The organism is Pseudomonas sp. MF6394 (genome assembly GCF_002018845.1).
In the GTDB taxonomy this organism is placed as follows: Bacteria; Pseudomonadota; Gammaproteobacteria; order Pseudomonadales; family Pseudomonadaceae; genus Aquipseudomonas; species Aquipseudomonas lactis.
In genome coordinates this window covers 230,687-285,801 of the sequence record NZ_MVOJ01000002.1, presented here as the reverse complement: position 1 = coordinate 285,801, position 55,115 = coordinate 230,687, and the positions used below count along the sequence as shown (strand labels likewise).

Annotated in this window: 59 protein-coding genes and 1 pseudogene (2 of these 60 running past the window's edge); 26 read left to right on the top strand and 34 right to left on the bottom strand. The window is 60.4% G+C overall.

Features of this window, described 5'->3' with window-relative positions:
* Positions 1-1,156 carry the 3' portion of a 1-acyl-sn-glycerol-3-phosphate acyltransferase gene (locus MF6394_RS04045; RefSeq protein ID WP_169918829.1) on the top strand. Its footprint begins 8 nt before the window's first position, so the window shows 1,156 of its 1,164 coding nt (coding positions 9-1,164); the start codon falls outside the window, past its left edge; the stop codon is at positions 1,154-1,156.
* Between the two features lie 566 nt (positions 1,157-1,722).
* Here the strand turns inward: MF6394_RS04045 and MF6394_RS04035 are convergent.
* Positions 1,723-1,980 (bottom strand): hypothetical protein, encoded by a 258-nt coding sequence (locus tag MF6394_RS04035; protein ID WP_047712603.1) that lies wholly within the window; start codon positions 1,978-1,980, stop codon positions 1,723-1,725.
* Between the two features lie 182 nt (positions 1,981-2,162).
* On the opposite strand from MF6394_RS04035, the gene MF6394_RS04030 reads away from it, so the two are divergent.
* Complete coding sequence (locus MF6394_RS04030; protein ID WP_003188620.1) at positions 2,163-2,372, top strand: hypothetical protein; 210 nt, start codon at positions 2,163-2,165, stop codon at positions 2,370-2,372.
* A gap of 59 nt (positions 2,373-2,431) precedes the next feature.
* On the opposite strand, the gene MF6394_RS04025 is transcribed toward MF6394_RS04030, so the two are convergent.
* Entirely contained in the window at positions 2,432-3,016 is a 585-nt protein-coding gene (locus tag MF6394_RS04025) for a YajG family lipoprotein (protein ID WP_014716946.1), read from the bottom strand.
* A gap of 182 nt (positions 3,017-3,198) precedes the next feature.
* On the opposite strand from MF6394_RS04025, the gene MF6394_RS04020 reads away from it, so the two are divergent.
* From MF6394_RS04020 to mqo, 3 genes are all read left to right on the top strand, one after another.
* On the top strand, positions 3,199-3,432 hold the full coding sequence (locus tag MF6394_RS04020) for a hypothetical protein (protein WP_003188617.1): 234 nt from the start codon (positions 3,199-3,201) through the stop codon (positions 3,430-3,432).
* Between the two features lie 551 nt (positions 3,433-3,983).
* Positions 3,984-4,160 carry a hypothetical protein gene (locus MF6394_RS34210; RefSeq protein WP_153475078.1) on the top strand — a complete coding sequence of 59 codons (177 nt, stop codon included), beginning with the start codon at positions 3,984-3,986 and terminating at the stop codon, positions 4,158-4,160.
* Positions 4,161-5,699, top strand: coding sequence for a malate dehydrogenase (quinone) (gene mqo, locus MF6394_RS04015; RefSeq protein WP_034134879.1), 1,539 nt, complete (start codon positions 4,161-4,163; stop codon positions 5,697-5,699).
* A gap of 103 nt (positions 5,700-5,802) precedes the next feature.
* Here the strand turns inward: mqo and MF6394_RS04010 are convergent, their stop codons facing one another.
* The 3 genes from MF6394_RS04010 to MF6394_RS04000 all read right to left on the bottom strand — a co-directional run bounded on the left by MF6394_RS04010 (position 5,803) and on the right by MF6394_RS04000 (position 7,319).
* A complete protein-coding gene (locus tag MF6394_RS04010) occupies positions 5,803-6,090 on the bottom strand; it encodes a PA4642 family protein (protein ID WP_047712602.1) in 288 nt (95 codons plus the stop codon).
* Positions 6,091-6,290: 200 nt separating this feature from the next.
* On the bottom strand, positions 6,291-6,758 hold the full coding sequence (locus MF6394_RS04005; RefSeq protein WP_078466210.1) for a WbuC family cupin fold metalloprotein: 468 nt from the start codon (positions 6,756-6,758) through the stop codon (positions 6,291-6,293).
* 3 nt (positions 6,759-6,761) lie between these two features.
* A complete protein-coding gene (locus MF6394_RS04000) occupies positions 6,762-7,319 on the bottom strand; it encodes a hypoxanthine-guanine phosphoribosyltransferase (protein WP_003188610.1) in 558 nt (185 codons plus the stop codon).
* A gap of 164 nt (positions 7,320-7,483) precedes the next feature.
* On the opposite strand from MF6394_RS04000, the gene upp reads away from it, so the two are divergent.
* Positions 7,484-8,122 (top strand): uracil phosphoribosyltransferase, encoded by a 639-nt coding sequence (gene upp, locus MF6394_RS03995; protein ID WP_003188608.1) that lies wholly within the window; start codon positions 7,484-7,486, stop codon positions 8,120-8,122.
* Positions 8,123-8,124: 2 nt separating this feature from the next.
* Positions 8,125-9,402 (top strand): uracil-xanthine permease family protein, encoded by a 1,278-nt coding sequence (locus MF6394_RS03990; protein ID WP_032893544.1) that lies wholly within the window; start codon positions 8,125-8,127, stop codon positions 9,400-9,402.
* Positions 9,403-9,531: 129 nt separating this feature from the next.
* On the opposite strand, the gene hisC is transcribed toward MF6394_RS03990, so the two are convergent.
* The 10 genes from hisC to MF6394_RS03940 form a co-directional block, all read right to left on the bottom strand.
* Positions 9,532-10,584 (bottom strand): histidinol-phosphate transaminase, encoded by a 1,053-nt coding sequence (gene hisC / locus MF6394_RS03985; RefSeq protein ID WP_078466209.1) that lies wholly within the window; start codon positions 10,582-10,584, stop codon positions 9,532-9,534.
* Between the two features lie 3 nt (positions 10,585-10,587).
* On the bottom strand, positions 10,588-11,904 hold the full coding sequence (gene hisD / locus MF6394_RS03980) for a histidinol dehydrogenase (protein ID WP_003188601.1): 1,317 nt from the start codon (positions 11,902-11,904) through the stop codon (positions 10,588-10,590).
* 128 nt (positions 11,905-12,032) lie between these two features.
* Complete coding sequence (gene hisG, locus MF6394_RS03975; protein WP_003188599.1) at positions 12,033-12,668, bottom strand: ATP phosphoribosyltransferase; 636 nt, start codon at positions 12,666-12,668, stop codon at positions 12,033-12,035.
* A gap of 220 nt (positions 12,669-12,888) precedes the next feature.
* Positions 12,889-14,154: a UDP-N-acetylglucosamine 1-carboxyvinyltransferase gene (gene murA / locus MF6394_RS03970; RefSeq protein WP_003188598.1), complete on the bottom strand. Its 1,266-nt coding sequence runs from the start codon at positions 14,152-14,154 to the stop codon at positions 12,889-12,891.
* 23 nt (positions 14,155-14,177) lie between these two features.
* On the bottom strand, positions 14,178-14,417 hold the full coding sequence (locus MF6394_RS03965) for a BolA family protein (RefSeq protein ID WP_003188597.1): 240 nt from the start codon (positions 14,415-14,417) through the stop codon (positions 14,178-14,180).
* A gap of 114 nt (positions 14,418-14,531) precedes the next feature.
* Positions 14,532-14,837 (bottom strand): STAS domain-containing protein, encoded by a 306-nt coding sequence (locus MF6394_RS03960; protein ID WP_003188596.1) that lies wholly within the window; start codon positions 14,835-14,837, stop codon positions 14,532-14,534.
* Positions 14,834-15,481: an MlaC/ttg2D family ABC transporter substrate-binding protein gene (locus MF6394_RS03955; RefSeq protein WP_044271644.1), complete on the bottom strand. Its 648-nt coding sequence runs from the start codon at positions 15,479-15,481 to the stop codon at positions 14,834-14,836. Before MF6394_RS03955 ends, MF6394_RS03960 begins: the two co-directional genes overlap by 4 nt.
* A gap of 11 nt (positions 15,482-15,492) precedes the next feature.
* On the bottom strand, positions 15,493-15,960 hold the full coding sequence (gene mlaD, locus MF6394_RS03950; RefSeq protein ID WP_003188593.1) for an outer membrane lipid asymmetry maintenance protein MlaD: 468 nt from the start codon (positions 15,958-15,960) through the stop codon (positions 15,493-15,495).
* Positions 15,960-16,757, bottom strand: a complete 798-nt coding sequence (gene mlaE / locus MF6394_RS03945) for a lipid asymmetry maintenance ABC transporter permease subunit MlaE (RefSeq protein WP_003188592.1) — start codon at positions 16,755-16,757, stop codon at positions 15,960-15,962. The genes mlaD and mlaE overlap by 1 nt, the downstream gene beginning before the upstream one ends.
* On the bottom strand, positions 16,757-17,566 hold the full coding sequence (locus MF6394_RS03940; RefSeq protein WP_003188590.1) for an ATP-binding cassette domain-containing protein: 810 nt from the start codon (positions 17,564-17,566) through the stop codon (positions 16,757-16,759). Before MF6394_RS03940 ends, mlaE begins: the two co-directional genes overlap by 1 nt.
* Positions 17,567-17,876: 310 nt before the next feature.
* Between MF6394_RS03940 and MF6394_RS03935 the strand changes: the two genes are divergently transcribed.
* From MF6394_RS03935 to MF6394_RS34480, 11 genes and pseudogenes are all read left to right on the top strand, one after another.
* The gene (locus MF6394_RS03935; protein WP_047712598.1) at positions 17,877-18,851 is read left to right on the top strand and encodes a KpsF/GutQ family sugar-phosphate isomerase; all 975 of its coding nucleotides are present in this window, start codon (positions 17,877-17,879) and stop codon (positions 18,849-18,851) included.
* Positions 18,852-19,376, top strand: a complete 525-nt coding sequence (locus tag MF6394_RS03930; RefSeq protein WP_003188588.1) for a KdsC family phosphatase — start codon at positions 18,852-18,854, stop codon at positions 19,374-19,376.
* An 8-nt stretch (positions 19,377-19,384) separates the two neighbouring features.
* The gene (lptC, locus tag MF6394_RS03925) at positions 19,385-19,957 is read left to right on the top strand and encodes an LPS export ABC transporter periplasmic protein LptC (RefSeq protein WP_014716937.1); all 573 of its coding nucleotides are present in this window, start codon (positions 19,385-19,387) and stop codon (positions 19,955-19,957) included.
* The gene (gene lptA / locus MF6394_RS03920) at positions 19,944-20,477 is read left to right on the top strand and encodes a lipopolysaccharide transport periplasmic protein LptA (RefSeq protein WP_003188584.1); all 534 of its coding nucleotides are present in this window, start codon (positions 19,944-19,946) and stop codon (positions 20,475-20,477) included. Before lptC ends, lptA begins: the two co-directional genes overlap by 14 nt.
* A complete protein-coding gene (lptB, locus tag MF6394_RS03915; RefSeq protein WP_044271639.1) occupies positions 20,477-21,202 on the top strand; it encodes an LPS export ABC transporter ATP-binding protein in 726 nt (241 codons plus the stop codon). The genes lptA and lptB overlap by 1 nt, the downstream gene beginning before the upstream one ends.
* A gap of 184 nt (positions 21,203-21,386) precedes the next feature.
* Entirely contained in the window at positions 21,387-22,880 is a 1,494-nt protein-coding gene (locus tag MF6394_RS03910; RefSeq protein ID WP_003188580.1) for an RNA polymerase factor sigma-54, read from the top strand.
* A 75-nt stretch (positions 22,881-22,955) separates the two neighbouring features.
* The gene (hpf, locus tag MF6394_RS03905; RefSeq protein ID WP_003171804.1) at positions 22,956-23,261 is read left to right on the top strand and encodes a ribosome hibernation-promoting factor, HPF/YfiA family; all 306 of its coding nucleotides are present in this window, start codon (positions 22,956-22,958) and stop codon (positions 23,259-23,261) included.
* 10 nt (positions 23,262-23,271) lie between these two features.
* Positions 23,272-23,736 carry a PTS IIA-like nitrogen regulatory protein PtsN gene (gene ptsN / locus MF6394_RS03900; RefSeq protein ID WP_014716933.1) on the top strand — a complete coding sequence of 155 codons (465 nt, stop codon included), beginning with the start codon at positions 23,272-23,274 and terminating at the stop codon, positions 23,734-23,736.
* A 2-nt stretch (positions 23,737-23,738) separates the two neighbouring features.
* Positions 23,739-24,596, top strand: coding sequence for an RNase adapter RapZ (gene rapZ / locus MF6394_RS03895; protein WP_003188578.1), 858 nt, complete (start codon positions 23,739-23,741; stop codon positions 24,594-24,596).
* A 16-nt stretch (positions 24,597-24,612) separates the two neighbouring features.
* Positions 24,613-24,885, top strand: a complete 273-nt coding sequence (locus MF6394_RS03890) for an HPr family phosphocarrier protein (RefSeq protein WP_044271635.1) — start codon at positions 24,613-24,615, stop codon at positions 24,883-24,885.
* A gap of 20 nt (positions 24,886-24,905) precedes the next feature.
* A pseudogene (locus MF6394_RS34480) lies at positions 24,906-24,992 on the top strand (outer membrane lipoprotein carrier protein LolA); the annotation flags it as partial.
* Positions 24,993-25,007: 15 nt separating this feature from the next.
* On the opposite strand, the gene MF6394_RS03885 reads toward MF6394_RS34480, so the two are convergent.
* The 6 genes from MF6394_RS03885 to pmbA all read right to left on the bottom strand — a co-directional run bounded on the left by MF6394_RS03885 (position 25,008) and on the right by pmbA (position 30,261).
* Complete coding sequence (locus MF6394_RS03885) at positions 25,008-25,901, bottom strand: ZIP family metal transporter (RefSeq protein ID WP_034134873.1); 894 nt, start codon at positions 25,899-25,901, stop codon at positions 25,008-25,010.
* Positions 25,902-25,933: 32 nt separating this feature from the next.
* Positions 25,934-26,545 (bottom strand): superoxide dismutase, encoded by a 612-nt coding sequence (locus MF6394_RS03880; RefSeq protein ID WP_044271631.1) that lies wholly within the window; start codon positions 26,543-26,545, stop codon positions 25,934-25,936.
* A 1-nt stretch (position 26,546) separates the two neighbouring features.
* Positions 26,547-26,975, bottom strand: a complete 429-nt coding sequence (locus MF6394_RS03875) for a hypothetical protein (RefSeq protein WP_003188573.1) — start codon at positions 26,973-26,975, stop codon at positions 26,547-26,549.
* Between the two features lie 27 nt (positions 26,976-27,002).
* On the bottom strand, positions 27,003-28,379 hold the full coding sequence (locus MF6394_RS03870) for a class II fumarate hydratase (protein WP_078466208.1): 1,377 nt from the start codon (positions 28,377-28,379) through the stop codon (positions 27,003-27,005).
* On the bottom strand, positions 28,372-28,767 hold the full coding sequence (locus MF6394_RS03865) for a hypothetical protein (RefSeq protein WP_032893559.1): 396 nt from the start codon (positions 28,765-28,767) through the stop codon (positions 28,372-28,374). The genes MF6394_RS03870 and MF6394_RS03865 overlap by 8 nt, the downstream gene beginning before the upstream one ends.
* 147 nt (positions 28,768-28,914) lie before the next feature.
* Entirely contained in the window at positions 28,915-30,261 is a 1,347-nt protein-coding gene (gene pmbA, locus MF6394_RS03860) for a metalloprotease PmbA (RefSeq protein ID WP_078466207.1), read from the bottom strand.
* A gap of 108 nt (positions 30,262-30,369) precedes the next feature.
* On the opposite strand from pmbA, the gene yjgA reads away from it, so the two are divergent.
* A complete protein-coding gene (gene yjgA, locus MF6394_RS03855; protein ID WP_003188568.1) occupies positions 30,370-30,891 on the top strand; it encodes a ribosome biogenesis factor YjgA in 522 nt (173 codons plus the stop codon).
* A gap of 45 nt (positions 30,892-30,936) precedes the next feature.
* Here yjgA and tldD read toward each other — a convergent pair whose 3' ends face one another.
* The 8 genes from tldD to mreB form a co-directional block, all read right to left on the bottom strand.
* The gene (tldD, locus tag MF6394_RS03850) at positions 30,937-32,379 is read right to left on the bottom strand and encodes a metalloprotease TldD (protein WP_003188566.1); all 1,443 of its coding nucleotides are present in this window, start codon (positions 32,377-32,379) and stop codon (positions 30,937-30,939) included.
* Positions 32,380-32,395: 16 nt separating this feature from the next.
* A complete protein-coding gene (locus MF6394_RS03845; protein WP_044271623.1) occupies positions 32,396-33,244 on the bottom strand; it encodes a carbon-nitrogen hydrolase family protein in 849 nt (282 codons plus the stop codon).
* Between the two features lie 48 nt (positions 33,245-33,292).
* Positions 33,293-37,108 carry a YhdP family protein gene (locus MF6394_RS03840; RefSeq protein ID WP_078466206.1) on the bottom strand — a complete coding sequence of 1,272 codons (3,816 nt, stop codon included), beginning with the start codon at positions 37,106-37,108 and terminating at the stop codon, positions 33,293-33,295.
* 78 nt (positions 37,109-37,186) lie between these two features.
* Positions 37,187-38,644 carry a ribonuclease G gene (gene rng, locus MF6394_RS03835; protein ID WP_003188562.1) on the bottom strand — a complete coding sequence of 486 codons (1,458 nt, stop codon included), beginning with the start codon at positions 38,642-38,644 and terminating at the stop codon, positions 37,187-37,189.
* A 70-nt stretch (positions 38,645-38,714) separates the two neighbouring features.
* Positions 38,715-39,311: a Maf family protein gene (locus tag MF6394_RS03830; RefSeq protein WP_044271619.1), complete on the bottom strand. Its 597-nt coding sequence runs from the start codon at positions 39,309-39,311 to the stop codon at positions 38,715-38,717.
* A gap of 51 nt (positions 39,312-39,362) precedes the next feature.
* Complete coding sequence (mreD, locus tag MF6394_RS03825) at positions 39,363-39,851, bottom strand: rod shape-determining protein MreD (RefSeq protein WP_003188558.1); 489 nt, start codon at positions 39,849-39,851, stop codon at positions 39,363-39,365.
* A complete protein-coding gene (mreC, locus tag MF6394_RS03820; RefSeq protein ID WP_078466205.1) occupies positions 39,851-40,939 on the bottom strand; it encodes a rod shape-determining protein MreC in 1,089 nt (362 codons plus the stop codon). The genes mreD and mreC overlap by 1 nt, the downstream gene beginning before the upstream one ends.
* 139 nt (positions 40,940-41,078) lie before the next feature.
* Positions 41,079-42,116 (bottom strand): rod shape-determining protein MreB, encoded by a 1,038-nt coding sequence (gene mreB, locus MF6394_RS03815; RefSeq protein WP_002555108.1) that lies wholly within the window; start codon positions 42,114-42,116, stop codon positions 41,079-41,081.
* A gap of 210 nt (positions 42,117-42,326) precedes the next feature.
* On the opposite strand from mreB, the gene gatC reads away from it, so the two are divergent.
* From gatC to MF6394_RS03785, 6 genes are all read left to right on the top strand, one after another.
* Entirely contained in the window at positions 42,327-42,614 is a 288-nt protein-coding gene (gene gatC / locus MF6394_RS03810) for an Asp-tRNA(Asn)/Glu-tRNA(Gln) amidotransferase subunit GatC (RefSeq protein ID WP_003188556.1), read from the top strand.
* A 16-nt stretch (positions 42,615-42,630) separates the two neighbouring features.
* Positions 42,631-44,082: an Asp-tRNA(Asn)/Glu-tRNA(Gln) amidotransferase subunit GatA gene (gene gatA / locus MF6394_RS03805; protein WP_078466204.1), complete on the top strand. Its 1,452-nt coding sequence runs from the start codon at positions 42,631-42,633 to the stop codon at positions 44,080-44,082.
* Positions 44,083-44,092: 10 nt separating this feature from the next.
* On the top strand, positions 44,093-45,538 hold the full coding sequence (gatB, locus tag MF6394_RS03800; protein ID WP_005784800.1) for an Asp-tRNA(Asn)/Glu-tRNA(Gln) amidotransferase subunit GatB: 1,446 nt from the start codon (positions 44,093-44,095) through the stop codon (positions 45,536-45,538).
* 160 nt (positions 45,539-45,698) lie between these two features.
* The gene (locus MF6394_RS03795) at positions 45,699-46,070 is read left to right on the top strand and encodes a septal ring lytic transglycosylase RlpA family protein (protein ID WP_044271607.1); all 372 of its coding nucleotides are present in this window, start codon (positions 45,699-45,701) and stop codon (positions 46,068-46,070) included.
* Positions 46,071-46,120: 50 nt separating this feature from the next.
* Positions 46,121-47,176 carry a calcium/sodium antiporter gene (locus tag MF6394_RS03790; protein ID WP_177345126.1) on the top strand — a complete coding sequence of 352 codons (1,056 nt, stop codon included), beginning with the start codon at positions 46,121-46,123 and terminating at the stop codon, positions 47,174-47,176.
* Entirely contained in the window at positions 47,173-47,556 is a 384-nt protein-coding gene (locus tag MF6394_RS03785) for a carboxymuconolactone decarboxylase family protein (RefSeq protein WP_044271602.1), read from the top strand. The genes MF6394_RS03790 and MF6394_RS03785 overlap by 4 nt, the downstream gene beginning before the upstream one ends.
* 118 nt (positions 47,557-47,674) lie before the next feature.
* Here the strand turns inward: MF6394_RS03785 and MF6394_RS03780 are convergent, their stop codons facing one another.
* The 5 genes from MF6394_RS03780 to kdgD form a co-directional block, all read right to left on the bottom strand.
* Positions 47,675-48,616, bottom strand: coding sequence for an AEC family transporter (locus MF6394_RS03780; RefSeq protein ID WP_032893571.1), 942 nt, complete (start codon positions 48,614-48,616; stop codon positions 47,675-47,677).
* A 173-nt stretch (positions 48,617-48,789) separates the two neighbouring features.
* Positions 48,790-50,343, bottom strand: coding sequence for a galactarate dehydratase (gene garD, locus MF6394_RS03775; RefSeq protein ID WP_078466202.1), 1,554 nt, complete (start codon positions 50,341-50,343; stop codon positions 48,790-48,792).
* A 10-nt stretch (positions 50,344-50,353) separates the two neighbouring features.
* The gene (locus MF6394_RS03770; protein ID WP_078466201.1) at positions 50,354-51,718 is read right to left on the bottom strand and encodes an MFS transporter; all 1,365 of its coding nucleotides are present in this window, start codon (positions 51,716-51,718) and stop codon (positions 50,354-50,356) included.
* 170 nt (positions 51,719-51,888) lie between these two features.
* The gene (locus MF6394_RS03765) at positions 51,889-53,334 is read right to left on the bottom strand and encodes an aldehyde dehydrogenase family protein (protein WP_072447070.1); all 1,446 of its coding nucleotides are present in this window, start codon (positions 53,332-53,334) and stop codon (positions 51,889-51,891) included.
* Between the two features lie 54 nt (positions 53,335-53,388).
* A complete protein-coding gene (kdgD, locus tag MF6394_RS03760; RefSeq protein WP_032893575.1) occupies positions 53,389-54,300 on the bottom strand; it encodes a 5-dehydro-4-deoxyglucarate dehydratase in 912 nt (303 codons plus the stop codon).
* A 233-nt stretch (positions 54,301-54,533) separates the two neighbouring features.
* Here kdgD and MF6394_RS03755 point away from each other — a divergent pair, with 233 nt between their 5' ends.
* On the top strand, positions 54,534-55,115 hold the 5' portion of the coding sequence (locus MF6394_RS03755) for a phospholipase (RefSeq protein WP_078466200.1). It continues 576 nt past the right edge of the window; the window shows 582 of its 1,158 coding nt (coding positions 1-582); its start codon is at positions 54,534-54,536; its stop codon lies beyond the right edge, outside the window.

Sequence of the window (55,115 nt, the reverse complement as noted above, 5' to 3'; positions counted from 1 at the left end):
ATTCGATACCATCCGACCTTACAACGACAGCGAAGTCCCGGCAGTGCTGGCGCGTCTGTTCAGTGACAAGGCCTTTCTGGACATCCTGACCCACTTCCGCTTCCCGCGCTTTGCCGGCGCCCTGGGCTGGCTGCTCAAACCGATGATCGCGCGCAAACTGCGCCGCGAGTTCGCGGGCGTCACCACCGTGGCCACGCTGCAGGACAAAGTCGAGTACTACGTCGACCACACCATCGACCGGGCGACCGACGGCGTGACCTATACCGGCGTCGAGCAACTGAAATCCGGCACCGCCTACCTGTTTCTGGCCAACCACCGCGACATCGTGATGGACCCGGCCTTCGTCAACTATGCCGTATACCACGCCGGCCTGCCGACGCCACGCATCGCCATCGGTGACAACCTGCTGCAAAAGCCGTTTGTCAGCGACCTGATGCGCCTGAACAAGAGCTTCATCGTGCACCGTTCGATCACCGGGCGAAAGGAGAAGATGGCGGCTTACAACCTGCTGTCGGCCTACATCAACCATTCGATCCGCAACGACTGCCAGTCGATCTGGATCGCCCAGGCTGAAGGCCGGGCCAAGGATGGCGATGACCGTACCGAATCGGCGATCCTCAAGATGTTCCACGTCAGCCGCAAGGACGAGCCGTTTGCCGAGGTGATCCAGTCGTTGAACCTCACGCCGGTGTCCATCAGCTACGAATACGACCCGTGCGATGCCGCCAAGGCCCGCGAGCTGTATATCCGCGCCACCACTGGCACCTACACCAAGGCACCGGGCGAGGATGATGTGAGCATTGCCCTGGGCATTACCGGCTATAAAGGCCGGGTGCACGTGAACTTTGCGCCGCCGATCACCGAGCGCTTTGAAGACACCAAGCTGCTGGCCGCGGAAATGGACCGGCAGATCCTGGGCGGCTATCGGTTGTTCCCGGTGCACTACCTGGCGTACGCGCAGTGGAGTGATGCCGACCCGCAACTGCAGGTGCCCAAGGCCGCGGACGTGTTCCCGGCCGATGAGTTGGCCAAGGCCAAGGCGGAATGGGAGCGGCGCTTGAACGAGTGCCCGGCGGAGCACCGGCCTTACCTGGTGGTGCAGTATGCGACGCCGGTACGCAACCAATACCGAGTCAAGGCTGGGATACCTCTGTAAACACCCAACCCAAATAGGTGAGCAGGCCAGTGTGGGAGCTGGCTTGCCTGCGATAGCCATAGGTATCTACACAACTTCGATACGACGCTGGACCTGTGGCAAGGGAGCTTGCTCCCGTGACGGCCTAACGCCCGGCGCCTATCTCCCTGGCGCCCCAGAATCCAAATGTGGGAGCTGGCTTGCCTGCGAAGACGGCCTGACAGTCAACACAGTTGGACCGTGTACATATCCATTATTTAGGTAACGGCCACTTAAGGTTCCGCCCTGACGGCGGCTCACTTTTGAACAGCGCAAAAGTAAGCAAAACGCTCTTGCCCCACCACTCGGCACCTCGCCTAGGCTCGGTGTGCCCGTAATCCGCCAGCGTGGTTTGACGGGGCGCCTGAGATCAAGATCACAAGCAGATCAAGATCAAGAGCGGCTCGCTTCGCATCGTGGTTACCGTTGAGCGCTACAGAATTGTGTAGATACCGATGCTGCGATAGCGGTGGTTCAGTTAAAGATTCACTAGCTGACACACCGCCTTCGCGGGCAAGCCCGCTCCCACATTGGGTTTTGCAGTGGCATTAGAGGTGGGTGCTGAGCCAGGAGATGGCCAGGGCCAGGCCAAGGCAGGCGAACCCGACGCGGTACGCCAGACGATGCGCCCGTTCGGTGTGCGTATCCAGAAACAACATCGGCTGGTCGATAGCGCGCTCTTCGCTGCGCAGGGCCAGGTCGGCCATTGCACGCTGGGCATGCAGGCGGGTGATGAACAGCACCCAGGCGCCCGAGCAGGCAACCAACAGGGCAACAATATTAATGAGCAGTGCGGGCAGCGCCATCGCAAACCTCGGTGAACCAGTGTTCGGGTATCAGTCCAGATACACACCTGAACGACAGTCGCCTCCTGCGCCTTTAATGCTCCTTCCCCATGGACGGCTAATGTATCCAGTAATTTACGCCGTCACCTGAACGTCACCTTAACAAGCCACTCTGTTGCCCTTCGACGCTTGAGGAGCTTGTCATGTTGCATGCGCAAAACCAGGATCGGCTGTACCTGATCGCCCAGAGCGAGGAACAGGAGGCGCTGATCGGCAGCCTCGCGTTCAACGTTCAGGACCGCCATTGGCTGGTGTATTGCGCCCTCGGCGGGCACCAGCATGCCGACCTGCCGGAGCTGGATTTGCTCACCGGTGTGAGCATGCTGGACTTTTATGTCGATACGGCGGCATGACCAAACGCCAGGCGCAAAAAAACCGGGCTCAGCGATGAGCCCGGTTTTTTGTGTGCGGCTTATTGCGCGCTGAGCAGTTGACCGATGCTTGGGTCCTTGAACAGACGGGTCAAGGCATCGCTGAGCACGTCGCTGACCAGCTTGGTGTTGGTTTCCTGGTTGGGCGACATGCCGAAACGCTGGTTGAGCGAGGCGGCGTAGCGGCCACTGTAGCGGCGGGTACCGGCGCTGACGTCGGACTTGAAGGTGGCGCCGATGGAAGCCTCGGTCACATACAGGCCGTCTTTGGGCGACTGGTATTTCAGCTCGGCCAGGGTCACGGTCAGTTGCGGCACGCCTGGCGAGTTGGTCGGCGTAAAGCCCAACAAGCGCACGGCGGCTTCAGCCTGGGCCTGCAACTTGGGCAGCACATCCTGGCCGGTCACCGAAATCAGTGCGGTCTCAGGATACAGGCCGCCACGCGAGCCCAGGGTTGGCGACGGACGACCGTCGACCACGCGTACCGACACCGGCTGGCCATGGCCTACCGCAGCCAACGGCGCAGTGACTTTAGGTTGCGGGCTGAGTTGTTGCGGGCTGTTGGCGCAGCCGACAAGGGTCAAACTGGTCACAGTGATCAAACCGAACAACAGGCGTTGCAACATCGCATTTCTCCAGGACTAGGTGCAGACAGGTCGCCAGTATAACGGTGCACGCGCGCCACTCACCAGCGATCCTGAACGGCGGCTGAAGCCGCTGTGCAAATTACAAATTCGCATAAATTCGTCACCCCAGTGTCATGCCACACTGGCAATCTTCAAGCATGTAACACACTAGGTACACAGCCATGCGCCTTCTCAAGACCCTGTTCATGTCGCACGCCCGTCATCGCCACTTTGCCCTGCTCGATGCTCACGGTCATTGCCTGGCCTTCAAGCAGTGCAGCCTGCCGCCCGTCGGTGAAGGCTGGGTGGAAGTGACCGAGACTCACCTGGGCTGGATGCACCGCCCACTGCCCGCCAGCGCCCGGGTCAGCCCGCAGGTTTTTCGCCCACGGCACCGGCAAGCGTTGGCCTCCTGACCGGCGCCCTAATAAAAGTCATAAAACACGCCCATTTCCCTGGCGTTCTTCGCTACAATCTCCCCCCGATTATAAGGACGTCTCCTGATCGGGCCTCGCAGCATCGTTAATGCCCAGGCATTAGCCCCCAAAATCGCCCACAGAGAGCCGCCCACACAGATCGAGTGAAGCTGGCGTGCTTGCTGTTTCCTTTGCAAACCACCCCGTCTTTTATCGAATCTGCCAGAGCTGCCATTGCGCTCGGCCACTTGAGTTGTTTGCCCGTTTTGCCGCGTGTCGGCAGAGGTTTGCGGGCCAGGTGCCAGGCTGGGGCAGCCCTTTTTTGAGGTTCACGTCTTCAAAAGAGCGTGAAAAAACGGGTTTTCACAACTTCACAAGAGTGTGGCGAGCAAATGAATAGTTTGGCGTTTGTACAAGCACCATCAGCGCCTGGAACAGCCCAATTACACAGGACCGAGCACGCCTCAAAAACCGGAGCTTGAGCCTGTCCGCTACGGATTGGTTGCACGAATCGCACGCTTTGACCATAAGTCGAATTGCCACAGGCGCCCATGAATGCGTTCATAGGCAGATTAGCCCGGCAGGAAGCGTGTGCTGAAGTTGCAAAGAATTGCGAATCGGACATGGCGATCCTGGCCATGGGTAACCTGGGGCAACACGTGAACCGCCCCGTCACTCCTGGCAGCCATGCCGACAATTTGGTGCTGCAGATTTTGGAGACGCGTTAAATGGCGCATAACGAAGCAGTCGACGTAGTACTGGTAGGGGCCGGCATCATGAGTGCCACCCTGGCCGTACTGCTCAAAGAGCTCGACCCCGGCCTCACGCTGGAAGTCGTTGAGCTGATGGATTCGGGTGCCGCGGAGAGTTCCAACCCGTGGAACAACGCCGGTACCGGCCACGCGGGGCTGTGTGAGCTGAACTACACGCCGCAGGCCGCCGATGGCTCCATCGACATCAAGAAAGCCGTGCACATCAACACCCAGTTCGAGGTGTCGAAGCAGTTCTGGGCTTACCTGACCAAGAAGGGCACCTTTGGCTCGTCCAAGTCGTTCATCAGCCCGGTGCCGCACCTGAGCTTCGTGCAGGGCGACAAAGGCGTGTCCTTCCTCAAGAAGCGCTTTGAGACCCTCAGCCAGCACCACGCGTTTTCGGACATGCACTACACCGAAGACCGCAGCGAAATGGCCGAGTGGATGCCGCTGATGATGCCGGGCCGCCCGCTCGACGAAAAAATCGCCGCCACCCGCGTGATGAACGGCACCGACGTCAACTTTGGCGCCCTGACCAACCAACTGCTCGGCCACCTGACCAGTTCGCCAGACGCCCAGGTCAAGTACTGCAAGCGCGTGACCGGCCTCAAGCGCAACGGCGCTGGCTGGACCGTGAGCATCAAGGACGTCAACAGCGGCAACAGCCGTGACGTCGATGCCAAGTTTGTGTTCCTCGGCGCTGGCGGTGCGGCGCTGCCGTTGCTGCAGGCCTCGGGCATCGAAGAAAGCAAAGGCTTCGGCGGCTTCCCGGTGAGCGGCCAGTGGCTGCGTTGCGACAACCCGGAAGTGGTCAAGCAGCACCAGGCCAAGGTCTACAGCCAGGCAGCCGTGGGCTCGCCACCGATGTCCGTGCCACACCTGGACACCCGCGTGGTGGATGGCAAGAAATCCCTGCTGTTCGGGCCATACGCCGGCTTCACCACCAAGTTCCTCAAGCACGGCTCGTTCCTTGACCTGCCGATGTCGATTCGCGCCGGCAACATCGGCCCGATGCTGGCCGTGGCCCGCGACAACATGGACCTGACCAAATACCTGGTCAGCGAAGTGCGCCAGTCCATGGAACAGCGCCTGGAATCCCTGCGCCGCTTCTACCCCGAGGCGAAAGCCGAAGACTGGCGCCTGGAAGTGGCCGGCCAGCGCGTGCAGATCATCAAGAAAGACCCGAAGAAAGGCGGCGTGCTGCAATTCGGCACCGAGTTGGTCGCAGCCAAGGACGGTTCGCTTGCGGCGCTGTTGGGTGCCTCCCCAGGCGCCTCGGTGACCGTCTCGATCATGCTGGAGTTGATCGAGCGTTGCTTCCCGCAGAAAGCTGCCGGTGAATGGGCCACCAAGCTGCATGAGATCTTCCCGGCGCGCGAGAAAGTGCTGGAGACGGACGCCGAGCTGTATCGCAAGATCAACACGCAGAACAACATCAGCCTTGAGCTGGTGGACCCTGTAGGCGCGAGCTCGCTCGCGAAAAACGTCAACGATAACGCAGCGCAAGTGGATTAACGCAGCGCTCCCGGGCTCTTCACGAGCAAGCTCGCTCCTACCGTTAAAAGCAAAACGCCCCGGTCTCTCATGAGGCCGGGGCGTTTTTTTGTGGCTCGGATAATCAGCCGCGGGCGTTGTCGATCAGCTCGATGTATTCGGCGGCGTTACGCTGGTCCTTGATCAGGTCAACGAAGGTCTGGCCATGCTCATCCTTGCCATCCAGGTCCAGGCCTGCTGCTTTGAAAAAGCCCAGGAACCGCTCGAAGTCGTCGATACGCAGGCCGCGATAAGCCTTGATCAGTTTGTGCAGGGACGGCGACGTCGCATCAACCGGCTCGAAGTTCAGGAACAACTTGATCTGGTCGTCACCGATTTCGTCGCCAATCACCTGTTTCTTATCTTTACGCATTACCGACTCCAGCCTGCAGACATTTACACGGGGCTAGAAGTCTACCTGCGCGACGCCGGATGTGGGAGGGGGCTTCCCCTAATACCTGTAGGAGCGAGCTTGCTCGCGAAAAGCTCAAAGGCGCCGCGTTATTCAGGAAGCACGCGTTATCGTTGACGTTTTTCGCGAGCAAGCTCGCTCCTACATTTGGATGTCAGTGTTCAGTCGAACTGGGCAAGCATCCAGCGGTGATACTCCGCCATCCCGTCTTCGCCTTCCCGGGGTGCCCAGTCGGCCAGCTCACCTTCACCGACAGCGCGGTAAGGGCCAGCCTTGCATTCAAACATGATGCTGTCCGGCTCAAGCACTACCAGGCCATGGAACACGCCGGGCGACAGGTCGACGCCCTGGCATTCCCCGCCCGCTTCCAATACACGGGTGCTCAATACCTCACCTGTCTCGCTGAAAATCAGGATACCCAGGCGCCCTTTGAGCACCAGCAAGGTCTCCGCCTTATCGGCGCTCAGGTGACGGTGAGGCTGCACATAGGTGCTGGGCTGCAAACCAACCGCCATGCGATGACAAGGCTCTTGCATCTCATGGAAGTTAACGTTTTGACGGCCACGGGGATTGGCGGCCGCTTTCTCGGCCAACTCGGCAAACAGCGTCTGATCAAGAAAGCGGGCCATCGATTACATTCCTTTAACGGCGTAGATGCCATTGGCGTTACGCCAGTAGCCCTTGTAGTCCATGCCATACCCGAAGATATAACGGTCAACGCACGGCAACCCGACAAAATCGGCTTTGAGCTCTGGGCGCGCCTTGCGGTCGTGGTCTTTGTCGATCAGCACGGCGGTGTGCACTTTGCGTGCGCCGGCATGTTTGCAGAAGTCGATGATCGCACCCAGGGTGTGACCTTCATCGAGGATGTCATCGATGATCAGCACATCGCGGTCGATGAACGACACTTCCGGTTTGGCCTTCCAGAACAAGTCACCGCCGCTGGTTTCATTGCGATAGCGGGTGGCGTGCAGGTAAGAGGCTTCCAGCGGGAACTGCAGATGAGTGAGCAATTTGCCAGCGAAGATCAGGCCACCGTTCATCACGCAGAAGACCACCGGGTTGGTGTCGGCCATTTCGCGGGTGATGTGCGCGCCGACCTTGGCGATCGCTGCTTCGACTTGCGCTTCGGTGTACAGGCAGTCAGCCTCGTGCATGATTTGACGGATATGCTCGAGATCAGCAGACATGGCGCTCTCCAAGGGGGTGCTGTGGCAAGAAAAGCGGGCGAAGGTACGCTTCTCGTGCGCTCCAATCAAGCCTTTATGGACTAACGTACTTGATGTCTATAGGACAACACCCTCGGATAGATTAATCTAGGCCGGTTTTTTTGCCCGCCGCCGGAGCCTTTCCTATGCCCACTCGCGAGATCCGCCACCCGCTGATCCGACACAAACTCGGCCTTATGCGCCGTGCCGACATTAGCACGAAGAACTTCCGTGAGCTTGCTCAGGAAGTCGGAGCGTTGCTCACTTACGAAGCCACCAAGGATTTGCCCCTGGAAACCTACGAGATCCCCGGTTGGGCCGGTCCCGTACAGGTGGAGAAAATCGCCGGTAAGAAAATTACCGTCGTCCCTATCCTGCGCGCCGGTATCGGCATGCTTGAAGGGGTGCTCAGCCTGATTCCGGGCGCCAAGGTCAGCGCCGTGGGCGTGGCCCGCAACGAGGAAACGCTGCAGGCCCACACCTACCTGGAAAAACTCGTCCCGGAAATCAACGAACGCCTGGCCATGATCATCGACCCGATGCTCGCCACCGGCAGTTCCATGGTTGCCACCATCGACCTGCTGAAAAAAGCCGGTTGCCGGGACATCCGCGCCATGGTGCTGGTGGCCGCGCCCGAAGGCATCGCCGCCGTCGAGAAGGCCCATCCGGATGTACAGATCTACACCGCATCCATCGATGAGCGCCTGAACGAACACGGCTACATCATCCCGGGCCTTGGCGATGCCGGTGACAAGATCTTCGGCACCAAGCAGAAGGACGCGTGAGCATGCAGGATGAATTCAACGACCCGCTTTGGCGCCAGATCCTGTCTGGCGCACAAATGCTCTTCGTAGCATTTGGCGCGCTGGTGTTGATGCCGCTGATCACAGGTCTTGATCCAAACGTCGCGCTGTTTACCGCAGGCCTGGGCACGTTGCTGTTCCAGGTGGTGACAGGGCGGCAGGTGCCGGTATTTCTGGCATCGAGCTTCGCGTTCATCACCCCGATCATTCTCGCCAAGGGCCAGTTCGGCCTGGCGGCGACCATGGGCGGGGTGATGGCGGCGGGTTTCGTCTATACGTTCCTGGGCCTGGCCGTGAAGGTCAAGGGCACCGGTTTTATCGACCGGCTGCTGCCGCCCGTGGTCATCGGCCCGGTGATCATCTCGATCGGCCTGGCCATGGCGCCGATTGCCGCCAATATGGCCATGGGCAAGTCCGGCGACGGTGCCGAGTTGATCCATTATCAGACCGCGATGCTGATCTCGATGCCCGCGCTGCTCACCACCTTGATCGTGGCCGTGTTCGGCAAGGGCATTTTCCGCCTGGTGCCGATCATCTCCGGTGTGCTGGTGGGCTTTGCCATGTCGTTCTACTTTGGTGTGGTCGACACGGCGAAAATCGCCGCCGCACCGTGGTTCGCCCTGCCCCACTTCACCGCGCCGGAGTTCAACTGGCAGGCGATCCTGTTTATCGTCCCGGTGGCCCTGGCCCCGGCGATCGAGCATATCGGTGGCGTGATTGCGGTAGGCAGCGTGACCGGCCGCGATTACCTGAAAAAGCCTGGCCTGCATCGCACGCTGCTGGGTGACGGTATCGCCACCACGGCTGCCGGCATGTTTGGCGGCCCGCCAAACACCACCTACGCCGAAGTGACCGGCGCCGTGATGCTGACCAAGAACTACAACCCGAAAATCATGACCTGGGCGGCAGTGTTTGCCATCAGCCTGGCGTTCATCGGCAAGTTCGGCGCGCTGCTGCAGAGCATCCCCGTGCCGGTGATGGGCGGGATTCTGTGCCTGCTGTTCGGCTCGATTGCTGCGGTGGGGATGAACACGCTGATTCGCCACAAGATCGACCTGGGCGAGGCGCGCAACCTGGTGATTGTGTCGGTCACGCTGGTGTTCGGGATTGGCGGTGTGCTGGTGGGTACCGGCACCGGCCCGGATGATTTCGGCCTCAAGGGCATTGCCCTGTGTGCGGTGGTAGCGATTGGCTTGAACTTGCTGCTGCCGGGCAATGATGGCTGGAAGAACAAGAAGCCGGATGATGAGCCGCTGATCTAACCAACGCCACAAACCAAATGTGGGAGCGGGCTTGCTCGCGAAGGCGCAGTGTCAGTCACTAGTTGTGTGACTGATAAACCGCTTTCGCGAGCAAGCCCGCTCCCACATTTTTTTGATCTTCTGTGCGACTTAGAGCTCGCCGAGCCCGTCGACCAGCGCCTGGTTCTGCTCCGGCGTCCCGATGCTGATCCGCAGGAACTGGGCAATCCGCTCCTGCTTGAAGTGCCGCACAATCACCCCTTGCTCACGCAACTTGGCGGCCAGCCCAGCAGCATCATGCCGCGGGTGACGCGCGAAGATGAAGTTCGCCGCCGACGGCAACACCTCAAACCCCTTGCTCTCTAATTGCGCGACGACCTGGTTGCGGCTGTCGATCACCCACTGAGTGGTCATCTCGAAGTATTCACGGTCGTCAAACGCGGCCGCCGCGCCAACAATCGCCAACCGATCCAATGGGTAGGAGTTGAAGCTGTTCTTGACCCGCTCCAGCGCCTCGATCAGGTCTGGGTGGCCCACGGCCAGGCCTACGCGCAAACCGGCCAGTGAGCGCGATTTGGACAGGGTCTGGGTCACCAGCAGGTTCGGGTAACGATCGACCAGGCTGATGGCAGTTTCGCCGCCGAAGTCGATATAGGCTTCATCGACCACCACCACCGAATCCGGGCTGGCCTTGAGGATCTGCTCTACCGCGTCCAGCGCCAGTACGCAGCCGGTGGGCGCGTTCGGGTTGGGGAAGATGATCCCGCCGTTGGGCCTGGCATAGTCAGCGGCGCGAATCTGGAACTGCTCGTCCAATGCCACCGCGTCGAACGTGATGCCGTACAGGCCGCAGTACACCGGATAGAAGCTGTAGCTGATATCCGGGAACAGCAGCGGCAGATCGTGCTGGAACAGGCCATGGAAGATGTGCGCCAGGACTTCATCGGAACCGTTGCCCAGGAACACCTTGCCGGCGTCGATCCCGTAATACCTGGCCACGGCCTGCTTGAGCAGGTCGCTGTTGGGGTCTGGGTACAGGCGCAAGTTGTCGTTCAACTCGGCCTGCATTGCCGCCAGCGCCTTGGGCGATGGGCCGTAGGGGTTTTCATTGGTGTTGAGCTTGACCAGCTTGGTCAGCTTCGGTTGCTCACCGGGTACGTAAGGCACCAGGTCCTTGACGAAAGGGCTCCAGAATTTGCTCATGCCTTACTCTCCCTTGACGATGCGGTATTCGGCGCTGCGTGCGTGCGCGCTGAGGGATTCACCACGGGCCAGCACCGAGGCGGTCTTGCCCAGCTCGGAAGCGCCTTGTGGCGAGCAGAAGATAATCGACGAGCGCTTCTGGAAGTCGTACACCCCCAGCGGCGACGAGAAACGTGCAGTGCCGGAGGTCGGCAACACGTGGTTGGGGCCGGCGCAGTAGTCGCCCAGGGCTTCGCTGGTGTGGCGGCCCATGAAGATCGCCCCGGCGTGACGGATCGACGGCAACCAGGCCTGTGGGTCCGCTACGGACAGCTCAAGGTGCTCCGGTGCGATACGGTTGGCCACTTCGATGGCCTGCTCCATGTCACGCACCAGAATCAGCGCACCACGGCCGTTGATCGACTTCTCGATGATCTCGGCACGCTCCATGGTCGGCAGCAGCTTATTAATGCTGGCGGCGACCTTGTCGAGGAACTCGGCATCGGGGCTGACCAGGATCGCCTGGGCGTCTTCATCGTGCTCCGCCTGGGAGAACAGGTCCATGGCGATCCAGTCCGGGTCGGTCTGGCCGTCACACACCACGAGGATTTCCGAGGGGCCGGCGATCATGTCGATACCGACCTGGCCAAATACATGGCGCTTGGCCGTCGCCACGTAGATATTGCCAGGGCCAACCACCTTGTCGACCTTCGGCACGCTTTCGGTGCCATAGGCCAGCGCCGCGACGGCCTGGGCGCCACCGATGGTGAACACGCGGTCGACGCCGGCGATGCAGGCGGCAGCCAGTACCAGCTCGTTGATTTCGCCACGGGGGGTCGGCACCACCATGACCACTTCGGTCACGCCGGCGACTTTGGCCGGGATCGCATTCATCAACACCGACGATGGATACGACGCTTTACCGCCCGGCACGTACAGGCCGGCGCGGTCCAGTGGCGTGACCTTCTGGCCCAGCACCGTGCCGTCGGCCTCGGTGTAGCTCCAGGAGTCCTGCTTCTGTTTTTCGTGATAGCTGCGTACCCGCGCCGCAGCCACTTCCAGGGCTTCGCGCTGTGGCGCGGTGATGCGCGTCAGCGCCAGCTCCAGGCGTTCACGCGGCAGGATCAGGTCGGCCATGGACTTTACGTCCAAGCCGTCGAACTGGCGGGTGAAGTCCACCAGCGCCGCATCACCGCGCTCACGCACGGCCTTGATGATGTCGAGCACCCGCTGGTTGACCGAGTCGTCAGACACGCTTTCCCAGCTCAGCAGATGATCCAGATGATGGGCGAAATCCGGGTCGGCAGCGTTGAGTCGGGCAATTGCAGTGGACGTGGTCATAGCGAGGGCCTCAATAGAATTGGCAAAAACTCAGGCGCCCTAAACTAGCAGTCGTTTCCGCTTGGGCACCTGAGAATTCTGGCTATGAGGCGGATAGACGGGCGCAGCTTTTCAGCTACGCGGGTGAGTCAACCGCGGTGTCGAGACTCCACTGCCTTGCGCAGGGTGTCGATCAACGCCTGGATACGGGCGTGCTGCATCTTCATCGATGCCTTGTTGACGATCAGGCGGGAGCTGATGTCAGCGATGAAATCCTGGGGTTCCAGACCGTTGGCACGCAGGGTGTTGCCGGTGTCTACCACGTCGATGATCTTGTCGGCCAGGCCGATCAGCGGTGCCAGCTCCATGGAGCCGTAGAGCTTGATGATATCGACCTGACGACCTTGTTCGGCGTAGTAGCGCTTGGCAACGTTGACGAACTTGGTGGCGACACGTAGGCGCCCCTTGGGCTCGACATCACCGACACGGCCGGCGGTCATCAGCTTGCACAGCGCGATGCGAAGGTCCAAGGGCTCGTACAGGCCCTGGCCGCCGTATTCCATCAGCACGTCCTTGCCGGCAACCCCCAGGTCGGCGGCGCCATGTTCAACGTAGGTCGGCACGTCGGTAGCCCGCACGATCAGCAGGCGCACGTCGTCCTGGGTCGTGGGGATGATCAGCTTGCGGCTCTTGTCCGGATTCTCGGTCGGCACGATGCCCGCTTCAGCCAGAAGCGGCAACGTGTCGTCAAGGATGCGGCCCTTGGACAGTGCGATGGTCAACATGGGAAATGTCAGTCCTTCATCAGGCTATTGCTGTCCGGTCGCAAACGGCGCCAGACACAGATCGAGGCCATGACAGCCTCGATTTGAAACAAACCAGTGTTTGTCGGAGCCAGCTTGCTCGCGAAGAACGTCAACGATAACGCGTTTATTCAGACTTCACGCGGTGACCATGAGTTCTTCGCGAGCAAGCTCGCTCCTACATCCTACAGTGCAGTGGGGGTTAGCCCGGTACGCGGCGGATTTTTGCGCCGAGCATCTGCAGTTTCTCTTCGATGCACTCGTAACCACGGTCTATGTGGTAGATGCGGTCGATCAGGGTGTCGCCTTCGGCGCACAGTGCCGAGATTACCAGGCTGGCGGAAGCACGCAGGTCGGTGGCCATGACTGGCGCGCCCTTGAGCTTGTCGATGCCGGTGACGATGGCGGTGTTGCCTTCGACCTGGATCTTGGCGCCCATGCGGTGCAGTTCATACACGTGCATGAAGCGGTTTTCGAAGATGGTCTCGATCACGGCACCGGTGCCTTCGGCAATGGCGTTCAAGGAGATGAACTGCGCTTGCATGTCGGTCGGGAACGCCGGGTACGGAGCGGTACGCACGTTGACAGCCTTTGGCCGCTTGCCGTGCATGTTCAGCTCGATCCAGTCTTCGCCAGTGGTGATCTCTGCGCCGGCTTCCTTGAGTTTTTCCAGGACGGCTTCAAGGATGGTCGGATCGGTGTCCTTGACCTTCACACGGCCACCGGTCACGGCAGCGGCAACCAGGTAGGTGCCGGTCTCGATGCGGTCAGGCATGACTTTGTAGGTGGCGGTGTGCAGACGCTCTACCCCATCAATAGTGATGGTGTCGGTACCAGCGCCGGAAACCTTCGCGCCCATGGCGTTGAGGAAGTTGGCCAGGTCGACCACTTCCGGCTCGCGCGCGGCGTTCTGCAGCACGCTGCGACCGTTGGCCAGGGCAGCGGCCATCATGATGTTCTCGGTACCGGTCACACTGACGGTATCAAAGAAGAAGTTCGCGCCCCGCAGGCCGCCTTCTGGCGCCTTGGCCTTGATGTAGCCGCCTTCGACGTCGATGACTGCGCCCATGGCCTCAAGGCCACGGATGTGCAGGTCGACCGGACGCGAACCAATGGCGCAACCGCCAGGCAAGGCCACTTCGGCTTCGCCGAAACGGGCAACCATCGGGCCCAGCACCAGGATCGACGCACGCATGGTTTTCACCAGTTCGTACGGGGCGATCAGGGTCTTGATGGTGCGTGGGTCGATTTCGACGGCCAGCTTCTCGTCGATCACCGGCTCAATGCCCATGCGACCGAACAGCTCGATCATGGTGGTGATGTCGTGCAGGTGCGGCAGGTTGGCCACAGTCACCGGGCCATCGCACAGCAGGGTCGCTGCCAGGATCGGCAAGGCGGAGTTTTTCGCACCGGAAATGCGGATCTCGCCATCAAGGCGGGCACCGCCGGTAATAATCAATTTATCCATAAGAATCTCGACGCCTTGGGGGCTCAGGTGCGCTCGGCCCAGGCCGCGCGGCTGAAAAATTTCATAGTGACCGCATGGATGCTGCCATCGGTGATCCATGGGTTCAAATGGGCATAGATCTGCTGCTGACGCTTGACCGGGCTCAATGCCGCCAGTTCATCGCTAATCACGTTCAGCTGGAAATTGCAGCCTTCGCCTTCAACTTCTACAGTCGTTTCCGGCAGCTTTCCTTCAAGGAAGCTCTTAACTTCTAGGGCCTGCATGCTCAACCTCTATCGGCGCCCAGTGCGCACGGGTCGCACATCATACAAAAAAGCCCCGCGCCTGCGAACCCCGCATAGCAGGACTCTGACGGGGGGCTTTTCTAATAATGTGTATTAAGGATGCGCCAGCAGTTCGGTCAAACCGGAAACTTCGGCAATTTCACGCATGTCTTCCGGCAACGCACGGATGCTGACCGGTTTTTTCGCCGCCTCGGCATCACGCATGAAGCACAGCAACAACGACAGGCCGACACTGCTGGACTTGGTCACCGCCGAGCAATCGAGCACCAGTTCTGGCGCCTTGCTGGCCTTGATCAGCGCCTGGCCCTGCTTGCGCAGGTCAGGCCCGGTGCGGTAATCCAGCACGCCGCTGAGGAACAGCTCGCCGGCGTCGCCGATACGAACAGCCGACTCGGTCATTGCGCAGGCTTCCCGGCAGCTTTGTCGGTTTCTTCCTTGGCCTTGGCCACTTCACCGGCCCAACCATTGATGGTCTTGTCCAGGTCGTTGCCATTGCGCTGCATCGCGTCAGCGAACTGGTCACGGAACAGCTTGCCGATGTTGATACCGTTGATGATCACGTTGCGCAGTTTCCACTCGCCGTCGATCTTCGTCAGGGTGTAGGACACTGGGTACACGGCGCCATTGCTGCCGGAGACTTTCATCCCGACTTCGGCACGGTCGCCAGTCTCGTCCTTGGCCGGGTCAACGATAATGCCCTGGTTGTTGTACTCCAGCAGGGCGTTACCGTAGAACTGGAACAGGCCCTTCTTGAAGTTCTCCTGGAACGTCTTCATCTGCGCAGGCGTAGCCTTGCGCGAATACTTGACCGTCATGATGCTTTTGGAAATACCTTCAGCATCGACCACAGGGCCAACGATGGCGTCGAGCGCACTGTAGAACTTGGAAGGGTCTTGCTTGTACTGTTCTTTGTTAGCCTTGAGGTCAGCCAGCATTCTGCTGGTGGTGTCCTGCACCAAATCGTGGGCAGAACCTGCCGCGTTGGCCATCATCGGCAATGCTGCAAGCAGTACCAGCAGGCCACGTCGCAAGGTAGAGATCATGAACAGATTCCTCATTTGGCGTCTTTATTGACCGTATTGAGCAAAAATTTTCCGATCAGGTCTTCAAGCACCAGCGACGACTGTGTGTCGTGGATGGTCGAACCATCCTTGAGCAGGGCTGTTTCCCCGCCCACGCTGACACCGATGTACTTCTCGCCCAGCAACCCCGCAGTGAGGATAGATGCTGTGGAGTCAGTCGGCAGATTATCCACCTTCTTGTCCAGTTGCATCGTCACCCGACCGGTAAAGCTGTCGCGGTCCAGATCGATTGCCGTGACCTTGCCGATGGTGACACCGGCCATGGTCACTTTGGATCTGACCGTCAAACCGGCGATATTGTCGAAGTACGCGTAAAGTTTATAGGTATCGGCGGTAGGGCTGGCCGAAAGGCCGCTGACTCGCAGGGCCAACAACAGTAAAGCCAGGATGCCAGCCAGCAAGAAAAGGCCGACACCGATTTCCACAGTGCGGTTTTGCATCAGAAATCTCCAAACATCAAGGCGGTCAAAATGAAGTCAAGGCCCAGTACCGCCAGCGAGGCGTACACAACGGTCTTGGTAGTGGCACGGCTGATCCCCTCTGAAGTGGGCTCGCAGTCATAGCCTTGGAATACGGCAATCCAGGTCACCACAAAGGCAAAGACAATGCTCTTTATGATGCCGTTGAGCACGTCACCGGTGAAGGTCACGCTGTTTTGCATGTTGGCCCAGTAGGAGCCGTCGTAGACCCCCAGCCAGTCAACCGCCACCCACGAACCGCCCCAGATACCCACCACGCTGAAGATCATCGCCAGCAATGGCAGGGAAATGAAGCCGGCCCACAGGCGCGGGGCAACAATGTACTTGAGCGGGTCCACGCCGATCATTTCCAGGCTGGACAGCTGCTCGGTGGACTTCATATTGCCGATTTCAGCAGTCAGCGCCGAACCTGCACGCCCCGCGAACAACAAGGCGGTGACCACCGGGCCAAGCTCACGCAACAGAGTCAGGGCCACCATCTGCCCTACCGCCTGCTCCGAGCCGTAGCTGGACAGAATATTGAAACCCTGCAGCGCCAGCACCATGCCGATGAACACGCCGGAGACCACGATGATCACCAGGGACATCACCCCCACCGAGTGCAGCTGCTTGACCAGCAGGCCAAAGCCGCCGCCGATGCCGCCGCGCCCCAGCAAGGCGTGGAACAGGAAAATGGTCGAACGCCCCAGCACTTCGACGATGTCGATGCCCGAGCGACCGAAAAGGCGAACCTTCTCGATAAGAGATGTCTTGCGCATCAGCGCTTCCCCAGAAGATCTGAGCGGTAGTCCGCTGCCGGAAAGTGAAAAGGCACCGGGCCATCGGGGTTGCCGGTCATGAATTGGCGAATGCGCGGGTTATCGGCGTTCATCAACTCTTCAGGCGTACCCTGCCCCAGCACCTGGCCATCACCTACTACATAGAGGTAGTCGGCAATGCTCGCGGTTTCGGCCAGGTCGTGGGACACCACGATACTGGTGATCCCCAATGCATCGTTGAGCAGGCGGATCAGGCGCACCAACACGCCCATGGCGATCGGGTCCTGGCCCACGAATGGCTCGTCGTACATGAGGATCTGTGGGTCGAGGGCAATGGCCCGTGCCAGGGCGACACGGCGCTTCATGCCGCCGGACAACTCGTCTGGCATCAGGTCGATGGCACCGCGAAGGCCCACGGCCTGCAGCTTCAGCAACACGATGTCACGAATCATCTCGTCGGACAGTTGGGTGTGCACGCGCAGCGGGAAGGCAACGTTCTCGAATACATCGAGGTCGGTGAACAGCGCGCCGCTCTGGAACAGCACGCCCATATGCTTGCGCGCATCGAACAGATCGCTGCGCGACAGCGTCGGCAGGTTCTGGCCGTTGACCCACACTTCCCCGGCACTGGGGCGCAATTGCATGCCCATCAGGCGCAACAGGGTGGTCTTGCCGCAACCGGAAGGCCCCATGATGCCCGTGACCTTGCCGCGAGGAATGCGAATATCGACGTTATTGAAGATGCTGCGCGTACCGCGCTTGAAGGTAAGGCCCTTCAGCTCGACCGCGTAGGCGTTATCGGCACTCATCTAATCTCCTTGGGATGCAGCCTTTCACTCAGACACCATGTGTGCGACTTTGGTTTTCAACAGATGCGCAATAGTTGAGCACATGGGTTGGGCGGACCGAACTGGCGGCGAACTATATCACTGCTGGTACAGAGCGCCCAAGGCCGGAACAGCGCTGGTTCAGATTTGAGACAGGGAAAAAACGTTGCTTGCTATGTTACCGACGGTGCTTTTCAGTTATCCGGCGCACAAAGCCTGACGAACTTGTGTGAGGGAATTGATCATTACCGCTATAATCGCCGACTTTTCGTCAGGCTATACGATTTCAGACATGAGCCAATCCAGCGACCTTATTCAATCCGCGCAACGCACCATACGCCTTGAGCTTGAAGCCGTAGAAGGCTTGCTGGCGCATATCGACGCGGATTTCGTGCGCGCCTGCGAGATGATTCTGGCCAGCAAGGGCCGCGTTGTGGTGGTCGGCATGGGCAAGTCCGGCCACATTGGCAACAAGATCGCCGCGACCCTGGCGAGCACCGGGACCACGGCGTTTTTCGTGCACCCGGCCGAAGCCAGCCACGGCGACATGGGCATGATCACCAAGGATGACGTGATTTTGGCGCTGTCCAACTCCGGCACCACCAACGAAATCGTGACCCTGTTGCCGCTGATCAAGCGCCTGGGCATCCAGATGATCAGCCTCACAGGCAACCCTGAGTCAACGCTGGCCAAGGCCGCCGACGTCAACCTGAACGTGCACGTGGCCCACGAGGCCTGCCCGCTGAACCTGGCGCCCACCTCCTCCACCACCGCTGCGCTGGTAATGGGCGATGCCCTGGCAGTGGCACTGCTGGAGGCTCGCGGGTTTACCGCTGAAGACTTCGCATTTTCCCATCCCGGTGGCGCACTGGGCCGTCGCCTGCTGCTGAAAGTGGAAAACGTGATGCATCGCGGCGCCGAGCTGCCGAGCGTTCCACGCGGTACCCTGCTTCGGGATGCGCTGATGGAAATGACCCGCAAGGGCTTGGGCATGACCGCTATTGTCGAGACCGATGGCCGGCTGGCCGGGATATTCACCGACGGCGACCTGCGTCGCACCCTGGACCGCACCATTGATATCCATACCGCCACCATCGACGCCGTGATGACCCCTCACGGCAAGACCGCCCGCGCCGAAATGCTCGCGGCCGAAGCGTTGAAAATCATGGAAGACCACCGGATAGGTGCTCTTATAGTGGTCGACCACGATGATCGGCCGATCGGGGCCCTTAACCTTGGCGACTTGCTGCGCGCAGGAGTGATGTAAATGACCAGCGACCTGATGCAACGCGGTAAAAACATCAAACTGGCGATTTTCGACGTTGACGGCGTGCTGACGGATGGCCGCCTGTACTTCCTCGAAGACGGCAGCGAATTCAAGACCTTCAACACCCTCGACGGCCAAGGCATCAAGATGCTGATGGCAGCGGGCGTGCAAACCGCAATTATCAGCGGTCGAAAAACACCGGTTGTGGAACGCCGCGCACAAAACCTCGGTATTCCTCACCTGTATCAGGGCCGCGAGGATAAACTGGTGGTATTGGACGAGCTTCTTGGCCAACTCAACCTAAGCTATGAACAGGTCGCCTATCTGGGCGACGACCTGCCAGACCTGCCGGTGATTCGCCGGGTGGGCCTGGGTATGGCCGTCGCGAATGCCGCAGCGTTTGTGCGCGAACACGCCCATGGCATCACCACCGCCCGTGGCGGCGAAGGTGCCGCCCGCGAGTTCTGCGAGTTGATCCTGCGTGCCCAGGGCAGTCTTGAAGCGGCCCACGCCGCCTACCTATAGAGCGTTATATGCTGAGCAAAAAGATTCGCAACTTCCTGTTATTCGGGGTCATCGCCGCGCTGCTCCTGGCGGTGGGCTACTGGAATATCAGCCCGGAGCGCTTTCTCGACAAGCCTGTTGCGCAGGTTGACGAAGGCCTTATCGACTATTACGCCACCAATGCCTACAGCATTCAGTACCTGCCCGACGGCAAGGTGCAGTATGAGATGACATCGGACAAGGTCGAACACTTGAAGGCTTCCGAAGTCAGCCTGCTGACCAATCCGGACCTGAATCTGTATCGCGGCACCGAGTTTCCCTGGCACGTCACCAGCAAGCGTGGCGAGGTCAACCCGGACGGCACCGAAGTTGAACTGATCGACTCGGTTCGCGTCGCACGTACAGACGCGCAGAACCGCGACACCATCATTACCAGCAGTCGCATGACCGTATTCCCACAGAAGCAATATGCGCAGACCGAGCAAGACGTTAGAATCGACGGCGCTGGCGGTGTATCGACTGGCAAGGGAATGAAAGCGTATTTGAAAGAAAGCAGGATACACCTGCTATCGAACGTAAGAGGACAGTATGAGGCTCGTTAAAACCCTCCCTATTTTGCTCGGTCTGGGCGCAGCACTGGGAAGCGTGAGCGCCTGGGCTCTGCCGAACGATAGCCAGCAACCGATCCATATTTCGGCTGACGATGCACAGCTCGATGACAAGAAAGGTGTCGCCACCTATACCGGCGGCGTGATCATCACCCAGGGCTCGATGAAGATTACCGGTAACACGGTGACTCTGACGCGCACCCCCGCAGGCGACATTGACGTGGTGACGTCGGTGGGCAACCTGGCTTATTTCGAGCAGAAGCAGTCCGCCACCGACACCGGCCCGATGAAGGGCTACGGCAAGACCATCCAGTATCACGCCCAGCAGAATCGTATCGTGCTGATCGACCAGGCCAAGGTACTGAGCCCCGACGGCAACTCGACCGAAGGTGAAAAGATCACCTATGACACCGTCAAGCAGATCGCCAACGCCGGTCGCGCCAACGGCAACAAGGTCACCGCACCGCGCCCGCGCATCGACATGGTTATCCAGCCGAAGAAGAAGGCCGAGTAATGGCAACCCTGAAAGCCCAGCACCTGGCCAAGGCCTATAAAAGCCGCCAGGTGGTACGCGATGTCAGCCTGTCGATCGAGAGCGGCCAGATCGTCGGTTTGCTCGGCCCTAACGGTGCCGGCAAAACCACCTGCTTCTATATGATCGTCGGGCTGGTCCAGGCAGACCAGGGTCGCGTATTGATCGACGACCTGGACGTCAGCCACCAACCCATGCACGGTCGTGCACGGGCAGGTATCGGCTATCTCCCCCAGGAGGCGTCGATCTTCCGCAAACTGTCGGTAGCCGACAACATCATGGCGATCCTCGAGACCCGCAAGGAACTCGATCGCGATGGCCGCCGCCAAGAGCTGGAAAGCCTGCTGCAGGAATTCCACATCAACCATATTCGCGACAACCTCGGCATGAGCTTGTCCGGTGGTGAACGTCGTCGCGTGGAAATCGCCCGCGCCCTGGCGACCGCGCCGAAATTCATCCTGCTGGATGAACCCTTTGCCGGTGTCGACCCGATTTCGGTGGGTGATATCAAGCAGATCATCCATCACCTCAAGGCCAAAGGCATTGGGGTGCTGATCACGGACCACAACGTGCGCGAGACCCTGGATATCTGCGAAACCGCTTATATCGTCAACGATGGTCAGCTGATTGCCGAAGGCGATGCCGAGACGATCCTGGCTAACGAGCTGGTGAAGGAAGTTTACCTGGGTCACGAGTTCCGCCTGTAAACACAGGGGTATCGCGCTTTTCCCTGGAGCGCGCGGGAGTCAATGGAAACCTCGGTTTTTTTATTGTTACCGCGCTCTAGGCAAAGGCCCCGAGATCAGGCATATAATTTGCTTATGTTTGGCGCTCACGCGCCCTGTCGTGGATGGCGCATTGCGCCGGCGAATAAGGTGTTAAGCCCCTGCCATGAAACCATCGCTAGTCCTGAGAATGGGCCAGCAGCTGACGATGACACCGCAGCTGCAACAGGCCATCCGCCTGCTCCAATTGTCGACCCTGGACCTGCAACAGGAAATCCAGGAGGCCCTGGAGTCCAATCCGATGCTCGAACGCCAGGAAGAAGGCGACGACTTCGACAACGCAGATCCGCTGGCCGACAACATCGAGCAAAAACCCAATCCCGACGTGCAGGAACCCTCCTATCAGGAAACCGCCCCGACGGTGGATAACCTGGAGGAAGGCGACTGGAACGAACGCATTCCCAACGAGCTTCCCGTGGACACCGCGTGGGAAGACGTCTACCAGACCAGCGCCAGCAGCCTGCCGAGCAACGATGATGACGAGTGGGACTTCACCACCCGTACGTCGGTGGGCGAGAGCCTGCAGAGCCACTTGTTGTGGCAACTGAACCTGGCGCCGATGTCCGATACCGATCGCCTGATCGCGGTCACCCTGATCGATTGCATCAATAACCAGGGCTACCTGGACGAAACCCTCGACGAGATCCTCGAGGCCTTCGACCCGGAACTGGACATCGAACTGGACGAAATCGAAGCCGTCCTGCACCGCATCCAGCAATTCGAACCCGCCGGCATCGGTGCCCGCACACTCAGCGAGTGCCTGTTGCTGCAACTGCGCCAACTGCCGGCCAAGACGCCATGGCTCACCGAAGCGCAACGCCTGGTCAGTGACTACATCGACCTGTTGGGCAGTCGTGACTACAGCCAACTGATGCGCCGCATGAAGCTCAAGGAAGATGACTTGCGCCAGGTCATCGAGCTGGTGCAAAGCCTCAACCCGCGTCCGGGCTCGCAGATCGAATCCAGCGAAGCCGAATACGTGGTCCCCGACGTCATCGTGCGCAAGGACAACGAACGCTGGCTGGTGGAGTTGAACCAAGAGTCGGTACCGCGCCTGCGGGTCAACCCGCAGTACGCCGGTTTTGTGCGCCGCGCTGACACCAGCGCCGACAACACCTTCATGCGCAACCAGTTGCAGGAAGCGCGGTGGTTCATCAAGAGCCTGCAAAGCCGCAACGAAACCCTGATGAAAGTCGCGACCCAGATCGTCGAACACCAGCGCGGTTTCCTGGAATACGGCGACGAGGCCATGAAGCCTCTGGTGCTGCACGACATCGCCGAAGCCGTTGGCATGCATGAATCGACGATTTCGCGGGTCACTACGCAGAAATTCATGCATACCCCACGGGGTATTTATGAGCTGAAATACTTTTTCTCCAGCCACGTCAGCACCTCCGAAGGCGGCGAATGCTCGTCCACGGCGATCCGCGCGATCATCAAAAAACTGGTTGCCGCGGAAAATCAGAAAAAGCCGTTGAGTGACAGCAAGATCGCTGGTTTACTGGAGGCACAAGGCATTCAGGTCGCCCGTCGAACCGTCGCCAAGTACCGCGAGTCCCTTGGGATCGCGCCTTCCAGCGAGCGTAAGCGGTTGATGTGACGGGCGGGCCACAGCGTTCCAGTGGTGGGCATTCCTGCCCACCGCTTTATGCACTGGCAACGAAGGAGAAGCTGTATGCAAGTCAACATCAGTGGACACCAGCTGGAAGTCACCAAGCCCCTGCGTGAATACACCGAGAGCAAGCTGAACAAGCTTGCGGGGCATTTTGACAAGATCACCAACGTGCAGGTCATCATGGAGGTCGATAAGCTCAAGCAGAAAATCGAGGCCACCCTGCACGTACCGAATGCCAAGCTCGTCGCCAATGCGGAACATGAAGACATGTACGCGGCCATTGACTCCCTCTACGACAAGCTCGACCGCCAACTCATAAAGCATAAGGAAAAGAATCTGCACCTGATGCAAGGTACAGGTCGTTAACTCTCCCCCCATGATCCGACTTGAAACCATCCTGACCCCCGGCCGTTCACTCGTGAACGTGCCGGGCGGCAGCAAGAAAAAAGCCCTCGAACAAATTGCCAACCTGATCGCACGCGAAGTGCCGGATCTGGAGATGCAAGATGTCTTCGAAGCGTTGATTGCCCGTGAAAAACTCGGTTCCACCGGTTTTGGCAACGGCATCGCCATTCCGCACTGCCGCCTCAAAGGCTGTGAAACACCTGTGAGCGCCTTGCTGCACTTGGATCACCCCATTGATTTCGACGCCATCGACGGCGCCCCGGTCGACCTGCTGTTTGTGCTGCTGGTCCCGGAAGCCGCCACCGATGCGCACCTGGAACTGCTCCGGCAGATCGCCAGCATGCTGGACCGCAAGGATGTACGCGACAAACTGCGCAGCGCCTCCAGCAATGAAGCGTTGTACCAAGTTGTCCTGGATGAACAAAACGGGCAGTAATCATGCGTTTGATCATCGTCAGCGGTCGCTCCGGCTCCGGTAAGAGCACCGCCCTCAATGTGCTTGAGGACAACGGCTTCTATTGCATCGACAACCTTCCGGCCGGCCTGCTGCCAGAGCTGGCGGAACGTGCACTGATCCATACCGAATTGGCGCAGCCCCTGGTTGCGGTCTCGATTGACGCCCGCAACCTGCCCAGCCACCTCTCGCGGTTCCCGGAACTGTTGGAAGAAGTGCGCGCCAAGCACATTCATTGCGATGTGCTGTACCTGGATGCAGACGAAGAAACCCTGCTCAAGCGGTTCTCCGAAACCCGTCGACGCCACCCCCTCAGCAGTGCCAACCGCTCTCTGGCCGAAGCCATCGAGGACGAGACCAAACTGCTGGGGCCGATCATTGACCTGGCCGACCTGAAGATCAACACCACCAACCTGAACCTGTATCAGCTTCGCGATGCGATCAAGCTGCGCCTGCTGAACCAGCCTGAGCCGGGGACGGCGTTTCTGGTCGAGTCGTTTGGCTTCAAGCGCGGCATGCCGGTAGACGCCGACCTAGTGTTCGATGTTCGCTGCCTGCCCAACCCTTACTGGAAGCCGGAATTACGTGATCAGTCGGGGCTGGACCAGCCTGTGGTCGACTACCTGGCCGCGCAACCAGACGTAGAAGAGATGTTCCAGGACATCTCCAGCTACCTGCTCAAATGGTTGCCGCGCTTTGCCGCCAGCAATCGGGCCTATGTCACCATTGCTATTGGCTGCACCGGCGGCCACCACCGCTCGGTCTATTTGACTGAACGGCTGGGACAGGTGCTGCAACAAACCCTCAAGAACGTCCAGGTTCGCCACCGCGACCTTAGCTGAAAGGAACACCACTGCGATGCCGGCTCGGGAAATTGAAATCATCAACAAGCTGGGCCTGCACGCCCGGGCGTCGGCTAAGTTCGTCGGCGTGGCTGGGCAGTTCCCCTGCCAGATTCGTGCTGGGCGCACCCCAGAGTCCATGGTCGATGGCAAAAGCATCATGGCGATGATGATGTTGGCGGCCGGCAAAGGCACTAAAATCCATCTGAAAACCGAAGGTGAGCAAGAGCAGGAGGCTATGGACGCACTGGTCGCACTGATCAATAACTACTTCGACGAAGGCGAATAACCCCTGCGGTAGGAGCGAGCTTGCTCGCGAAAAACGTCAACGATAACGCGGGCATCCTGGTTAAACGCAGTGCTCTCAGGTTTTTCGCGAGCAAGCTCGCTCCTACATAGATAAAGCCATCCTCAGCCTAACGCCGTATCCATCACCATCATCAGGCAAAACCCGAGGCACAGCCCAAGGCTGGCGAGCTTTTCATGGCCATTGCGGCGCGATTCGGGGATGACTTCATGAGTCACCACCAGCAACATCGCCCCAGCGGCCAGCGCCAGACCCAACGGCAACAACACTTCGGCAAGGCTCACCAGCCATGCGCAGAGCACCGCAAATACCGGTTCAACCAAGCCTGATGCAGCGCCAATCAGGAAGGCCTTGACCCGCGACATTCCCGCTCCCGCCAATACCAACGCAATCACCAGCCCTTCGGGGACATCCTGCAGGGCAATGCCCATGGCGAGGCTGTCAGCATCCGTCATGCCTCCGCCCGCAGAAACACCCACAGCCATGCCTTCAGGAATGTTGTGCGCAATGATGGCAAACACGAATAACCAAATACGCGGCGGGATAACCGGTTTATCCGCTGTACCCACCAGCATTTCCGGGCTGGCGCCAGAGACCTTGCGGTCCACCAGATACAGGCCGAACGCTCCGAGCATGATGCCGAAGCTGATCAGGCCACCGGCGCCCCAGGGTGACAGCCCCAGGCTTTCAGCAGCCGCGATACCCGGCACGACCAGGGAAAACGCGGTCGCCGCCAGCATCACACCAGCCCCAAAGCCCAGCAGGGTGTCGCTCAGCGCCATCGGCATGCGCCGAATCACCAACACCGGCACCGCCCCCAGCGCGGTGCCGAGCGCGCAGATCGCCCCGCCCTGCAAAGCACGCAGGATGCGCGGTTCCAGGTTCAACCAGGCCAGCCCATGGGCCACCAATAACGCAGTACCTGCCAATAGCAGCAGCGTGCCAAACGCATAACGAAACATTCGTACGCTACCGATCGCCAGTGTTTGAGTGCCCATAGTCGGCCTTAGATCTTGTTATGGAGTGAGTGTCAGGCCAAGGCCGCCTGATAGCGCGCGGCAACTTCCGGCCAGTTGATGACGCTATAAAATGCATTGATGTACTCGGGTCGTCTGTTTTGATATTGCAGGTAGTAAGCGTGTTCCCAGACGTCCAGACCGAGGATGGGTGTATTGCCGCTCATCAGCGGGCTGTCCTGGTTGCCGCTGCTTTCCACCACCAGCGTTTTTTGTGGCGTAACGCTCAACCAGGCCCAACCACTGCCGAAACGCGTCAACGCCGCCTTGGTAAAGGCTTCCTTGAAGCTGTCAAAGCCGCCAAGTTGTTCGTCGATGGCCTTGCCCAGCGCACCCTCGGGTTTGCCTCCCCCTGTCGGTGACATGACCGCCCAGAACAACGAGTGGTTCGCATGCCCGCCTCCTTGGTTGACCACGGCGGCGCGTAACTTCTCAGGCAATGTTTGGACGCTGGACACCAGCTTCTCCACCGGCCAGCCGGCGAACTCAGTGCCCTCGACTGCGGCATTGAGGTTATTGATGTAGGTCTGGTGGTGTTTGGTGTAGTGAATTTCCATGGTTTGCGCGTCGATATGCGGCTCGAGGGCGTCGTAGGCGTAAGGCAAGGCCGGCAAGGTATAAGTCATATCAATGTGCTCCATAGTGGGACGTAGACGTTGGCGTCGCAGCACTGCCCAGCAGCCGATGAGTGCGTGGGTATTCGCCGTGATCGCTGATGAAATTCAGCAGCTCGACGTAGGTCTTGCTGCTCTGGCGCAGCGCGGCCTCGCGCAATGACGGGCTCAGGCGTGGGTCCTGCATGGTCTGCAATAGACGCTGATGGATAGCGCACAGGTATTCCGCGCTTTCCTCAGGCTGGTTCAGGCGCAAGTGCAGGTCCGCCAGGTTGTGATGGGAAATGACGCAAGCCGCCACTGCTTCGTCAGCATCCGCCCAGCGTTCGAACAACACTTGGGCCAGGGCCAGGGCTTGCAGATAGGCCTCGCGAGCGTCAACCAGCTCACCCGCCATAAAGCAGCGATTGGCCCGTTCGATCGTGCGTTTCCAGTGCTCCATGGTGAGCCTCCAAAGCAGGGTCGTTGATTACACGCCGCCAGCCGTGAGCTTTTCCGGGTCCAGCAGGACTTCCAGTTGGCTGCGAGGCAGGTCGGTGTGTTCGAGGGCGACATCGATCACCGGGCGGCCTTGCTGATACGCCTTCTTGGCGATTTCAGCGGCTTTCTGGTAGCCGATGATCGGGTTAAGTGCGGTGACCAGGATCGGATTGCGCGACAGCGCTTCCTTGAGCTTGGGTTCGTTGACCTTGAAGCTGGCAATGGCCTTGTCCGCCAGCAACCGGCTGGCATTGGCCAGCAACTCCAGGCTGCTGAGCAGGTTCTGGGCAATGATCGGCAACATCACATTCAGCTCGAAGTTGCCCGATTGGCCGGCCACGGTGATCACTGTGTCGTTGCCAATAACCTGGGCGGCCACCATGGCCGTGGCTTCTGGAATTACCGGGTTGACCTTGCCCGGCATGATCGAGGAGCCCGGCTGCAACGCCTCCAGTTCGATTTCACCGAGGCCGGCCAATGGGCCAGAGTTCATCCAGCGCAGGTCATTGGCAATCTTCATCAGTGACACCGCCGTGGCTTTCAACTGGCCAGAGACTGCAACGGCGGTGTCCTGGGAGCCAATCAACGCAAACAGGTTCTTGCCGGGGGTGAACTTCACCCCGGTCAAAAGGCTCAGTTGCTGGCTGAAGCGCCCGGCAAACTCGGGGTGCGCGTTGATCCCGGTACCGACCGCCGTGCCGCCCTGGGCCAGTGCTTGCAGCGCCGGCAGCAGGTCCTGCAAGTGGCCGATATTGGCCTTGAGCTGCTGCGCCCAGCCGTTGAGCACCTGGCTCATGCGCACCGGCATGGCGTCCATCAAGTGCGTGCGGCCGGTCTTGATGAACGGGTGAACCGCCTCGGCTTTTTGCTCGATGACTTGCACCAGAGGCGACAGGGCCGGCAGTGTTTGCTCGTGCAGCACCAACGCGGCACTGACGTGGATGGTGGTGGGGATGATGTCGTTGCTGCTCTGGCCGCAATTGACGTGGTCATTTGGGTTGACCGTCTCGCCGAGCAAACGGCTGGCAAGGGTCGCGATCACTTCGTTGGCGTTCATGTTGGAGCTGGTGCCAGAGCCGGTCTGGAAGATATCCACCGGAAAATGCTGCATGTAGTCGCCTTCCAGCAGGCCTTGGGCGGCATCGACAATGGCCTTGCCCTGCCCTTCGCTGATTTGCTTGAGGTCGACGTTGACCCTCGCGGCGGCGGTCTTGGCCAGGATCAGGGCGCGGATGAACTGCGCCGGCATGGGTTGATGACTGATCGGGAAATTATTCACGGCACGCTGGGTTTGAGCGCCATACAAAGCTTCTTGCGGCACACGCAGTTCGCCCATGCTGTCGCGTTCGATACGGGTGTTACTCATCATTAGATCCTTGCACCAAGTCAGAAACGGAAATCGAAGGCAGTAATTCGCAGCTCGCCAATTGCCAGGCAAAGGTCTGCCAGCGCTTGAGGCGGCAGGCACAGTGGGAGAGTTTTTCCAGGTCGCGCAGTGGCCGCCAGGCCTGGTCCAGGCAAAGGGAGCGCCAATGCCAGGGCAAGGCGATATCGCTGGCAGTGTCGATCAACAAGCGAAATGAGGTTTCGGCGATCGTCCACGGATGGGTTGCGGTGCAACACGCCAGGTACCGACCTTCGTTGAGGTAATGCTCGATCAGGCGGGGTTCATTGGGATCCAGGCCACAGCGAATCTGGCGGCTCATCCAACGCCAGCTTTCCAGATAGGGATCCTCATGCAGAACAGAACTCATGAGCCACACTCATTCGGTAATGATATTTATTATTAAATGATATTGAGAATCAAAACAAGAGTGGCCCATTGATCTTGCGAAAAGACCCGCAATAAAAAAGGCGCGCCATCTTTGCGATGGCGCGCCTTTTGGGACGTGCTGGAGGGATTAGCTGCCAGCGACTGTCATGCGTTCGATCAGCACCGAACCCGTACGGATATTGCTACGCAGTTCCAGGTCGTTACCCACGGCAACGATTTGCTTGAACATATCGCGCATATTGCCGGCGATGGTCACTTCCTGGACGGCGAACTGAATCTCGCCATTCTCCACCCAGAAGCCCGCCGCACCACGCGAGTCGTCACCGGTGACCATGTTCAGGCCATGGCCCATCAATTCAGTCACCAGCAACCCGCGCCCCATCCGCCGCAACAACGCGGCCTGGTCTTCATCGCCATGGGTCACGAACAGGTTATGCACGCCGCCCGCGTTGGCGGTGCTTGGCAGGCCCAGCTTGCGACCGGCATAAGTGCCCAGCACATAGGACACCAGCTCACCCTTTTCGACAAACGGCTTGGCATAGGTTGCCAAGCCATCGCCGTCGAACGACGAACTGCCCATCGCGCGCATCAGGTGCGGGCGCTCGTCGATGGTCAGCCACTCAGGGAACAGCTTCTGGCCGATGGCGCCTTCCAGGAACGAAGACTTGCGATACAGGTTGCCTCCGGAAATCGCCCCCAGGAAGCTGCCGAATAAACCACCGGCCAGCTCAGCGGAAAACAGCACAGGCACTTCGCAGGTCGGCACCGGGCGCGCGCCCAGGCGGCTTGCAGCCCGTTGCGCCGCACGCAGGCCAATGCTTGCAGGGTCTGCCAGTAAATCGCCTTGGCGGTTTACGTCGTACCAGTAATCACGCTGCATCTGCCCGTTGGCTTCGGCAATCATCACGCAACTGAGGCTATGACGCGTGGAGGCATAACCACCGATAAAACCATGGCTGTTGCCGTAGACGCGGCAGCCCTGATGGGTGCTCAAGGTGGTGCCGTCCGCATTCTTGATGCGGGCATCGGCATCGAAGGCTGCCGCTTCGCAGGTCAGCGCCAGCTCAATGGCTTGCTCAGGGGTGATATCCCAGGCATGGAACAGGTCAAAATCCTGCACATCCTTGGCCATCAGCGCCTTGTCGGCCAGGCCCGAGCTTTCATCCTCGGACGTGTGCTTGGCAATCGCCAGTGCCGCGGCGACGGTCTCGCGAATCGCCTCAGGGCCACTGGCGGAAGTGCTGGCCGAGCCTTTGCGCTGGCCTGCATACAAGGTAATGCCAAACCCTTGGTCACGATTGAATTCGACCGTTTCCACTTCCCGCTGGCGCACCGAAGTCGACAAGCCTTGCTCCAGCGACACCGCCACTTCACAGGCGCTGGCCCCCTGGCGCTTGGCCTCGGCAAGGATCTGCTCGACTTGTTCCTGCAGTGCCGGTAACGCTTGTGGACCGACGCTTTGGGCTGCACTCATGGTTTTCTCCACTCAAATTCTGCTTTCGGTAATGGCCATCGAGCGACCGGGCCGGACAAGCGGCCCCCGACTGGTTATCATGGCGGCGTTTCTTTGCGGACTGCCACCATGGTTGATTCTTACGACGACTCCCTCGATGGGGAGAAAAGCAAAACCCAGGTCAAACGTGAGCTGCATGCTCTGGTTGACCTTGGCGAGCGCCTTACAACGCTCAAAAAGGATTTGGTTGCAAAACTGCCACTGACCGACGAAATGCGTCGAGCCCTGGCCGATGCGCCCAAGCACACCGCGAATATCGCGCGTAAACGGCACATCTCGTTTATCGGCAAGCTGATGCGTGATCAAGACATTGACGCCATTCTGACTTTGCTCGATCAAACCGATGCCTCCACTCGCCAGTACAACGAACGCTTCCACAACCTGGAACGTTGGCGTGACCGCCTGATCTCGGGCGATGACGCGGTGCTGGAGAAATTCGTACTGGACTACCCGGACGCGGACCGCCAGCAATTGCGCTCCCTGATCCGTCAGGCCCAGCACGAGCTGGCGCATAACAAGGCGCCAGCCACCAGCCGTAAAATCTTCAAGTACATCCGTGAGCTGGACGAGACTCAACGCGGCCTGCGCTGATCCTCTTCCCCGGGTGGCGGTCTTCGCCACCCGAAGCTTGCGTTCCTACGACCCCGTGCCACCCACGGTGATCGCATCAATTTTCAAGGTTGGCTGGCCGACACCTACCGGCACCGACTGCCCATCCTTGCCGCACGTGCCCACGCCGCTGTCCAGCGACAGGTCGTTACCGACCATCGACACCTTGCTCATGGCTTCCGGCCCGTTACCAATCAGCGTCGCCCCTTTGACCGGCGCGGTAATCTTGCCGTCTTCGATCAGGTACGCCTCGCTGGTGGAGAACACGAACTTGCCGCTGGTGATGTCCACCTGGCCGCCGCCGAGGTTGGCGCAGTAGATACCGCGTTTGACCGAGGCAATGATTTCTGCAGGATCGCTTTGGCCACCGAGCATGTAGGTGTTGGTCATGCGCGGCATCGGCAGGTGCGCGTAAGACTCGCGACGACCATTACCGGTACGCGCCACGCCCATCAGGCGGGCGTTGAGTTTGTCTTGCATGTAGCCCTTGAGCACGCCGTTCTCGATCAGGGTGGTACATTCGGTCGGCGTGCCTTCGTCATCGACACTCAGCGAACCACGGCGGCCGGCCAGGGTGCCGTCATCGACAATGGTGCACAGCTTGGACGCAACCATTTCGCCCATGCGCCCGCTATAAGCGGAACTGCCCTTGCGGTTGAAATCGCCTTCCAGGCCATGGCCCACGGCTTCGTGGAGCAACACCCCAGACCAACCCGAGCCCAGCACCACCGGCAAGGTACCGGCCGGTGCCGGTATCGCTTCCAGGTTGACCAATGCCTGGCGCAGCGCCTCACGGGCATAGCCCATGGCACGGTCGTCAGCGAGGAAATAACGGTAGTCGGTGCGCCCGCCGCCGCCATGGCCACCGCGCTCGCGGCGCCCGTTCTGTTCGACGATCACACTCACATTGAAACGCACCAGTGGCCGTACATCCGCCGCCAGCCCACCGTCGGTGGACGCCACGAGGATGCGCTCCCACACGCCGGCCATGCTCACGGTCACTTGCTGGATACGCGGGTCCAAGGCACGGGTAGCTGCGTCGATACGCTTGAGCAGCTCGACCTTTTCCGCACGGCTGATCACTTCCAAGGGGTTATCCGGCGCATACAACTGGGCCACGTCCTGGGTACTGAATGCCTGCACCGTGCCATTCTGGCCGGCACGGGAAATCGAACGGGCGGCACGCGCCGCCAGGCCCAGGGCCTCCAGGGTGATCGCATTGCTGTAGGCAAAGCCGGTCTTCTCACCCGATTGCGCGCGAACGCCTACGCCCTGGTCAAGGTTGAAACTGCCTTCCTTGACGATCCCATCTTCCAGCGCCCAAGACTCGGAAATCTGCCCCTGGAAATACAGGTCAGCCGCATCGATACCCGGCCCGGCCAGATCGCCGAGCACGGTTTGCAGGCTTTCGATGGTCACGCCACCGGGTGCCAGGAGGTGATCACTGACTGAGGACAACAACTCGCTCATAGGTTTGGCCTTAAATTCATCGTTCTGAAGCAGGCCGCTGCGCGCCCTGCGAGAAAAAGCGCCGGTGATTGGTCACCGGCATGCGCGCCCGTATCGACGCCTGTTCACTGCTATCGCGTTCGGCCAGTAACACCGCTTCGCCTTGATCCTGTTGCGCCAGCACTCGGCCCCAAGGGTCGACAATCGCCGCGTGGCCAAAGGTTTCCCGTGGGCCTGGGTGCACACCACCCTGGGCGGCCGCCAGCAGGTAGCACTGGGTTTCGATGGCCCGCGCACGAATAAGCACATCCCAGTGCGCAGCCCCGGTCACCGCCGTGAAGGCCGAGGGCGCGGTAATCAGTTCAGCCCCCGCCGCACGCAACTCGCTGTACAGCTCGGGGAAACGCAGGTCATAACACACCGTCAACCCCACACGGCCCACCGGCGTATCCGCCACTACCACTTGGTTACCGAAAGCATAGTCGTCAGATTCGCGATAACGACCGCGAGCGTCCGCTACGTCCACATCAAACAAATGGAGTTTGTCGTAGCGAGCGACGATTTCACCCTGATCGTTGATCAGCAGCGAGCAAGCGTTGGGCTTGGCGTGGGGCTGGTCCTTGGGCGGCAACGGTAATGTGCCGGCCACTATCCATAAGGTGAGGTCGCGGGCGGCCTGTTTCAACCAGGGCAACACAGGCCCTTGGCCCAACGCCTCGGCGCGGCCAATGTCGGCCACGTCACGGCGCCCCATGGCGGCGAAATTCTCCGGCAGCACCGCGAGTTTCGCGCCACCGGCCGCCGCCTGTTCCAACAGGCGACGCGCCTGGGCGAGGTTGGCCAGCACGTCACTCTGGCTGACCATTTGAATTACCGCAAAGGACATGGGCCGACACTCCATACAGGGCATGGGGCCATGCTACTCCACAGCCTCTCAGTTTGGCTTTTCAAATGGCTTGTCGAAGGTGATTTTCGGATCCTTCCAAGGGCCCTGCACCTTGTATTGCACACTGGCAAAGCGCGAAACCCGGTCACCGATCAGCTTGTCGATCAAAAACAGCGCACCACCAATGGCCGGCGCACCGACAATCAGCGCCGCAATCGGCAGGTTGTTGGTCACAGGCAACGTGACCAGCAACTTGGCGTCGACGCGATCGGCAACCAGATCCAGGGTGCCGTTAAGCTCAAGATTGGTGGAAGGCCCGGTCATGGTGATGGGTTCGCGGGTCACGAACACGCCATTACTGGCGGCCAACAAGCCTTTGACCCGGTCGTAACTCAAGCCCTTGCCGAACAAGTCGGAAAAGTCCAAACGCAAACGCCGGCCAATGGAGTTGAAGTTAAGCAGGCCAAACACGCGCAATGCCTGGGCCCCGCCCTCCACTTCGACGAACTGACCTTTACGGAACGCAGCATCCAGGCTGCCGGAAAAGCGCTTGGGCCCGACCCAGGCCGGCGAACCCGGCCAGCGGCCATCCACGTCCAGGTGGAAGTCTTCGCTGGTCACCGTAGGCGCAAAACCCCACCCTTTGAGCACGTCGGCAATGTTACGGCCGTCGAGGCGGCCCTTGTACCAACTGCTGCTGGCGCCTGGCGCACCTTCCCAGCCCCCGGCGCCCTTGAGCAACATGCCCTTGAGGCCAAGGTCGAGGTTATTGAAAGCCAGGCCCTTGGCGGTCGGGCGGATTCTCAGCGACCAGGCGCCGATCAGGTCCGAGCCCTGGAACAATTGGTCGACGGCAATATCCAGGGCCGGAATGCTCTTGGGGTCGATATCGGCCAGCGGGTCCGGCGCGTTTTCGTCCGCCTGCGCGGTTGGGTCTGCCGCAGGCAATTTCACATATTTGAGGTTGACTGCAATCGGCGCGCCCTTGGCGTCCGGCAGGTTCACCGTGCCCTTGGCTTGCTGGCTATCGAGTTGCAGGCCCCAGGCCGCTGGTTTGCGATCAAGCTGCAAGCTGACCTGGTCAAACTGGGTACCAAACCCGGTCAGCTTGCCCACCTTGAAGTCCGCACCGCTGAGCAGTTGCTTGGCATTGCCACCTGGATCATTGCCCGCGTAGCGATCCACAAGTTTCTTCCAGGGGTCGATATCCAGTTCCGACAGCACGCCACGAATGCGCAGGCCTTTGGCACCGGGCAGCACGGCATCACCATCGCCGAGGAACAGTTCGCCGCGGCCATCATTGAACGTGTCCGGCGGCGCGGCAAAAGTGAAATTCGCCAGCTCGCCGTAATCAAACCAGTAACGGCGTTCAGCGCCCTGCAAGGTCATACGAAAAGTGCTGTCACGCCCCTGGCTGGCCGGCATGCCAAACGGTGCCGGCAGGTCCACCGCGACGCCTTTGAGGTTGGAATTGACCATCAACTGGCTGTCTGCGCCGTCGAGGATCACTTGCAACTGGTAGGGAATATCGCCGGAGACCGGCAACGGCTGGCTGATGTTCAACCAGTCCGTGAGGCGCTTGACGGTGACCTGGCCATTGGCGGTCACGCGAGTGCTGATATTGCCCGGCTTGCCTTCGGCAAAGATCTGCGCCGTGATGGGGCGGTCGAACGCCTGGGCCGAGATCTTCTGCCCGCTCAGGCCCTTGGCGCTGTCGAAGCGAAAATCACCTTTGAGCTGGGTCAGGTCCAGCGGCGGTTCCGCCAATTGCAGGCGCGCCTTGTCGGTCTTGAAGTCCACCACGATCTTGGGCTCAGTGCCTTTGGCCAGCGGTACGTCCAAGTCCAGGCTACCTTGCAGGTCGCCCTCGCCTTTCCAGCCAGCGAACGTGGACGCCGTGCCGATAGGGGCTTCTTGAAGGATCTTCAGGCCGTCGCCCAAACCGCCGGAGAACCCGCCCGTGAGCAGCAGATGACTGTCCCCGCCCGCTGGGGCGTGGGGGATATTGACGTAGACATCCTTGACCTGGGTGTCGAGCAACTGGCCCTTGCTCGCCAGGATGCGTACGCCGCTTTCCTCGACGAACACTTCACCATTGACCTTGTTCACATGAGGCCAGCCGGGCTGGAAGGCCAGTTCGGCATCATGCACCTTGAAGAACAGGCTGATATTGCGCGACGCCGGCAGCGCATTGTGGCTGAGCGAACCCTGGTACTGGAAAAAGCCTTCGTCCACCGCACCCTTGAGGATCGCCGTGCGCAGCCATTCATCCAGCGCCGGGCTCAACACGGCCGGTAGGTATTTGGGAGTGAAACGGCCATCGCCATCGACCATGCCGACCCGCAGGTCCATGTAGTCTTCCTGGCTGTGGTCGAAATGCAGGCGAATCAGGAAGTCCGCCGCCACCTTGCCTTCCTCGCCCAGTACCTTGATATACGGGGCGATCAGGGTGAAGCCTTGCTTGTCCAGCTTCCAGGTCAGGCGCGCATTGGCCTGGATGTATTGCCACGGCTTGGCGAAGATCGGATACAGATGCAAGGAGAAGTCCTTGCTGTCCATGCGCAACTCGCCCTGGCCCAGGTCGCCACTGATGCTGCCGGACACATTGCGTGCGGCCGGCGCGCCAAAGTAGGCATCGAAGCCGACACGCTCCAGGTTGGCGGCAAAACTGAGTTTGCGGTCGGTGGTGTCTTGCGGCCGGAAGTCCACCAGCACATTGCGTAACAGGCCGGTGGCTTTGAGGTGTTCGACGGCCTTGGCGAAACCGTCCGGCAGCGGTGCCAAGGCGTTGAGCAGCGGTGTGATGGGAGTGAGGTCGAGACGATCGGCCTGCAACTTCCACACTTCCTGTTCCTTGTCGGTCGCCAGGCTTTGCTGCAATTGCAGGCGCGACTCCCAACGGGTTTCGCCAATGTTCATCGCCAAGGAATCAAACAGCACCTTGAGGCCAGTGTCACTGCGCTGCAGGTAGGCGGTCAGGGCCAGGTTTTCGAGGTGTACCGGCTTACGGTCGGCGTAGCTGCCCTTCACTTGGGGCGAATTGAGGCGTACCGCCGCGCTTTGCACTGTGCCTTTGGCCCAACTGAGCCAAAACTCGCCGCCGGCCTTCAATTGCGTCAGCTTCCATTGCTGGGTCAACCTCGCGGGAATCCACTTGGCCCAGTCGCTTTGCGGCAGGCTCAGGTAGGCATCGACCTCAGCGTCTTGCCACTGGCTGGCACGAATGCGGCTACGCAGGCTGACCGCCAACGGTTGGCCGTCGGGCAATGTCAGGCGAGCGTCCAGGCGCTGCTGGCTAATGCCGGTATGCAGGCTCAGGCCCACATAGGTTACGGTCACCGGCGCCTGGTCGAAGGGTTGCAGGGTCACCTGGCTGTCCAGCACCGACACGCGCTTGACCATCTGCATGCGCGTCAGCAGCTGTTGCGGGTCCAACGGCTGATTGTCCTGAACCGGCAAGCCTTGCAGCGTCCAGTGGCCGTCCTGGTCTTCCTTGACACTCAGTTGCAGGCCACTGACTTGCAGATGAGCGATGCGCACTTCGCGGGCCAACAGGCTGGCCCACATGTCCGGCACCACTTCCACCTGGTCCAGGCGCAAGGCACTGCTACCCTCGCCGACCATGACGTCGTGGGCCAGCAATACCGGGGCAAACCCGCTCCAGCGGCCCTCAAGGCTACCGATATGCAGCGGCGTCTCCAGCGCAGCCTGGGCCTTGGCTTCGACTTCGGCGCGGTATTCGGCCACCAGCGGGGTGAGTTCGCGCCCCAGGCTCACGTACACCGCTGCCAATACCAGCAACAACGCGCATAGGCCCAGGCCCCAACGGGTCAAAGCGGCAAAAAAGCGTATCAGACGCTCCATGTCAGGCGACCCTCAAAAAACAGTTAGCGGACGGCAGATCAAGGTCTGCCGGTCTCGAAGAAAGTGCACAGCTGGGGATCAGAGCAACACCACGTCGTATTGTTCCTGTGAATACATGGTTTCGACCTGGAAGCGAATCGTGCGACCGATAAAACTTTCCAGTTCGGCGACGTTACCGGACTCTTCGTCCAGCAGGCGATCCACCACCTTCTGATTGGCAAGTACTCTATAACCTTCAGCCTGGTAGGCGCGCGCCTCGCGCAGGATCTCGCGGAAAATCTCGTAGCAAACCGTTTCCGGGGTCTTCAGTTTGCCGCGGCCCTGGCAGCTGCTGCACGGCTCGCACAGCACCTGCTCGAGGCTTTCGCGCGTGCGCTTGCGGGTCATCTGCACCAGGCCCAACTCGGTGATGCCGATGATGTTGGTCTTGGCGTGATCGCGCTCCAGTTGCTTCTCAAGCGTGCGCAGCACCTGGCGCTGGTGCTCTTCATCTTCCATGTCGATGAAGTCGATGATGATGATGCCGCCCAGGTTGCGCAGGCGCAGTTGACGGGCGATGGCCGTGGCCGCTTCGAGATTGGTCTTGAAGATGGTCTCTTCAAGGTTGCGATGGCCCACGAATGCACCGGTATTGACGTCGATGGTGGTCATGGCTTCTGCCGGGTCTACCACCAGGTAGCCGCCGGACTTGAGTGGCACCTTGCGTTCCAGGGCTTTCTGGATTTCGTCTTCGACGCCATACAGGTCGAAGATCGGCCGCTCGCCGGGGTAGTGTTCCAGGCGATCGGCGATTTCTGGCATCAACTCGGCAACAAATTGCGTAGTACGCTGGAAGGTTTCCCGCGAGTCGATGCGAATTTTCTCGATCTTCGGGCTGACCAGGTCGCGCAGCGTGCGCAGCGCCAGGCCGAGGTCTTCATAGATGACGCTGGGCGCGCCGATGGTTTTGATCTGGGCGTCGATCTGGTCCCACAGGCGCCGCAGGTAGCGAATATCCATGAGAATTTCATCCGCGCCAGCGCCTTCTGCGGCGGTGCGCAGGATAAACCCACCCGCTTCCTTGATGCCCTCGGCGGCGACACAGTCGCTGACCACCTTCTTCAGGCGCTCGCGCTCGGCTTCATCTTCGATCTTCAGGGAAATGCCCACATGGGCAGTGCGTGGCATGTACACCAGGTAGCGCGAGGGAATCGACAGCTGGGTGGTCAAGCGGGCGCCCTTGGAACCGATAGGGTCCTTGGTGACTTGCACCACCAGGCTCTGCCCCTCGTGCACCAGGGCGCTGATGCTTTCCACCGCAGGGCCTTCGCGCAGGGAAATTTCCGAGGCATGGATAAACGCTGCACGGTCCAGGCCGATGTCGACGAAGGCCGCCTGCATGCCCGGCAATACGCGCACCACCTTGCCTTTGTAGATATTGCCGACGATCCCGCGTTTCTGGGTGCGTTCGACATGCACTTCTTGCAGAACACCGTTCTCTACCACCGCCACGCGCGATTCCATCGGCGTGATATTGATCAGAATCTCTTCACTCATGGCTGGGTCTCGTTCAGGCGTTTTCACAATAGTGACCGTTCGCTTAAGGCTTGGCGCTGGAGTACGGCGTTCAGCACACGGTAAGGTTTTGCCAACAGGGTATGCCGAATTGGGCGAGCAGTTGCGCGGTTTCGCAGACTGGCAGGCCCACCACGGCGGAATAACTGCCATTAAGCCCGGCCACAAACACCGAACCCAGCCCTTGGATAGCATAGCCGCCAGCCTTGTCCTGCGGTTCGCCACTGTGCCAGTAGGTGGTAGCCTCCTGCACAGAAACCTCGCGGAAACGTACACGGCTGCTGACACATCGGGTTTCACATTGCTGGCCGTCGGTCAGGGCAATGGCGGTAAGCACTTCATGCTCGCGGCCGGAAAGGGCCATCAGCATGGCCAGTGCATCGGCCTGATCCACCGGTTTGCCCAGGATCTGCCCGTCAACGATCACCGCCGTGTCGGCCCCTAGCACACAGGTGTTTGAGGTGTGGCCAAGCGCAACAAAACCCGCCGTCGCCTTGCCCCGCGCAAGGCGCTCGACATAGGCAACGGCAGGTTCGTTGTTGAGGGGCGTTTCATCAATAGCGGCGCTGACCAAGGTGAAGGGCACACCGATCTGGGCCAGCAGTTCACGTCGCCGCGGGGAGCCCGAGGCCAGATAAAGCGAATTCATTGCAGCCTCTCCCTGTGGGGTTCGATAACCAGGCAGAGCCTCGCAATCCATTCAATTGATTTTATAGCGGCGACGCAGCCCACGCAGGCCAAAACTGATCCAGGGCCACAACAAGGCACTGACCAGCGCCGGCAAGACCAGCGCCAGGGTCGGCTGGCGGTTGCCAGTCAACGCGCTGAGCCACAGTTGCACCAACTGCGCCAGGCCGAAGATCACCAGGATCACCAAACACTGCTGCCACATCGGGAACATGCGCAAGCGCTGTTGCAACGACAGCACCAGAAAGGTAATCAGGGTCAGGATCAACGCGTTCTGGCCCAGCAAGGTGCCATACAGCACATCTTCGGCCAACCCCAGGCACATCGCCGTGACCATGCCCACCTTGTGCGGCAGGTTCAATGACCAGAACGCCAGCAACAAGGCCAGCCAGAGCGGGCGCAGGATTTCCATGAACTGCGGCAGCGGCGAAACACTGAGCAGCAGGCCGATGGCGAAGGTCAGCCAGACGATCCAGCCATTGCGTGAATGAGTACCGGCCATTATTGCTCCCTCTGCCGTGTGGTGGCCGGAGCGGTGCTCGGCGTAGTGGCCGGGGGTTTGACTGCCGCTGGCTTAGCCGGGCGCGCGTTGTGCGCTGCCGGTTGAGCGGGCGTTGCCGCCGGCGCCGGGGCAGTTGTTGCCGCAGGTGCAGGCGGACCGACGAAAGCCGGTTTCGGCACCGTGGCCGGCACGATAGGCGCGGTACCATTCTGCTGGTCTTCCGCTTCCTGGGCCTGGGCGGCGTCGTTGGCGCGCTCTTCCGGGGTGCGGTTGTCGCTGAACACCAGCAGCAGGTAGCGGCTGCGGTTCAAAGCGGCAGTCGGTACCGCCCGAACGATAGCGAACGGCTGGCCGGAATCATGGATCACCTCTTTGACCGTCGCCACCGGATAACCCGCCGGGAAGCGCTGGCCCAGACCAGAGCTGACCAACAGGTCACCTTCCTTGATGTCAGCGGTGTCCGCCACATGGCGCAGCTCCAGGCGTTCCGGGTTGCCGGTGCCGCTGGCAATGGCGCGCAGGCCGTTACGGTTGACCTGTACCGGAATGCTGTGGGTCGTATCCGTCAGCAACAGCACCCGCGAGGTGTAGGGCATCAACTCGACCACCTGGCCCATCAGGCCACGGGCATCGAGCACCGGCTGGCCAAGCACCACACCGTCGCGCTCACCCTTGTTGATGATGATGCGGTGGGTAAAGGGGTTGGGGTCCATGCCGATCAGCTCGGCCACTTCGACCTTTTCGTTGACCAGCGCGGAAGAATTGAGCAACTCGCGCAGCCGAACGTTCTGCTCGGTGAGGGCCGCCAGCTTTTGCATGCGCCCCTGCAACAGCAGGTTTTCAGTCTTGAGTTTTTCGTTCTCGGCGACCAGTTCGGTGCGGCTGCCAAATTGGCTGGACACACCCTGGAATAGACGTTGCGGCAGGTCGGTGATCCAGTAGGTCTGCATCAACACCAGCGACATCTGGCTACGCACCGGCTTGAGCAGTGCAAAGCGGGCATCGACCACCATCAGCGCGACCGAAAGCACGGTCAGCACCAATAAGCGCACACCCAATGAGGGGCCTTTGGCGAAAAGCGGTTTAATAAGCCGCTCCTCCCAGGCAAATGTTCTCTTTATTCATACGGCATCAAACCGGCCTGGATGCAGATTGAAGAAGATAAACGCCAACAGGCAGCACTGCAAAGTGCTGCCTGCCGACGAAGCATGAACCATCCAGGCAATCTTATTCGCTGGAGAGCAGGTCCATGGTGTGTTTATCCATCATTTCCAGCGCACGACCACCGCCACGGGCAACACAGGTCAGCGGGTCTTCGGCGACGATCACCGGCAGGCCGGTTTCCTGGGCCAGCAACTTGTCGAGGTCGCGCAACAAGGCGCCACCACCGGTCAGTACTAGGCCACGCTCGGCGATATCGGAAGCCAGCTCCGGCGGCGATTGCTCCAGGGCGCTTTTCACGGCCTGAACGATGGTGGCCAGGGACTCCTGCAGAGCCTCCAGCACTTCATTGGAGTTCAGGGTGAAGGCACGTGGAACGCCTTCGGCCAGGTTGCGACCGCGCACATCGACTTCGCGCACTTCGCCGCCTGGGTAAGCGGTGCCGATTTCCTGCTTGATGCGCTCGGCGGTGGATTCGCCGATCAGGCTGCCGTAGTTACGACGCACATACGTGATGATCGCTTCGTCGAAACGGTCGCCGCCCACGCGTACGGATTCGGCATACACCACACCGTTCAGGGAAATCAGGGCGATTTCGGTGGTACCACCACCGATATCCACCACCATCGAACCGCGTGCTTCTTCAACCGGCAGGCCGGCACCGATCGCAGCGGCCATCGGCTCTTCGATCAGGAAGACTTCACGGGCACCGGCGCCAAGGGCCGATTCACGGATGGCGCGACGCTCAACCTGGGTGGACTTGCACGGAACGCAGATCAGCACGCGAGGGCTGGGCTGCAGAAAACTGTTTTCGTGAACTTTGTTGATGAAGTACTGCAGCATCTTTTCGCAGACGCTGAAATCGGCGATCACGCCATCCTTCATCGGACGAATGGCAGCAATATTGCCTGGTGTACGGCCGAGCATGCGCTTGGCCTCGGTGCCAACGGCAACGACACTTTTCTGATTACCATGGGTCCGAATGGCCACAACCGATGGCTCATTCAGAACGATACCGCGCTCGCGCACGTAAATAAGGGTGTTGGCAGTGCCCAGGTCAATGGAGAGATCGCTGGAAAACATGCCACGCAGTTTCTTGAACATGGGGAAAGGACCCTAGGCAACGCGTGGGTAAAAAAGTGCGGCAAACTCTAACAACGACAGGGATTTTGGGCAAGGCGCCAATGTGCTAAATTGGCCGACTTTCTGTGCACCAACCCCCACAATCGCGGCCTTATGACCGTAGAAATGCGGTAGTGTTCCGACAATCTAACACACGGACGCCCTCCGTTCTGTTTTCCACTGGAGAATCCCATGGCGCTTGAACGCTCCGACGTGGAAAAAATCGCACATTTGGCCTCGCTTGGCCTTAATGATGCCGATCTTCCACAGACCACCGCAGCCCTGAACAGCATTCTCGGGCTGGTCGACCAAATGCAAGCCGTGAATACCGACGGCATCGAGCCCCTGGCTCACCCACTGGAAGCCAGCCAGCGCCTGCGCGCAGACGTCGTGACCGAACGCAATAATCGCGAGGCCTACCAGTCCATCGCGCCAGCGGTCGAAAACGGCCTGTACCTGGTTCCGAAAGTCATCGACTAAAGGGAAAGAGCCTTTCATGCATCACATGACTCTGGCCGAGATCGCCCGCGGTCTCGCCGACAAATCGTTTTCCAGCGAAGAGCTGACCCAGACCTTGCTGGCGCGTATCGCCGCGCTCGATCCGAAGGTCAACAGCTTCATCAGCCTCACCGAGGAGCTGGCCCTGAGCCAGGCCAAGGCCGCCGACGCCCGTCGCGCCAACGGTGAGAACGGCGCGCTGCTTGGCGCACCGATCGCCCACAAGGACCTGTTCTGCACCCAGGGCATTCGCACCAGCTGCGGCTCGAAGATGCTCGACAACTTCAAGGCGCCCTACGACGCCACTGTGGTCGCCAAGCTGGCCGCTGCCGGGGCCGTGACCCTGGGCAAGACCAACATGGACGAATTCGCCATGGGGTCGGCCAACGAGTCGAGCTACTACGGCGCGGTGAAAAACCCGTGGAACCTGGAACACGTACCGGGTGGTTCCTCCGGTGGTTCGGCTGCGGCCGTGGCTGCGCGCTTCCTGCCCGCCGCTACCGCCACCGACACCGGCGGTTCGATCCGCCAGCCAGCGGCCTTCACCAACCTCACCGGCCTGAAGCCGACCTACGGTCGTGTGTCTCGCTGGGGCATGATTGCCTATGCGTCCAGCCTCGATCAGGGCGGCCCCTTGGCACGCACCGCTGAAGACTGCGCAATATTGTTACAAGGCATGGCAGGCTTCGATAAACAGGACTCCACCAGCATCGACGAGCCCGTGCCGGACTACAGCGCCAGCCTGAACACCTCGATCAAGGGCCTGCGCATCGGCGTGCCGAAGGAATACTTCAGCGCCGGCCTCGACCCGCGTATCGCCGATCTGGTGCAAAACAGCATCAAAGAGCTGGAAAAACTTGGCGCCTTGATCAAGGAAATCAGCCTGCCGAACAACCAGCATGCGATTCCCGCCTACTACGTGATCGCGCCAGCAGAGGCGTCTTCCAACCTGTCGCGTTTCGACGGCGTGCGCTTCGGCTATCGCTGCGAAAACCCGAAAGACCTCACCGACCTGTACAAACGCTCCCGTGGCGAAGGCTTCGGCAGTGAAGTGCAGCGCCGGATCATGGTCGGCGCCTACGCCCTGTCGGCCGGCTACTACGACGCGTACTACCTCAAGGCGCAAAAAATCCGTCGCCTGATCAAGAACGACTTCATGGCCGCCTTTGAAGAAGTCGATGTGATCCTCGGCCCGACCGCGCCGAACCTGGCGTGGAAGATCGGCGCCAAGACCGGCGACCCGATCGCCGAGTACCTGGAAGACCTCTACACCATCACCGCCAACCTCGCGGGCTTGCCGGGCTTGTCCATGCCCGCAGGTTTCGTCGATGGCCTGCCGGTGGGCGTGCAATTGCTCGCCCCGTACTTCCAGGAAGGCCGCCTGCTCAATGTGGCGCACCAGTACCAGTTGAACACCGACTGGCACACCCGCACCCCTACCGGCTTCTGAGGAGAACACTATGCAATGGGAAGTTGTGATCGGGCTGGAGATTCATACCCAGCTCGCCACCCAATCGAAGATTTTCTCCGGTAGCGCCACCACGTTCGGCTCTGAGCCCAATACCCAGGCCAGCCTGGTAGACCTGGGCATGCCCGGCGTGCTGCCGGTGCTGAACCAGGAAGCGGTGCGCATGGCGGTGATGTTCGGCCTGGCGATTGACGCCGAGATCGGCCAGCACAACGTGTTTGCGCGCAAGAACTACTTCTACCCGGACCTGCCCAAGGGCTACCAGATCAGCCAGATGGAACTGCCGATTGTCGGCAAGGGCCACCTGGACATTCCCCTGGAAGACGGCACCATCAAGCGTGTCGGCGTCACCCGTGCGCACCTGGAAGAAGACGCCGGCAAAAGCCTGCACGAAGAATTCCCGGGCGCCACCGGTATCGACCTGAACCGTGCCGGCACGCCGCTGCTGGAGATCGTGTCCGAGCCGGACATGCGCAGTGCCAAGGAAGCCGTGGCCTACGTCAAGACCATCCACGCGCTGGTGCGCTACCTGGGCATCTGCGACGGCAACATGGCCGAAGGCTCGCTGCGTTGCGACTGCAACGTGTCGATCCGCCCCAAGGGCCAGGTCGAGTTCGGCACCCGCTGCGAGATCAAGAACGTCAACTCGTTCCGCTTCATCGAGAAGGCGATCAACAGCGAAGTGCGTCGCCAGATCGAGCTGATCGAAGACGGCGGCAAGGTGATCCAGCAAACGCGCCTGTACGACCCGAACAAAGACGAAACCCGCGCCATGCGCAGCAAAGAGGAAGCCAACGACTACCGTTACTTCCCCGACCCGGACCTCTTGCCGGTGGTACTGGAGGACTCGTTCCTCAATGACATCCGCGCCACCCTGCCGGAATTGCCGCAGCAAAAACGCGAGCGCTTCCAGGAGCAGTTCGGCCTGTCCGTCTACGATGCCAGCGTGCTGGCCTCCAGCCGCGAACAAGCCAACTACTTCGAAAAAGTCGTGAGCATTGCTGGCGACGCCAAGCTGGCGGCCAACTGGGTGATGGTCGAGCTGGGCAGCCTGTTGAACAAACAAGGCCTGGAAATCGACGAAGCGCCGGTCACCGCCGAGCAACTGGGTGGCATGCTGCTGCGCATCAAAGACAACACCATCTCCGGCAAAATCGCCAAGACCGTGTTCGAAGCGATGGCCGCCGGTGAAGGCAATGCCGACGAGATCATCGAGAAGCGTGGCCTCAAGCAAGTCACCGACAGCGGCGCCATCTCGGCCGTACTCGATGAAATGCTCGCGGCCAATGCCGAGCAGGTCGAGCAATACCGCGCGGCAGACGAAGCCAAGCGCGGCAAGATGTTCGGCTTCTTTGTCGGCCAGGCGATGAAAGCCTCCAAGGGCAAAGCCAACCCGCAACAGGTGAACGAACTGCTCAAAAGCAAGCTCGAAGGCTGATTGCAGTGAAATGGTTGGAGCAGAATCCAAATTCTGGCTCTAACTCCTGTGGGAGCGGGCTTGCTCGCGAAAGCGGACTGACAGCCAACATATATGTTGAGTGTTCTACCGCATTCGCGAACAAGCCCGCTCCCACATTTGCTACCGGGGCATATCTGAAATGAAGCGTCTACTCGGCCTCCTGGCCTTGTCCTCCCTGCTGGCCGGTTGCGCCAGCGGCCTCATCGACCCCAACGGCTACGACGAAACCGGCACCGCGTCCTATTACGGCGCCAAGCACCATGGCAAGAGAACTGCCAGCGGTGAACCTTTCAACCAGAACGCCTTGACCGCCGCCCATCGGCGCCTGCCCTTCGGCACCCAGGTCAAGGTGACCAACCTCGACAACAACCGTTCTGTCGTGGTGCGTATCACTGATCGCGGCCCGCATACCCGTGGCCGCCTGATCGACCTTTCACGCAAGGCTGCCGAGCAACTGCGCATGCTGAGCAGCGGCACCGCGCGGGTTCGCGTGCAAGCCCTGAACAACTGATCGAGGCAGCCTTGAGCATTTTCGGATTGAACGCCCTATCGCCCTGGAGCCTGCTCGAACTGGTGGGCGGCCTGATCTTGCTGATCGTCGGCGCTGAAGTCCTGGTGCGCGCTGCGGTGCGCCTGGCGGCCAGCCTCAAGGTGCGGCCACTGATCATCGGCTTGAGCATCGTCGCCTTCGGCAGCAGTGCGCCGCAGATGACCGTGAGCCTGCAGGCCACGCTGGCTGGCAACACGGACATTGCCGTAGGCAGCGTCATCGGCAGCAGCATCTTCAATATCCTCGTGACCCTGGGCTTGTCCGCACTGATCATTCCACTGCGAGTCTCGCGGCAGCTGGTGCGCGTGGATATCCCGGTGATGATCGTCGCCGGCCTGCTGGTGTTTATCCTGGCCGCCAATGAAATGCTGACGCCCTTCGATGGCGCCGTGCTGCTGGTGGCGCTGCTGGCTTACCTGGGCGTATTGCATTACCAGACACGCCATTCCCGCCGCCCGCGCACCCTCGACACCGTGGCCAAGGCGCCGTGGCTGAGCAGTGTGCTGCTGATGCTCGGCGGTTTGCTGGTGTTGGTGCTGGCCGGGCATTTGTTGCTCGGCGCAGCGGTGGAGGTGGCGGGCGACCTGGGCCTGTCGGAGCGCGTCATCGGCCTCACGCTGATCGGCGTCGGCACCTCGCTGCCGTGCCTGGCCACGTCGCTGATCGCCGCCTTGCGTGGCGAACGCGAGATCGCCGTGGGCAACGTGATCGGCAGCAACCTGTTCAACCTGCTCGGCGTGCTGGGTTTTACCGCCCTGGTGGCGCCGACGCCGCTGTCGGTCTCGCCCAACGCCCTGGATTTCGATTTACCGGTGATGCTCGGCGCCATCACCCTGTGCCTGCCGGTGTTCTATACAGGCTACCGGGTAACGCGCATCGAAGGGCTGGTGCTGCTGGGGCTGTACCTGGCTTACGGCCTGCACGTGATGGCCTTCACCACTGGCATGCCGCTGGCCAACAAACTTGAACAATTGATGCTGTATTACGTCCTGCCGGCGTTAGGGGTTCTGCTGTTATTCACCTCACTGCGCGCCTGGCACCGCCAACACAAGAGGGAATCGCAATGACCGATCAGAAAAAGCCCGGGGTTGAAGTGCGTCGCCAGGTCATGGGCGATGTATTCGTCGACCGCGCCCTGGGCAATGCAACGGCGTTCACCCAACCGCTGCAGGACTTCGTCAATGAGCACGCGTGGGGCAGCGTCTGGAACCGCGAAGGTTTGCCGCTCAAGACCCGCAGCCTGATCACCCTCGCCGCCCTCACCGCTCTCAAGTGCCCGCAGGAACTCAAGGGCCATGTGCGCGGTGCGCTGAATAATGGCTGTACGGTTGAGGAGATTCGCGAAGCGCTGCTGCATTGCGCGGTGTATGCCGGGGTGCCGGCGGCGATTGATGCGTTTCGCGCGGCGCAGGAAGTGATTGAGGCGTATCAGGCGGATCAGCAGTGACTGCCCGATCGCCTTCGCGAGCAAGCCCGCTCCCACAGTTGTACGAGCTTCAACATGAGAATGCGGTCGAATGTGGGAGCGGGCTTGCTCGCGAATGGCCCTGAAGACCGCGCAAAACTTAGATCCAACCACCCGCCTGCAACACAAAAATCCCGATATTCGTGGTCACCGCCGCCATCAGCGTGGTGATCACGATAATCGCGGCCGCCAACTCATGATTACCCTCCGCCGCCCTGGCCATCACAAAGCTTGCGGCGGCGGTCGGCGCGCCGAAATACAGGAACAGAATCCCCAACTCCGGCCCACGGAACCCCAACAACCAGGCGCCCAGGGTCGCGATCACCGGTAGCCAGATCATCTTCATCAGGCTCGCGCTCAAGGCCATGTTGCCGCTCTTGCGCAGCGCGGCCATGGACAAGGTGCCACCGATGCAAATCAACGCCAGCGGCAGCGTGGTATCGGACAGGTACTGCAAGGATTTCTCAAGCCAACCGGGCACGCCGATCTGGAAGTACGCGAACGGCGTGGCGACGATCACGCTGATAATCAGCGGGTTGGCCATTACGCTTTTGAAGATACTCCACGGGTCGGACTTGATCACCGGGCTATACACCGCCAGCACAATGGTCGACAGCGTGTTGTAAAAGAGGATCACCAACGCGGCGAGGATCGCGCCCAGGGAGATGCCGTAGTCGCCGTACATACTGGCTGCCAGCGCCAGGCCGATGACCCCGTTGTTGCCACGAAACGCGCCCTGGGCGTAAATGCCTCGGTCTTCGCGCTTGCAACGAAAGATCGCCCAGCCCCAGGCCATGGCAAAGCTCACCAAGGTGGCGACGCAAAAGTAGATCAGCAGCCCCGGTTTGAGCGCCGAGTGCAGGTCGGCATGCAGAATGCCCAGGAACAGCAGCGCCGGCATGGCAACGTTGAACACCAGGGACGATGCGGTGTGGATAAAGTTGTCGTTGATCCAATTGATGCGCTTTAGAAACACGCCCAGGAACAGCATGGCAAACACCGGCGCGGTGATGGTGAGGGTGGTGAGGAAGATTGCCAGCATGCCGGGGAGAACCTTGGTGGGCGTCGTTAGTTGGCTAATGATAAGCCATAGAGCCTGTGGCGTCTGGTAGGGCGCCTTCGCGAGCAAGCCCGCTCCCACATTTAGTCGCATTCCAAAGGTAGAACTCGGTCAAATGTGGGAGCGGGCTTGCTCGCGAAGGCAGCGACTCGGTCTCAGGTAATGGGCGCCGGGTTGAACAGCGTGATGTCGTTATGCAGCTTATGCCGCTCTGCCCAGGTCTGCTTCTTGCCGCTGGCCACATCCAGATAGAAGTGGAACAGCTCCCAGCCCAACTCCTCGATACTCGCGCGCCCCGTGGCAATGCGCCCGGCGTCGATATCGATCAGGTCCGGCCAACGCTGGGCCAGCTCGGTGCGGGTCGAAACCTTCACCACCGGCGCCATCGCCAGCCCGTACGGCGTGCCGCGCCCGGTGGTGAACACGTGCAGGTTCATCCCCGCCGCCAGTTGCAAGGTGCCGCAGACAAAATCACTGGCCGGTGTGGCGCAGAAGATCAGGCCCTTTTGCTTGAAGCGCTCGCCAGGGCCAAGTACACCGGTGATCGCACTGCTGCCGGATTTGACGATGGAGCCCAACGACTTCTCGACAATATTCGACAGCCCGCCCTTCTTGTTACCCGGCGTGGTATTGGCGCTTCGGTCCGCCTCGCCCTTGGCCAGGTAACGGTCGTACCAGTCCATTTCCCTGACCAGCTCGCGGGCAACGTCTTCGTTTTGCGCGCGTGAAGTCAGCAGGTAAATCGCATCGCGCACTTCCGTCACTTCGGAAAACATCACCGTCGCGCCGGCGCGCAGCAACAGGTCCGAGGCATACCCCAGCGCCGGGTTGGCAGTGATGCCGGAAAACGCATCGCTGCCGCCGCACTGCATGCCCAGGATCAACTCGGAGGCCGGCACGGTTTCGCGGCGGCGCTGGTCGAGTTTCTTCAAGCGCACGTCGGCCAAGGCCATGATCTGCTCGATCCTTTCGGTAAAGCCGTGGCTGGAGTCCTGCAGGCGATACAACCACGGCTCGCTCAGGTCCACGGAGCTGTCGTTGTCGTGCATCACCTGGCCGGCCTGGAGCTTTTCGCAGCCCAGGCTGATCACCAAGGCTTCGCCGCCCAGGTTGGGGTTGCGCGCCAGGTTGCGCACGGTGCGGATGGGGATGTAGGCATCCGTCGCCGTAATTGCCACGCCGCAGCCGTAGCTGTGGGTCAGCGCCACCACGTCATCGACATGCGGGTAGTTGGGCAGCAACTCGTCCTTGATGCGCTTGACCGCATGGTCCAGCACGCCCGTGACGCATTGCACGGTGGTGGTAATGCCGAGGATATTGCGCGTGCCCACGGTGCCGTCCGCATTGCGATAGCCCTCGAAGGTAAACCCCTCCAGGGGTGCCTGGGTTTCAGGCACCTCGGTGGACAGCGGCAAGCTGTCCAGCGGTGGTGCGGTGGGCATGCGCAACTGGTCCTCCTGCACCCAACTGCCGCGCGGAATCGGTGCCAGGGCATAACCGATGGTCTGGCCGTAGCGAATAATCTGGCCGCCCTCGGGGATGTCTTCCAGCGTCACCTTGTGGCTCTGCGGGATGAAATCCACGGTGACCAGGCCGTCGGGAAACTCGGTACCGGCGGGTACCCCTTGATCGTTCACCACGATCACCACATTGTCGCGCTCGTGCAAACGGATCGAGCGCGGCGAGTCGGCATGTTCAATCAACTGCATCACACGAACCTCAGGAATGCGCTTGAGAAAGGTTGGTCAACTCAGGGCCCTGTCTAGGCGGCTCCTTGAGCACCACGCGCTTGATCGGGCCGACAATCACCAGGTAACTGAACACCGCCACCAGCGCGTTGGCGCCAACGAACACCAGCGCCCATTTGAACGAGCCGGTGGTGCTGATGATGTAGCCAATCACAATCGGCGTGGTGATCGACGCCAGGTTACCGAAGGTGTTGAACAAGCCGCCACTGAGCCCGGCGATTTGTTTCGGTGAGGTGTCGGACACCACCGCCCAACCCAGTGCGCCAACGCCTTTGCCGAAGAAGGCCAAGGCCATGAAGCCCACCACCATCCATTCGATGTCTACGTAATTGCAGGCCACGATGCTGCTGGAAATCAGCAGGCCACCAATGATCGGCGCCTTGCGCGCGAAGGTCAGCGAGTGGCCTTTGCGCAGCAGGTAGTCGGAAATCACCCCACCGAGCACCCCGCCGATAAAGCCGCAGATCGCCGGTAACGAAGCAATGAAACCAGCCTTGAGGATGGTCATGCCACGCTCCTGCACCAGGTACACCGGAAACCAGGTCAGGAAGAAGTAGGTGATGCCGTTGATGCAGTACTGGCCCAGGTAGACGCCGAGCATCATGCGGTTGGTCAGGAGCTGACGGATGTAATCCCACTTCGGCCCGTCGGTTTTCTTACCCTTGCCCTTGTCCTGATCCATATCGACCATCGCGCCATTGGCGGCGATGTGATTGAACTCGGCCTCGTTGATCATCGGATGCTGGCGCGGGCTGTGGATAACTTTCAGCCAGATCAGCGAGAACACAATGCCGATCACGCCCATCACGATAAACACGTGCTGCCAGCCGAAGCGATAGACGATCCAGCCCATCAACGGCGCGAACAACACCGTGGCGAAGTACTGGGCCGAGTTGAAGATGGCCGACGCAGTGCCGCGTTCAGCCGTAGGAAACCACGCCGCAACAATACGGGCATTTCCCGGAAACGACGGCGCCTCGGCCAAGCCCACCATGAAGCGCAGCATAAACAGCGCGACTACTGCAGTGGAGACGCCAAACTCACCGACATAGCCTTGCAGCACGGTGAACAGCGACCAGGTGAAGATGCTCAAGGCATAGACTTTTTTCGAGCCGAAACGATCGAGCAGCCAGCCACCGGGAATTTGCCCGGCCACGTAGGCCCAACCGAACGCAGAGAAGATATAACCGAGGGTGACCGCGTCGATACCGAGGTCTTTTTGCAGGCTGGAGCCGGCGATAGCGATGGTGGCCCGGTCGGCATAGTTGATCGTGGTCACTAGGAACAGCATGAGCAGGATCAAATAGCGGACGTGGGTCGGCTTGGTCGCTTGCATGTAGAAGTACTCCCACTAATTATTTTTTTTGCGGGTAATGATTTTTTGTTTTCCTGTGGGAGCCGGGCTTGCCCGCGATGCAGGCACCTCGGTGTGTCAGCGAGACCGAGGTGATGCTATCGCAGGCAAGCCAGCTCCCACATAAAGCCGGTGCCACAGGGTGCTGCGTGTTACGAACCGATGTAGCTGGTCTTCACCACGGTGTAGAACTCTTGCGCATAGCGACCCTGCTCACGCGAACCGTAGGATGACCCCTTACGGCCACCAAATGGAACGTGGTAGTCCACCCCCGCCGTCGGCAGGTTGACCATCACCATCCCAGCCTGGGAGTGGCGCTTGAAGTGGTTGGCATATTTGAGCGAGGTGGTGGCGATGCCCGCCGACAAGCCGAACTCAGTGTCGTTGGCCATGGCCAGCGCCGCCTCGTAGTCGGCCACGCGCACCACGTTGGCCACCGGGCCGAAGATCTCTTCACGGCTGATGCGCATCGCCGCTTCACTGTCGGCAAACAGTGTCGGCGCCAGGTAATAGCCTTCGGTGTCGCAGGTGACCAGGCCGCCACCGCTCACCAGCCGGGCGCCTTCGCTCTGGCCGATGTCGATGTATTTCATGTCCTGATCCAACTGGGCCTGGGACACCACCGGGCCAATGTCGGTACCACTATGCAAAGCGTGGCCGACCTTGATCGACTTCATGCGCTCGGCCATGGCGGCGACAAACTGATCGTGGATCCCAGCAGTAACAATCAGGCGGCTCGACGCGGTGCAACGCTGCCCGGTGGAGTAAAACGCACTCTGTACCGACAGCTCGACAGCCTGTTTGAGGTCGGCATCGTCGAGAATGATCTGCGGGTTCTTGCCGCCCATTTCCAACTGCACCTTGGCCTGGCGCGATACACAGCTGACGGCAATCTGACGCCCAACGCCCACAGACCCGGTGAAACTGATGCCATCGACTTTCGGGCTGTTGACCAGCACGTCGCCGACCACACGGCCACTGCCCATCACCAGGTTGAACACACCGGCAGGGAAGCCCGCGCGGGAGATGATTTCCGCCAAGGCCCAGGCACAGCCCGGCACCAGTTCGGCAGGCTTGATCACCACGCAGTTGCCGTAGGCCAGGGCCGGGGCGATTTTCCACGCGGGGATGGCAATCGGGAAGTTCCACGGGGTGATCAGGCCCACCACACCGAGGGCTTCGCGGGTCACTTCAACGTTGACGCCCGGGCGCACCGACGGCACGTAATCGCCCGACAGGCGCAGGCACTCACCGGCGAAGAATTTGAAGATATTGCCGGCGCGAGTCACTTCGCCAATGGCTTCTGGCAGGGTCTTGCCCTCTTCGCGGGCCAGCAGGGTGCCGAGTTCTTCACGACGGGCGAGAATCTCGCTGCCGACTTTGTCCAGCGCATCGTGACGCGCCTGGATACCGGAGGTGGACCACGCCGGGAACGCGGCGCGGGCAGCATCGATGGCCGCGTTGACTTGGGCCACGTCTGCTTTGGCATATTCGCCAATGGCGTCGGACACATCCGACGGGTTGATGTTGGTGCAGTAGTCGGCGCCGGTTACCCACTCACCATTGATGTAGTTTTCAAAACGCTTTGCTTGGGACACGAATCTTCTCCTGACGCAAAAGGCCGCTGATTGCTCAGCGGCCTTGTGGATAATTTATTGCGCGCCTTGCTTGTCGATCAGCGCGGCGAGGGCTTCATACTCTTCCGGCAGCAGGTCGGTCAGTGGCGTGCGCACGGGGCCGGCGTCATAACCGACGATTTTCGCACCGGCCTTGACGATGCTCACCGCGTAACCGGCCTTGCGGTTACGGATATCCAGGTACGGCAGGAAGAAGTCGTCGATGATCTTGCCGACGGTGGCGTGATCTTCGCGGGCAATGGCGTGGTAGAAATCCATCGCCGTCTTGGGGATGAAGTTGAACACCGCCGAGGAGTACACCGGCACGCCCAAGGCCTTGTAGGCCGCGGCGTAAACCTCAGCAGTCGGTAAGCCACCGAGGTAGCTGAAACGGTCGCCCAGGCGACGGCGGATCGACACCATCAACTCGATATCACCCAAGCCATCCTTGTAGCCGATCAGGTTCGGGCAGCGCTCGGCCAGTTGCTCCAGCAACGGTGCGGTCAGGCGGCAGACATTGCGGTTGTACACCACCACGCCGATCTTGACCGATTTGCACACGGCCTCAACGTGGGCGGCAACCCCGTCCTGGCTGGCTTCGGTGAGGTAGTGCGGCAGCAGCAGCAACCCTTTGGCGCCGAGGCGTTCGGCCTCTTGAGCGTACTCGATGGCCTGGCGGGTGGCACCGCCTACACCGGCCAGGATCGGCACGCTGGACGCGCAGGTATCCACGGCGGTTTTCACCACCTGGGAATATTCGCTGGCCGCCAGGGAGAAAAACTCACCTGTGCCACCCGCGGCGAACAAGGCGCTGGCGCCATATGGGGCCAGCCATTCCAGGCGCTTGATGTAACCCGCCTGGTGGAAATCACCCTGGGCGTTGAAATCGGTCACCGGGAAAGACAGCAGACCGTGAGAGAGGATGGACTTCAGTTCTTGTGGATTCATTATTCGAACACCCTGGGCGAAGACTTTCTTACGAAAGGTTGTTGTTGGTTTTGGCGATGTCGTACGTCATCGTACAACTATAAATAAATTCGTCAACTGCAATTCATCCGGCGTAATACGGCGAAGGCTTAAGACGCGGCTCTTGACGTAGGAAATTTCTCACCTATGATTCAGGTAGCTGTATATACATACAGCTATCACGGAAGATTCCTACGACATAGCAAGGAGCTAACATGTCAGGTCTTGAACTCGCAGCACCCGAAAAAACCCCGCCTACCCTGCGCTTCGAAGGCGGTGAACACACCGCCATCGGCGATGACACCCTGCTTCGCTTCAGCAAGGACGCCCCGGCCATCCCTGCGCGCCAAGTCGAACTGCACCTGCCCAACGGGCTCGCACTCACCTATGGCCAAGTGATCGCCCTGGGCGGCGACTTCTATGGCATCCCCGGCCAACCGATCAGCGATGGCAACTCCCCGGCCGAGCGCGTGCAACGCTTCACCGCCGCTTTCAACTCTCTCGCCGTGCTGCCCGCTTCACGGCAAGAAGCGCAGAAGATCCTGGCGGTGATGCAAAAGGAGATCAACGCCGTCAACCAGGCGATCAAGGAAGGCAAACAGCCGCACGAAGCCTATGACGCCCTTGGTGATACGTTGTCCGAGGAGTGGAACCGCATCACCGGCGGCGGCAGCGCTGTTTCGGCCCTCGTGCCGCTGGGCCGCTACCTGAAACTGGCAGCGGACAACGCCGACCACTTCGGTGAGTGGGCCTTGTCGGCCTACATGGCCGGCCATACGGCAGCACTGCAACAGGCA

Coding starts and splice junctions, on each gene's coding strand:
- MF6394_RS04035 (WP_047712603.1), bottom strand. CDS start 1,980: ATGGCGCTGCCCGCACTGCTCATTAATATTGTTGCCCTGTTGGTTGCC.
- MF6394_RS04030 (WP_003188620.1), top strand. CDS start 2,163: ATGTTGCATGCGCAAAACCAGGATCGGCTGTACCTGATCGCCCAGAGC.
- MF6394_RS04025 (WP_014716946.1), bottom strand. CDS start 3,016: ATGTTGCAACGCCTGTTGTTCGGTTTGATCACTGTGACCAGTTTGACC.
- MF6394_RS04020 (WP_003188617.1), top strand. CDS start 3,199: ATGCGCCTTCTCAAGACCCTGTTCATGTCGCACGCCCGTCATCGCCAC.
- MF6394_RS34210 (WP_153475078.1), top strand. CDS start 3,984: ATGAATGCGTTCATAGGCAGATTAGCCCGGCAGGAAGCGTGTGCTGAA.
- mqo (WP_034134879.1), top strand. CDS start 4,161: ATGGCGCATAACGAAGCAGTCGACGTAGTACTGGTAGGGGCCGGCATC.
- MF6394_RS04010 (WP_047712602.1), bottom strand. CDS start 6,090: ATGCGTAAAGATAAGAAACAGGTGATTGGCGACGAAATCGGTGACGAC.
- MF6394_RS04005 (WP_078466210.1), bottom strand. CDS start 6,758: ATGGCCCGCTTTCTTGATCAGACGCTGTTTGCCGAGTTGGCCGAGAAA.
- MF6394_RS04000 (WP_003188610.1), bottom strand. CDS start 7,319: ATGTCTGCTGATCTCGAGCATATCCGTCAAATCATGCACGAGGCTGAC.
- upp (WP_003188608.1), top strand. CDS start 7,484: ATGCCCACTCGCGAGATCCGCCACCCGCTGATCCGACACAAACTCGGC.
- MF6394_RS03990 (WP_032893544.1), top strand. CDS start 8,125: ATGCAGGATGAATTCAACGACCCGCTTTGGCGCCAGATCCTGTCTGGC.
- hisC (WP_078466209.1), bottom strand. CDS start 10,584: ATGAGCAAATTCTGGAGCCCTTTCGTCAAGGACCTGGTGCCTTACGTA.
- hisD (WP_003188601.1), bottom strand. CDS start 11,904: ATGACCACGTCCACTGCAATTGCCCGACTCAACGCTGCCGACCCGGAT.
- hisG (WP_003188599.1), bottom strand. CDS start 12,668: ATGTTGACCATCGCACTGTCCAAGGGCCGCATCCTTGACGACACGTTG.
- murA (WP_003188598.1), bottom strand. CDS start 14,154: ATGGATAAATTGATTATTACCGGCGGTGCCCGCCTTGATGGCGAGATC.
- MF6394_RS03965 (WP_003188597.1), bottom strand. CDS start 14,417: ATGCAGGCCCTAGAAGTTAAGAGCTTCCTTGAAGGAAAGCTGCCGGAA.
- MF6394_RS03960 (WP_003188596.1), bottom strand. CDS start 14,837: ATGACCGAGTCGGCTGTTCGTATCGGCGACGCCGGCGAGCTGTTCCTC.
- MF6394_RS03955 (WP_044271644.1), bottom strand. CDS start 15,481: ATGATCTCTACCTTGCGACGTGGCCTGCTGGTACTGCTTGCAGCATTG.
- mlaD (WP_003188593.1), bottom strand. CDS start 15,960: ATGCAAAACCGCACTGTGGAAATCGGTGTCGGCCTTTTCTTGCTGGCT.
- mlaE (WP_003188592.1), bottom strand. CDS start 16,757: ATGCGCAAGACATCTCTTATCGAGAAGGTTCGCCTTTTCGGTCGCTCG.
- MF6394_RS03940 (WP_003188590.1), bottom strand. CDS start 17,566: ATGAGTGCCGATAACGCCTACGCGGTCGAGCTGAAGGGCCTTACCTTC.
- MF6394_RS03935 (WP_047712598.1), top strand. CDS start 17,877: ATGAGCCAATCCAGCGACCTTATTCAATCCGCGCAACGCACCATACGC.
- MF6394_RS03930 (WP_003188588.1), top strand. CDS start 18,852: ATGACCAGCGACCTGATGCAACGCGGTAAAAACATCAAACTGGCGATT.
- lptC (WP_014716937.1), top strand. CDS start 19,385: ATGCTGAGCAAAAAGATTCGCAACTTCCTGTTATTCGGGGTCATCGCC.
- lptA (WP_003188584.1), top strand. CDS start 19,944: ATGAGGCTCGTTAAAACCCTCCCTATTTTGCTCGGTCTGGGCGCAGCA.
- lptB (WP_044271639.1), top strand. CDS start 20,477: ATGGCAACCCTGAAAGCCCAGCACCTGGCCAAGGCCTATAAAAGCCGC.
- MF6394_RS03910 (WP_003188580.1), top strand. CDS start 21,387: ATGAAACCATCGCTAGTCCTGAGAATGGGCCAGCAGCTGACGATGACA.
- hpf (WP_003171804.1), top strand. CDS start 22,956: ATGCAAGTCAACATCAGTGGACACCAGCTGGAAGTCACCAAGCCCCTG.
- ptsN (WP_014716933.1), top strand. CDS start 23,272: ATGATCCGACTTGAAACCATCCTGACCCCCGGCCGTTCACTCGTGAAC.
- rapZ (WP_003188578.1), top strand. CDS start 23,739: ATGCGTTTGATCATCGTCAGCGGTCGCTCCGGCTCCGGTAAGAGCACC.
- MF6394_RS03890 (WP_044271635.1), top strand. CDS start 24,613: ATGCCGGCTCGGGAAATTGAAATCATCAACAAGCTGGGCCTGCACGCC.
- MF6394_RS03885 (WP_034134873.1), bottom strand. CDS start 25,901: ATGGGCACTCAAACACTGGCGATCGGTAGCGTACGAATGTTTCGTTAT.
- MF6394_RS03880 (WP_044271631.1), bottom strand. CDS start 26,545: ATGACTTATACCTTGCCGGCCTTGCCTTACGCCTACGACGCCCTCGAG.
- MF6394_RS03875 (WP_003188573.1), bottom strand. CDS start 26,975: ATGGAGCACTGGAAACGCACGATCGAACGGGCCAATCGCTGCTTTATG.
- MF6394_RS03870 (WP_078466208.1), bottom strand. CDS start 28,379: ATGAGTAACACCCGTATCGAACGCGACAGCATGGGCGAACTGCGTGTG.
- MF6394_RS03865 (WP_032893559.1), bottom strand. CDS start 28,767: ATGAGTTCTGTTCTGCATGAGGATCCCTATCTGGAAAGCTGGCGTTGG.
- pmbA (WP_078466207.1), bottom strand. CDS start 30,261: ATGAGTGCAGCCCAAAGCGTCGGTCCACAAGCGTTACCGGCACTGCAG.
- yjgA (WP_003188568.1), top strand. CDS start 30,370: ATGGTTGATTCTTACGACGACTCCCTCGATGGGGAGAAAAGCAAAACC.
- tldD (WP_003188566.1), bottom strand. CDS start 32,379: ATGAGCGAGTTGTTGTCCTCAGTCAGTGATCACCTCCTGGCACCCGGT.
- MF6394_RS03845 (WP_044271623.1), bottom strand. CDS start 33,244: ATGTCCTTTGCGGTAATTCAAATGGTCAGCCAGAGTGACGTGCTGGCC.
- MF6394_RS03840 (WP_078466206.1), bottom strand. CDS start 37,108: ATGGAGCGTCTGATACGCTTTTTTGCCGCTTTGACCCGTTGGGGCCTG.
- rng (WP_003188562.1), bottom strand. CDS start 38,644: ATGAGTGAAGAGATTCTGATCAATATCACGCCGATGGAATCGCGCGTG.
- MF6394_RS03830 (WP_044271619.1), bottom strand. CDS start 39,311: ATGAATTCGCTTTATCTGGCCTCGGGCTCCCCGCGGCGACGTGAACTG.
- mreD (WP_003188558.1), bottom strand. CDS start 39,851: ATGGCCGGTACTCATTCACGCAATGGCTGGATCGTCTGGCTGACCTTC.
- mreB (WP_002555108.1), bottom strand. CDS start 42,116: ATGTTCAAGAAACTGCGTGGCATGTTTTCCAGCGATCTCTCCATTGAC.
- gatC (WP_003188556.1), top strand. CDS start 42,327: ATGGCGCTTGAACGCTCCGACGTGGAAAAAATCGCACATTTGGCCTCG.
- gatA (WP_078466204.1), top strand. CDS start 42,631: ATGCATCACATGACTCTGGCCGAGATCGCCCGCGGTCTCGCCGACAAA.
- gatB (WP_005784800.1), top strand. CDS start 44,093: ATGCAATGGGAAGTTGTGATCGGGCTGGAGATTCATACCCAGCTCGCC.
- MF6394_RS03795 (WP_044271607.1), top strand. CDS start 45,699: ATGAAGCGTCTACTCGGCCTCCTGGCCTTGTCCTCCCTGCTGGCCGGT.
- MF6394_RS03785 (WP_044271602.1), top strand. CDS start 47,173: ATGACCGATCAGAAAAAGCCCGGGGTTGAAGTGCGTCGCCAGGTCATG.
- MF6394_RS03780 (WP_032893571.1), bottom strand. CDS start 48,616: ATGCTGGCAATCTTCCTCACCACCCTCACCATCACCGCGCCGGTGTTT.
- garD (WP_078466202.1), bottom strand. CDS start 50,343: ATGCAGTTGATTGAACATGCCGACTCGCCGCGCTCGATCCGTTTGCAC.
- MF6394_RS03770 (WP_078466201.1), bottom strand. CDS start 51,718: ATGCAAGCGACCAAGCCGACCCACGTCCGCTATTTGATCCTGCTCATG.
- kdgD (WP_032893575.1), bottom strand. CDS start 54,300: ATGAATCCACAAGAACTGAAGTCCATCCTCTCTCACGGTCTGCTGTCT.